At 57.5% G+C, this 56,995-nt stretch carries 51 protein-coding genes, 1 tRNA gene and 1 riboswitch (2 of these 53 running past the window's edge); of the genes, 20 read left to right on the forward strand and 32 right to left on the reverse strand.

The features are described from left to right. The 3 genes from H4317_RS09285 to H4317_RS09295 form a co-directional block, all read right to left on the reverse strand. Positions 1-1,057, reverse strand: partial view of a patatin-like phospholipase family protein gene (locus H4317_RS09285; protein WP_185889838.1) — the 5' portion only. It extends 707 nt beyond the left edge of the window; 1,057 of the gene's 1,764 nt are visible here — the first part of the coding sequence; its start codon is at positions 1,055-1,057; its stop codon lies beyond the left edge, outside the window. A gap of 261 nt (positions 1,058-1,318) precedes the next feature. Then, complete coding sequence (locus H4317_RS09290) at positions 1,319-1,597, reverse strand: hypothetical protein (protein ID WP_185889839.1); 279 nt, start codon at positions 1,595-1,597, stop codon at positions 1,319-1,321. 188 nt (positions 1,598-1,785) lie between these two features. Further along, positions 1,786-2,178: an acyl-CoA thioesterase gene (locus H4317_RS09295; protein ID WP_185889840.1), complete on the reverse strand. Its 393-nt coding sequence runs from the start codon at positions 2,176-2,178 to the stop codon at positions 1,786-1,788. Between the two features lie 170 nt (positions 2,179-2,348). After that, a riboswitch (cobalamin riboswitch) is annotated at positions 2,349-2,542 on the reverse strand. Between the two features lie 96 nt (positions 2,543-2,638). On the opposite strand from H4317_RS09295, the gene H4317_RS09300 reads away from it, so the two are divergent. Beyond that, positions 2,639-3,964, forward strand: a complete 1,326-nt coding sequence (locus tag H4317_RS09300; RefSeq protein ID WP_185889841.1) for an MFS transporter — start codon at positions 2,639-2,641, stop codon at positions 3,962-3,964. 217 nt (positions 3,965-4,181) lie between these two features. Beyond that, positions 4,182-4,751: a DUF2911 domain-containing protein gene (locus tag H4317_RS09305; protein WP_185889842.1), complete on the forward strand. Its 570-nt coding sequence runs from the start codon at positions 4,182-4,184 to the stop codon at positions 4,749-4,751. 131 nt (positions 4,752-4,882) lie between these two features. Here H4317_RS09305 and H4317_RS09310 read toward each other — a convergent pair whose 3' ends face one another. Together H4317_RS09310 and H4317_RS09315 are read right to left on the reverse strand one after the other, a co-directional pair. After that, positions 4,883-5,083, reverse strand: a complete 201-nt coding sequence (locus H4317_RS09310) for a hypothetical protein (RefSeq protein WP_185889843.1) — start codon at positions 5,081-5,083, stop codon at positions 4,883-4,885. Between the two features lie 42 nt (positions 5,084-5,125). Beyond that, positions 5,126-6,106: a tryptophan 2,3-dioxygenase family protein gene (locus H4317_RS09315; RefSeq protein ID WP_185889844.1), complete on the reverse strand. Its 981-nt coding sequence runs from the start codon at positions 6,104-6,106 to the stop codon at positions 5,126-5,128. Between the two features lie 438 nt (positions 6,107-6,544). On the opposite strand from H4317_RS09315, the gene H4317_RS09320 reads away from it, so the two are divergent. The 7 genes from H4317_RS09320 to H4317_RS09350 all read left to right on the forward strand — a co-directional run bounded on the left by H4317_RS09320 (position 6,545) and on the right by H4317_RS09350 (position 14,975). Next, positions 6,545-8,749: a sensor histidine kinase gene (locus H4317_RS09320; protein WP_260625873.1), complete on the forward strand. Its 2,205-nt coding sequence runs from the start codon at positions 6,545-6,547 to the stop codon at positions 8,747-8,749. A gap of 295 nt (positions 8,750-9,044) precedes the next feature. Next, on the forward strand, positions 9,045-9,725 hold the full coding sequence (gene sdaAB / locus H4317_RS09325; protein WP_185889845.1) for an L-serine ammonia-lyase, iron-sulfur-dependent subunit beta: 681 nt from the start codon (positions 9,045-9,047) through the stop codon (positions 9,723-9,725). 100 nt (positions 9,726-9,825) lie between these two features. Next, positions 9,826-11,367: a TolC family protein gene (locus H4317_RS09330; RefSeq protein WP_185889846.1), complete on the forward strand. Its 1,542-nt coding sequence runs from the start codon at positions 9,826-9,828 to the stop codon at positions 11,365-11,367. A gap of 90 nt (positions 11,368-11,457) precedes the next feature. Next, a complete protein-coding gene (locus tag H4317_RS09335) occupies positions 11,458-12,879 on the forward strand; it encodes an efflux RND transporter periplasmic adaptor subunit (protein WP_185889847.1) in 1,422 nt (473 codons plus the stop codon). Between the two features lie 205 nt (positions 12,880-13,084). Continuing rightward, entirely contained in the window at positions 13,085-14,074 is a 990-nt protein-coding gene (locus H4317_RS09340) for an NAD(P)H-dependent glycerol-3-phosphate dehydrogenase (protein WP_260625874.1), read from the forward strand. Positions 14,075-14,127: 53 nt separating this feature from the next. Next, a complete protein-coding gene (locus H4317_RS09345) occupies positions 14,128-14,535 on the forward strand; it encodes a DUF4259 domain-containing protein (protein ID WP_185889848.1) in 408 nt (135 codons plus the stop codon). Positions 14,536-14,579: 44 nt separating this feature from the next. Next, on the forward strand, positions 14,580-14,975 hold the full coding sequence (locus tag H4317_RS09350) for a triose-phosphate transporter family protein (RefSeq protein ID WP_260625875.1): 396 nt from the start codon (positions 14,580-14,582) through the stop codon (positions 14,973-14,975). Between the two features lie 15 nt (positions 14,976-14,990). On the opposite strand, the gene H4317_RS09355 is transcribed toward H4317_RS09350, so the two are convergent. The 4 genes from H4317_RS09355 to pdxH form a co-directional block, all read right to left on the reverse strand. Beyond that, positions 14,991-16,724, reverse strand: a complete 1,734-nt coding sequence (locus H4317_RS09355; protein WP_185889850.1) for a hypothetical protein — start codon at positions 16,722-16,724, stop codon at positions 14,991-14,993. 31 nt (positions 16,725-16,755) lie between these two features. Beyond that, on the reverse strand, positions 16,756-17,340 hold the full coding sequence (locus H4317_RS09360; protein WP_185889851.1) for a Maf family nucleotide pyrophosphatase: 585 nt from the start codon (positions 17,338-17,340) through the stop codon (positions 16,756-16,758). A 51-nt stretch (positions 17,341-17,391) separates the two neighbouring features. Next, complete coding sequence (locus H4317_RS09365; protein WP_185889852.1) at positions 17,392-18,711, reverse strand: DUF1015 domain-containing protein; 1,320 nt, start codon at positions 18,709-18,711, stop codon at positions 17,392-17,394. Between the two features lie 93 nt (positions 18,712-18,804). Beyond that, positions 18,805-19,455, reverse strand: a complete 651-nt coding sequence (pdxH, locus tag H4317_RS09370) for a pyridoxamine 5'-phosphate oxidase (protein WP_185889853.1) — start codon at positions 19,453-19,455, stop codon at positions 18,805-18,807. A 314-nt stretch (positions 19,456-19,769) separates the two neighbouring features. On the opposite strand from pdxH, the gene H4317_RS09375 reads away from it, so the two are divergent. From H4317_RS09375 to H4317_RS19540, 3 genes are all read left to right on the forward strand, one after another. After that, complete coding sequence (locus H4317_RS09375; RefSeq protein WP_185889854.1) at positions 19,770-20,336, forward strand: YqgE/AlgH family protein; 567 nt, start codon at positions 19,770-19,772, stop codon at positions 20,334-20,336. A gap of 69 nt (positions 20,337-20,405) precedes the next feature. Continuing rightward, the gene (locus tag H4317_RS09380; protein ID WP_185889855.1) at positions 20,406-22,826 is read left to right on the forward strand and encodes a DUF349 domain-containing protein; all 2,421 of its coding nucleotides are present in this window, start codon (positions 20,406-20,408) and stop codon (positions 22,824-22,826) included. Between the two features lie 126 nt (positions 22,827-22,952). Continuing rightward, on the forward strand, positions 22,953-23,180 hold the full coding sequence (locus H4317_RS19540) for a DUF551 domain-containing protein (protein ID WP_185889856.1): 228 nt from the start codon (positions 22,953-22,955) through the stop codon (positions 23,178-23,180). A gap of 68 nt (positions 23,181-23,248) precedes the next feature. Here H4317_RS19540 and H4317_RS09390 read toward each other — a convergent pair whose 3' ends face one another. Beyond that, entirely contained in the window at positions 23,249-23,503 is a 255-nt protein-coding gene (locus H4317_RS09390) for a hypothetical protein (protein WP_185889857.1), read from the reverse strand. Positions 23,504-23,821: 318 nt separating this feature from the next. Continuing rightward, a complete protein-coding gene (locus tag H4317_RS09395) occupies positions 23,822-24,292 on the reverse strand; it encodes a hypothetical protein (RefSeq protein WP_185889858.1) in 471 nt (156 codons plus the stop codon). 586 nt (positions 24,293-24,878) lie between these two features. Between H4317_RS09395 and H4317_RS09400 the strand changes: the two genes are divergently transcribed. Next, on the forward strand, positions 24,879-25,124 hold the full coding sequence (locus H4317_RS09400) for a hypothetical protein (protein WP_185889859.1): 246 nt from the start codon (positions 24,879-24,881) through the stop codon (positions 25,122-25,124). Between the two features lie 216 nt (positions 25,125-25,340). Here the strand turns inward: H4317_RS09400 and H4317_RS09405 are convergent. Beyond that, a tRNA-Thr gene (locus tag H4317_RS09405) sits at positions 25,341-25,413 on the reverse strand. An 87-nt stretch (positions 25,414-25,500) separates the two neighbouring features. Then, entirely contained in the window at positions 25,501-26,961 is a 1,461-nt protein-coding gene (locus H4317_RS09410; protein WP_185889860.1) for a L,D-transpeptidase scaffold domain-containing protein, read from the reverse strand. 225 nt (positions 26,962-27,186) lie between these two features. Here H4317_RS09410 and H4317_RS09415 point away from each other — a divergent pair, with 225 nt between their 5' ends. The 5 genes from H4317_RS09415 to H4317_RS09435 all read left to right on the forward strand — a co-directional run bounded on the left by H4317_RS09415 (position 27,187) and on the right by H4317_RS09435 (position 34,333). After that, complete coding sequence (locus tag H4317_RS09415) at positions 27,187-27,873, forward strand: HD domain-containing protein (protein ID WP_185889861.1); 687 nt, start codon at positions 27,187-27,189, stop codon at positions 27,871-27,873. Positions 27,874-27,934: 61 nt separating this feature from the next. After that, the gene (locus H4317_RS09420; protein WP_185889862.1) at positions 27,935-28,177 is read left to right on the forward strand and encodes a hypothetical protein; all 243 of its coding nucleotides are present in this window, start codon (positions 27,935-27,937) and stop codon (positions 28,175-28,177) included. A 126-nt stretch (positions 28,178-28,303) separates the two neighbouring features. Further along, positions 28,304-30,904 carry a DNA gyrase subunit A gene (gene gyrA / locus H4317_RS09425; RefSeq protein WP_185889863.1) on the forward strand — a complete coding sequence of 867 codons (2,601 nt, stop codon included), beginning with the start codon at positions 28,304-28,306 and terminating at the stop codon, positions 30,902-30,904. Positions 30,905-31,054: 150 nt separating this feature from the next. Continuing rightward, the gene (locus H4317_RS09430) at positions 31,055-32,197 is read left to right on the forward strand and encodes a tetratricopeptide repeat protein (protein ID WP_185889864.1); all 1,143 of its coding nucleotides are present in this window, start codon (positions 31,055-31,057) and stop codon (positions 32,195-32,197) included. Positions 32,198-33,298: 1,101 nt separating this feature from the next. Continuing rightward, complete coding sequence (locus H4317_RS09435) at positions 33,299-34,333, forward strand: hypothetical protein (protein WP_185889865.1); 1,035 nt, start codon at positions 33,299-33,301, stop codon at positions 34,331-34,333. 88 nt (positions 34,334-34,421) lie between these two features. Here H4317_RS09435 and hisIE read toward each other — a convergent pair whose 3' ends face one another. The 8 genes from hisIE to hisG form a co-directional block, all read right to left on the reverse strand. Then, a complete protein-coding gene (gene hisIE / locus H4317_RS09440) occupies positions 34,422-35,060 on the reverse strand; it encodes a bifunctional phosphoribosyl-AMP cyclohydrolase/phosphoribosyl-ATP diphosphatase HisIE (RefSeq protein ID WP_185889866.1) in 639 nt (212 codons plus the stop codon). A gap of 92 nt (positions 35,061-35,152) precedes the next feature. Then, the gene (gene hisF / locus H4317_RS09445) at positions 35,153-35,911 is read right to left on the reverse strand and encodes an imidazole glycerol phosphate synthase subunit HisF (protein ID WP_185889867.1); all 759 of its coding nucleotides are present in this window, start codon (positions 35,909-35,911) and stop codon (positions 35,153-35,155) included. 116 nt (positions 35,912-36,027) lie between these two features. Then, entirely contained in the window at positions 36,028-36,744 is a 717-nt protein-coding gene (gene hisA / locus H4317_RS09450) for a 1-(5-phosphoribosyl)-5-[(5-phosphoribosylamino)methylideneamino]imidazole-4-carboxamide isomerase (RefSeq protein ID WP_185889868.1), read from the reverse strand. Positions 36,745-36,935: 191 nt separating this feature from the next. Continuing rightward, positions 36,936-37,526, reverse strand: coding sequence for an imidazole glycerol phosphate synthase subunit HisH (gene hisH / locus H4317_RS09455; protein ID WP_185889869.1), 591 nt, complete (start codon positions 37,524-37,526; stop codon positions 36,936-36,938). Between the two features lie 124 nt (positions 37,527-37,650). Further along, positions 37,651-38,763, reverse strand: coding sequence for a bifunctional histidinol-phosphatase/imidazoleglycerol-phosphate dehydratase HisB (gene hisB / locus H4317_RS09460; protein ID WP_185889870.1), 1,113 nt, complete (start codon positions 38,761-38,763; stop codon positions 37,651-37,653). Between the two features lie 146 nt (positions 38,764-38,909). Continuing rightward, entirely contained in the window at positions 38,910-39,971 is a 1,062-nt protein-coding gene (gene hisC / locus H4317_RS09465) for a histidinol-phosphate transaminase (protein ID WP_185889871.1), read from the reverse strand. Positions 39,972-40,141: 170 nt separating this feature from the next. Continuing rightward, positions 40,142-41,443 (reverse strand): histidinol dehydrogenase, encoded by a 1,302-nt coding sequence (hisD, locus tag H4317_RS09470; RefSeq protein WP_185889872.1) that lies wholly within the window; start codon positions 41,441-41,443, stop codon positions 40,142-40,144. A gap of 119 nt (positions 41,444-41,562) precedes the next feature. After that, a complete protein-coding gene (gene hisG, locus H4317_RS09475; protein WP_185889873.1) occupies positions 41,563-42,414 on the reverse strand; it encodes an ATP phosphoribosyltransferase in 852 nt (283 codons plus the stop codon). 507 nt (positions 42,415-42,921) lie between these two features. Here hisG and H4317_RS09480 point away from each other — a divergent pair. Continuing rightward, positions 42,922-43,845 (forward strand): DUF2911 domain-containing protein, encoded by a 924-nt coding sequence (locus H4317_RS09480; RefSeq protein ID WP_185889874.1) that lies wholly within the window; start codon positions 42,922-42,924, stop codon positions 43,843-43,845. 80 nt (positions 43,846-43,925) lie between these two features. Here H4317_RS09480 and H4317_RS09485 read toward each other — a convergent pair whose 3' ends face one another. The 6 genes from H4317_RS09485 to mnmA all read right to left on the reverse strand — a co-directional run bounded on the left by H4317_RS09485 (position 43,926) and on the right by mnmA (position 51,700). Beyond that, on the reverse strand, positions 43,926-46,481 hold the full coding sequence (locus H4317_RS09485) for a TonB-dependent receptor (protein ID WP_185889875.1): 2,556 nt from the start codon (positions 46,479-46,481) through the stop codon (positions 43,926-43,928). A 1-nt stretch (position 46,482) separates the two neighbouring features. Continuing rightward, positions 46,483-47,190 carry a ribulose-phosphate 3-epimerase gene (gene rpe / locus H4317_RS09490; RefSeq protein ID WP_185889876.1) on the reverse strand — a complete coding sequence of 236 codons (708 nt, stop codon included), beginning with the start codon at positions 47,188-47,190 and terminating at the stop codon, positions 46,483-46,485. Between the two features lie 198 nt (positions 47,191-47,388). Further along, the gene (locus H4317_RS09495; RefSeq protein WP_185889877.1) at positions 47,389-47,712 is read right to left on the reverse strand and encodes a hypothetical protein; all 324 of its coding nucleotides are present in this window, start codon (positions 47,710-47,712) and stop codon (positions 47,389-47,391) included. Positions 47,713-47,864: 152 nt separating this feature from the next. After that, a complete protein-coding gene (locus tag H4317_RS09500; protein WP_185889878.1) occupies positions 47,865-49,562 on the reverse strand; it encodes a S8 family serine peptidase in 1,698 nt (565 codons plus the stop codon). A 166-nt stretch (positions 49,563-49,728) separates the two neighbouring features. Next, on the reverse strand, positions 49,729-50,508 hold the full coding sequence (locus H4317_RS09505; protein WP_185889879.1) for a hypothetical protein: 780 nt from the start codon (positions 50,506-50,508) through the stop codon (positions 49,729-49,731). Positions 50,509-50,527: 19 nt separating this feature from the next. Then, positions 50,528-51,700 carry a tRNA 2-thiouridine(34) synthase MnmA gene (mnmA, locus tag H4317_RS09510; RefSeq protein ID WP_185889880.1) on the reverse strand — a complete coding sequence of 391 codons (1,173 nt, stop codon included), beginning with the start codon at positions 51,698-51,700 and terminating at the stop codon, positions 50,528-50,530. Positions 51,701-51,895: 195 nt separating this feature from the next. Here mnmA and trpF point away from each other — a divergent pair, with 195 nt between their 5' ends. Further along, positions 51,896-52,525: a phosphoribosylanthranilate isomerase gene (trpF, locus tag H4317_RS09515; protein WP_185889881.1), complete on the forward strand. Its 630-nt coding sequence runs from the start codon at positions 51,896-51,898 to the stop codon at positions 52,523-52,525. A 9-nt stretch (positions 52,526-52,534) separates the two neighbouring features. Here the strand turns inward: trpF and H4317_RS09520 are convergent, their stop codons facing one another. The 5 genes from H4317_RS09520 to H4317_RS09540 form a co-directional block, all read right to left on the reverse strand. Beyond that, the gene (locus H4317_RS09520; RefSeq protein WP_185889882.1) at positions 52,535-53,374 is read right to left on the reverse strand and encodes a maleylpyruvate isomerase N-terminal domain-containing protein; all 840 of its coding nucleotides are present in this window, start codon (positions 53,372-53,374) and stop codon (positions 52,535-52,537) included. A gap of 82 nt (positions 53,375-53,456) precedes the next feature. Further along, positions 53,457-54,119, reverse strand: coding sequence for a tRNA (guanosine(46)-N7)-methyltransferase TrmB (gene trmB, locus H4317_RS09525; RefSeq protein ID WP_185889883.1), 663 nt, complete (start codon positions 54,117-54,119; stop codon positions 53,457-53,459). A gap of 151 nt (positions 54,120-54,270) precedes the next feature. Next, the gene (locus H4317_RS09530; RefSeq protein WP_185889884.1) at positions 54,271-55,572 is read right to left on the reverse strand and encodes a bifunctional folylpolyglutamate synthase/dihydrofolate synthase; all 1,302 of its coding nucleotides are present in this window, start codon (positions 55,570-55,572) and stop codon (positions 54,271-54,273) included. 179 nt (positions 55,573-55,751) lie between these two features. Continuing rightward, positions 55,752-56,639 carry a hypothetical protein gene (locus tag H4317_RS09535; protein ID WP_185889885.1) on the reverse strand — a complete coding sequence of 296 codons (888 nt, stop codon included), beginning with the start codon at positions 56,637-56,639 and terminating at the stop codon, positions 55,752-55,754. A 97-nt stretch (positions 56,640-56,736) separates the two neighbouring features. After that, positions 56,737-56,995, reverse strand: partial view of an ExbD/TolR family protein gene (locus H4317_RS09540; protein WP_185886258.1) — the 3' portion only. Its footprint extends 152 nt past the window's final position; the window shows 259 of its 411 coding nt (coding positions 153-411); the start codon falls outside the window, past its right edge; the stop codon is at positions 56,737-56,739.

Genomic DNA, 56,995 nt, shown 5'->3' on the forward strand with positions numbered 1-56,995 from the left:
CACTGAAAAACGGGGAAGTGCCAGCCTCATGTAGCTGCCAGGCACCTAGTCCCAACCCAGCCACCAGCACTACCAGCAGCAGCAGTATATGCCACAGCTTAGGGGCCCAGGCAGCGTGGGGTAGTGGCGGCGGTGGTTGGTAGATATTCTTATCAGCGCCCCCGACATCGGCCACCAGAAACAGCGTGGTTGGCTGCAGCAGTGCCGCCTGCCGGGCCGAGTGGCTGAGCTGCACCTGCTCTAAGTGGCGGCGGTTGCGCTCATTGGCTACCAGCAGGCTGTCGATTCCCTGGTTGTCATAAATTCCGCCATCAAGTAGCGCCACCCGGTCGGAAGTGCGCCGGCCGCCCTTGGTCAGCAGCTGAGCGGGTGGGTTGCCGGGAAAGAAGTCATCCGGCAGCACCAGCGGCTCAAACCCGCCGGGAAAACATGAGGAAGCAGCCACTACATCTCCGAGGCGCAGCTTGCGGGCGTGTTCGGCGGGAAGGCTCACGTTGCCGTTGTCGATGGCATAGGTTTCGCGGGTTTTGCCTTTAGGGGCTGGTAGATAGGCGCTATGCTGGAAGCGGAATGCCAGGCCCGAATACATTTCCGTGGCACCGAAGATGAGGCTTTGCAAATGGAAAGGAGCCTGCGCCGACGCGTCGGGCTCCCAGAACATGCCCAGTCGCGCTTCACCATATAGCTGCTGGCTGTAGGTCTCCGCAAAAGCCTGAATGAGCTTGTACTGGGGGCCACCAGCCCGCATGCCGGCTTCCCACCGGGCCAGTGCCTGAGGCAGTATAGCGTCCTGGTTCAGTATCTTGTAGAAGTCGTGGTAGATGTCGGGGAAGGTATGGCCGGACTTGCGGCGCATGGCATAATAGGCCCCTGTGATAGTGCCGCCGGAAGCGGTGGAGAGCATGTGCACCTGCTCCAGCAGCCCCAGCTGGTATAGGGCTTTCAGAGTGCCCAGGCTGTAGGCCGAAGCCCGAAAGCCGCCGCCGGACAGGCTCAGTGCAATACGGTCAAAAACAGAATCATTGGAACTGCCGGCCAGCGGCTGTGGCGAAATCATAGCGGGAGGTAAACAATAGCGGAACTGCCAAGCAATATTGGGGGAAGATATCTATTGTAAAAAAGTACGCCCCTTTCCTTACGGCTGAGCTTTGACGGGGCATAGTCGGCTTCTGGAGAACAGAAGTCGTGGTGCTGCCCTAGCATCAGCCTGCTACTGGTTCTACCTACGTATCCATTTCCCTCAAGTAGCCGACTACAAAAACAAGCCCGCTACAACCATTAGAGGCTGCAGCGGGCTTGTATAGGAGAACTAGGTTGGTTAATCCAAGGGGCGGGCCTGCCCGTCGTGGTTGGTCTTGCGGGGCCAGAACTTCTCCATCGACTGATTGAAGGAGGTAAGCACCTGGGCGCGTACTTCGCCAGAGCTGTGGCGCAGCAACTCGGCCAGCATGTGCCGGTACATTTCAGTGGTAGCCTCCAGTCCTTTGGCACTCACGAGGCCGTGGTGCAGCAGGTCGCAGTTTGCAGCAATGGAATTTGAGACTGACTCCGTCAGTTCTTCCCGGGCCTGGTCGGCCTCTTTAAATGATTGTTCCAAACGCGCGCTGATAAGGTTATTCTGCTGCTGATCCATATACTACAGAGAAGAAGACAGGTGACAGGTGGCCCCTGAACTGAAAACCAGTACTGTAAAGTTCAGCTCGGGTATACGAAAACCAGAGCGGAACGATACAGCCTGCCTAAACCACTGTTGTATTGGCTTTAGCCATTGAGGATGCCAAAAAATTATACAGGCATGATGCGCACGGGCCGTTTGTCTTGGTCGATGGCGACGAAGGTGAACAGGCCCGATACGGCTTTAATGCGCTCCTCGGAATACATCTGCTCCACAAACAGCTCCACGCGCACCTGCAGGCTGGTATTGCCCACGCGGACGACGTTGCCGATCAGCTCGACGAGCGTGCCGCCGGGAATGGGATGCGTGAAATCTACCTTGTCGGAGGACACCGTGACCATCTTGAGGCGGCTGAAGCGGGTAGCCGTGATGAAAGCCACCTCGTCCATCATGTGCAGGGTGGTGCCCCCGAACAGCGTGTCGTAGTGGTTGGTGGTATTGGGGAAAACGGCTTTGAAGATGCGCGTTTCGGCAGCGGCAATTTTGGCTTCGAGAGAAGGCATAGAATAGAGGGAAAAGAGGAAAAGAAACTCCCTTGCCCGAAATCCGGAACCTGCCTCCCCTGAAAAATGCCCACCGGCTACCGCACACGCGCCGGCCCCGACCTGCTCGTGCAAACCCGGCCCCAAGGGCGCGTCAGTACCCGACAAGACCCTTTTTCGCGAAGGCAGCCTCATCAATGCAGCGGAAAGCAGGTCTCCTGACTTGTCCCATTTTCACCGTCCTTCTCAGCGGGCTAGGGCCTGCCAATGGAATTGTATTTGGTGAAAACTGCGCGGGACTTACAGTAGCGCGTCTGTCCGGGATTCGCACCCGGTTCCCTTTTCATGCCGGTAGTACCCAGCAACCTTCCGCCGTCTGACTGGAAATCAAACAAAGAATACGGCCGCGAAGGTAACCCACTAAACCAAATGCGCCGGGCTCATGGCCGGTTCTGAAGCGGCCAGGTGTTACTTTGCCGCCATGCAGACGACTACTTCCGCGCCCGCCGGCCGCAGCATGGCATCCCGTATCCGTTCCATTTTCAGCGGCTCCGTCGGCAACCTGGTCGAGTGGTACGACTGGTACGTGTACTCGGCTTTCGCGCTGTATTTCGCGCCGTCGTTCTTTCCTGAAGGCAATCAGACCGCACAGTTGCTCAATTCGGCGGCCATTTTTGCGGTGGGGTTTCTGATGCGGCCGCTCGGTGGCTGGCTTATGGGCCTCTATGCCGACCGAGCCGGCCGTAAAGCAGCACTGCTGGCCTCGGTGCTGCTCATGTGCGGCGGCTCCCTGCTGATTGCCGTTACGCCCACCTACCGCCAGATTGGGGTGGCGGCGCCAGTGCTGCTGGTGCTGGCACGGCTGCTACAGGGCTTGAGCGTGGGCGGCGAATACGGCACCTCAGCCACCTACCTGAGCGAAATGGCCGACCAGCGCAACCGAGGCTTTTTCTCCAGCTTTCAGTACGTAACCCTGATTGCCGGTCAGCTGCTGGCGCTACTTGTGCAGATTGGGCTGCAGCAGCTCCTGACCCCAGCTGAATTGCAGGCGTGGGGCTGGCGCGTACCTTTCGCAATCGGGGCGGGCGCAGCCCTGGTGGCCCTGTACCTGCGCCGGACCATGGAAGAAACCGATGCCTTCACGCGCCAGACTGCTGCTGAAGCCACTATGCCGCAGTCGGCTCAGCCCAGCAAGCTCACCGTGCTGCTGCGCTACCCGCGGGAGGTACTCACGGTGGTAGGCCTCACGCTGGGCGGTACCGTGGTGTTCTACACCTTCACGACCTACACGCAGAAGTTTCTGGTGAACACTGCTGGCTTCAGCAAAGACCAGGCAACGCTCGTCTCGTTTGGGGCGTTGGGCGTGGCCATGCTGCTACAGCCGCTGCTGGGGGCACTGTCGGATAGGGTAGGGCGGCGGCCGGTGCTGCTGTTTTTCGGCATCGGGGCCACGATGGGCACCGTGCCCCTGATGACGTGGCTGGGGCAGGCCGGTAGCCCGGGCGTGGCATTTGGACTGCTGGTAGTAGCTCTGGTGATTGTGAGCGGATACACGTCCATCAATGCCGTGGTGAAAGCCGAGCTGTTTCCGACGGAAATACGAGCGTTAGGCGTAGGGTTGCCGTATGCGCTTACGGTAGCTATTTTCGGCGGCTCGGCCGAGTATGTGGCCCTGCTGGCCAAGAGCAAAGGCGTGGAAAGCTGGTTTTATTGGTACGTGACGGCCTGCGCGGCCATTTCGCTGGTAGTGTATCTGCGCATGGCCGACACGCGCGACACGTCCCGGATGAACAACGAGGAGCAGTAGGGTCAGCGCACAATAGCTGGAAGGGCGGTGTAGAGTTACTGTCCGGTTAGAGGTTGCGTATAAGGATCTGGCGCTAGTGTAGCGGAATCTGTATATTGGATGATTGCCAGATGGTTCTGCCGCGTGGCCGGGTGAGGTGGTAGAAAGCGGTGGAATGATTCCAGGCAGTCTGACTAGTGCGCGTACTCTTCTTTCTCCAACCTTTCTCTCCCCACTCATGAAAAAGCCCACGTATTACCGCCTGTTTTCTGCCTGTTGGCTGCTGATTCTGGTATTGCTGTCCGGCTCGGCTTTCGCCCAAGACCAGATGGCCGGCAAAAAGCCCGAGGATAAGTCGAAGCGGCCCAGCCCGCCGGCTACCGTATCGGCCACTATTAATGGCGTGCCCGTCACCATCGACTACAGCCGGCCGCATTCCAAGGGGCGGCAGGTATTCGGCAAGCTGGTGCCCTACAGTGAGGTGTGGCGTACGGGCGCCAATGAGGCTACCACGTTCAAAATAGAAAAAGCGGCCGTCATCAATGGCCAGACCCTGCCCGCTGGCATGTACTCTCTCTTCACCATTCCCGGCCCCGATGAGTGGACTGTCATCTTCAACCGGGAGTTCAAGCAGTGGGGCGCATACGAGTATAAATCAGGCGAAGACGCGCTGCGAATCAAAGTGAAGCCAACTAAGCTGGCACAGCCCGTGGAGCAGTTCACCATCACCGCCGATGCCAGCGGCCCGGTCCGGATGATGTGGGAAAATACGCAGGCGGAGTTTACGATCAGCGGGCCCGCCAAGTAGCGTTTGACTGTACTGAAAAGCAGACCGGCCGCCGTTCCTTGCCCAAAGAGGCAGGAGCGGCGGCCGGTTTTTTCTTGTCAGCACGAAGCTGTTGGAGCTGTACTACTAGTTGATTGCGGGTAAGCCAGATGCTAACCCGAGTTGGTAGTAGAACCTGGGTTGTTGGTCGGTGGCAGGCGATACACTGAAACCAGCAGCAACGTGGCAATGGGCCCGATGAAGAGAGGTATAACAAACCAGTTGACCCCGCTGCGCTGCTTACTCTGAGCAATAGCGGCGTTTATGAGTGCCAGACTGCCCCAGCCAACGCTGGTTTCTTTATCTGCGGCCATAGATGCTTCGCTCCAGAACAAAAAGATGAGGGGGGACGGGTACTACGCCCGCACGGCTTCTTCCAGGATGCTCTCTACCCAGCTTTTGCCCCAGTCTTCCAGTTCCTGCTCGGTCCAGATCTGGGGGTAGAAGATGCGACGCTGGAACTTGGGAGGCAGGTATTTCTTCCAGTTGGTGCCGCCGGTAGCGGCCAGTGAGGTGGGGTGCCGCTCCAAGTAGCGCACCGCCGACTTGAAGTGCATCAGCGGCCAGTTGACGTTCACGTTTACGTCCAGCTGCTTCATCTGGCGCAGCAGGCGCGGGTTTTCCCGCTCTTCTGCTGGCAGGCGCTGTATCACGCTCCACACGTTCCGCTCGTGGTATTCAGCAGCATGCGCGACTAGCTGCTGGGTATACTTTTCCTCGAACTGAACCAGGGTAAGCGCCTTTGCGCCAGTTTCTTCTACTGTGGCACCGGCCTTCCAATAGATGCAGCCCATTAGCTCGTCGTGGGCGGCGGCTTCGCCCAGTAGGCGGCGCTTTTCCTTGTCCAGCAGGTTGTCGATGTTGGTGCTGGCAATTTCAATCATGCGGTACTGCACGCTCTGAAAGCCGGAGGCCGGCATCAGGGACATGCGGAACTTCAGAAACTGCTGCTTGTCCATGCCATCTACCATCACATCGAACGAATCAATAAGATTCTCGAAGTAGCGGTTGATGCGGCCCAGGCGCAGTACCAGTTCCTGCACGGTAGGCTCCTGTATCTGCCCAATTTGCTCGTACTCGCAGAGGCAGAGCTTAAAGTACAGCTCCGTAATCTGGTGGTACATGATAAAGATTCGCTCGTCGGGAATCTTGGTGAGCGGGCGTTGCAGGCTTAGGAGGGTATCAAGGCCGATGTAGTCCCAATAGTTGACGTAATCAGCATAATAGAGGCCTTCAAGGTAAGCAGCCAAGTCCTGACTATCAGCGGAATACTTTTCCTGTAGTCGGCGGAGCTGCTCGAAGACGGCGGGCGAAAATTCGTCCTGTGGGGTGGGCATAAAGGGGTGGGGTGGGTGGAAAGGAGGGGTAATCCGGGTACAAGGAACGAAAAAGCGGCCGGAACTGCTAGCCGCAAACTACCCCATGGCAGGCCAGCCGCCACCAGGAATTGGCTGGGCACCAGGTATGCAGTTTCAAGCAGAAAAATTTCTGTTTGATAGGTACAATTTCGGACTAGCCACCAGCTCTCAGCCTGCCGGATAAGCGGCAGTTGCCAGCACACGGACTGCGCACACCCGCCACCTACAGGTAGACTTCAGTATGATGCTATTAATTAAATATATAGTTATAATTACGTGACTGTGGCAGAGGCCCTAACGTAGTGCTAGAACATACTCCTGTCTGGGGCTGGCGGCAGCAGAACACTGCTACAGCACTGTATGCCACGCTAGTTGCTTGCCTGCTCATGCCACCTGTTTTCCTGACAGGCCCTGCTGATGAAAGTTCTCGTTCTATTTCTATTGGTTTTTACAATTGAGGTAGCATCGGCCCAGATTCGTCCTGCAGCAGTTGCCAGCTTCCGGCAGATGCCTGCTGCCGGCATCGTACTCGACCAGGGCTGGCAGTTTCATGCAGGAGACAACCCGACCTGGGCTGAGGTAACTATCGATGAGCGGGGCTGGCAATCCATCAACCCGACCCTGAGTTTGCGCCACCTGCCCCAGATAGAGCAAGCCGGTACGGGCTGGCTCCGGCTGCGCTTCCGGCTGAGCCCGGAGCTGCGTCGGCAGGCACTACTGCTGCGCATATTCCAATACACTGCCTCGGAAATCTACTTCAACGGGCACCTGATCCGCCGCTACGGCACCCTAAGCCCTGATCCGCAGCAGGTGCATCCGTATTGGCCTGATGGGGAGCCAATTGAACTGCTGCTCCGCGACCAGGAGGAGCAGGTGCTGGCCGTGCGTTTTGCCCACTGGCCGCATTTTGCCCTGTTCAGCGACTTTTTTGTGCCCGGATTTTTGCAGGCTCGGCTAGAAGGAGTTGAGCAGGTGGTGAAAAGCAACCAGCAGGAATCTGTCTATAAAACGGCCGATATGCTGCTGATGGGTTCGTTTCTGCTGCTGAGCATGCTCCATTTGGGCTTCTATATATACAATTCGGCGCAACGGGCTAACTTTTTTTTTACGCTGTACACGCTGGCTGGTGCCATTAGCTTTTTCTGCACGGGTTTCCTCGACGAAATCCAGCGGCTTGAGCTACGCCTGGGAGTTGATATCCTCTCCTATATATGCCTCCAAACGGGCAGCGTGCTGGCTGTACGAGCCTTATACAGCCTATTTCGGGTGCGGTTGGGCTGGATTTACTGGAGTCTGTGGGCCGCCAACTTCCTGAGCCTGGTGCTGCTGATTTTTGGCAGCCAAGCCAGTTGGTATCCTACCGTAGGGTTTATGCTGCTGGTTACGGCCGAGCAGCTGCGCCTTACGCTTGGCGCGTTGCGCCAGACCCGGCAGGCCGCCGGCATAATTGCCGCCGGTTTTGCCATTTCCCTGGTACTGCTGCTGGTATTCGGGTTTATTGCCCGCTACTACGGGCCGCTGCTGATGGTGGAAGTGCTGTCCATTCCGCTGCACACGATTCTTACTTTTCCCGCTTTCTTGAGTCCGGTGCTGGCTATTTCGCTGTATCTGGCCCGGCAGTTTGCGTTGGCCAGCCGCCTGCTGGAAATAAAACTCAACCAGGTACGGATGCTTTCCCGGCAGATGCTGGCTCATCAACAGGAAAAACAGGTTATGCTGGCTCAGCAGAACGAAACGCTGGAGCGGCAGGTGCAACTGCGCACCGCCGCTTTGCAACGCACCCTGAACAACCTGCAGGCCACCCAGGATCAGCTAATTCAGAGCGAGAAAATGGCGAGCTTGGGTGAGCTGACGGCCGGCATTGCCCACGAAATTCAGAACCCGCTCAACTTCGTCAATAACTTCGCCGATGTAGCGGTTGAGCTGCTGGCCGAGTTGAACACCGAAACGCTGGCCGCGTTGCCTGAGCCGGCGCAGGAGCCCGCCCACGAACTGGTAAACGAGCTGACGCAGGTACTGCAGAAGATTCATCAGCACGGCGAGCGGGCCGACTCCATCGTGAAGGGCATGCTGGAACATTCGCGCCTGAGTTCCGGCGAGCGGCAGCCCACAGACCTGAACGCCCTAGCCGACGAGTTTTTGCGGCTGAGCTACCACGGTCTGCGCGCCAAATACAAAGATTTCAACGCCCAGCTCACTACGGATTTCGATACCAAGCTGGGGCTGGTTGAAGTAGCGCCGCAGGATATAGGGCGGGTGCTGCTAAACCTGTTCAACAACGCTTTTTATGCCATCCAGCAACGCCAAGCACAGGCCGGCGACAACTACAAGCCTGAAGTGACAGTGCGCACCAGAAGAAGCGCTGGCTTCGTTCAGATTACAGTACGGGATAATGGTACCGGAATTCCGGCCGCTATTCTGGACAAGATCTACCAGCCCTTCTTTACTACCAAGCCTACCGGTGAGGGCACCGGTCTGGGACTCTCACTTAGCTATGATATCGTCACGAAGCAGCACAAAGGCACGCTTACCGTCGAAACTAGGGAAGACCACTTTACCGCCTTTACCGTGAGCCTGCCGACGGGTGAGCCGGTTAACGGCCAGATGGCTTATCAGATATAAACACGTGGCTGCTGCCTGGCAATCGTGTCGGCGCGTGCAATGGCAGGACCTTCTATACGCAGGCACCAGACAAGTAAATTTCCTTTACTTTCGCCGCTACAGGCAACGCTGCCTGAACTATCAGTATCTCCCGGAGGGAGGCTTCTATTGCAAGCTCGTTAGTGCCTAGTCTGCGGTCAGCGTCGGGGTTCCCTGCGCTTTCTGTGGGGCACTGCTACCGGCTAGCAATTTGTAGAAGCTACCCACGCGGTTTGTTGGGTGATAGTCGTCGAATCCGATACCTTTACTGCCTCTTATGGCCGAGAAAAGCAGCATATTCGACATGATTGGGCCTGTGATGATTGGGCCTAGCTCGTCGCACACAGCCGGAGTGGTGCGTATTGCCCGGGCGGCCATTCGTATTCTGGGCAGCCTGCCCACGCATGCCACCGTCACGTTCTACAACTCCTTTGCCCGCACCTACGAAGGCCACGGCTCCGACCGCGCCATTGTGGCCGGGCTGCTGGGGATGAATACCGACGATGTGCGTATCCGGGAGGCTTTCGACCATGCGAAGGAAGCCGGGCTGCAGTATACGTTTCAGGGAGTTGGCAATGCCTCTACCATGCATCCGAACACCATTCGGGTGCAGCTGCGCGATGAGCGCACGGCCCATACAGTGGAAGTAGTAGGCCAGAGCCGGGGCGGCGGCGTTATCCGGATTGTCGAAGTCGACGGGTTTCCGTCCGACTTTTCGGGCAGCCTGCACACGCTCATTCTGGATGCGGATGATGCTAAAGGCTCCATTGCTTTTATTGCCTCAGTCATTGCGCACGACGACTGCAACATTGCCACTATGCTGGTTTCCAGAAAAGGAAAAAATGATGTGGCGCGGCAGTTCATCGAAATAGATTCCGGCATCAAGGATATTACCCTGGCCTACCTGCGCCAGCTAAGCTGGGTGCACCGTGTTACCTACATTCCGACCATTGATTAAAGGATTTGAGGCAATTATTCGCCATCCTGAATATATTTCCTGAAAAATCAGACGCTGCTGTCTGTCGTTCTGCTTCTGGCTTTGCCGCCTTACACTCTCTATGAAAGCAACCGCTACGCCACTGCCACGGACTCTGGCTCTGGCCGGAACTACCGCCTTGCTTCTGGCTATTGCTGGGCCTGCCCTGGCCCAGACCACGCCGCCCGCTCAGCCCCCGGCAGGCGCGTTGGCGCAGCCAGCAGCCACAGGGGCCTCTTTCACGCTACAATCCGCCGTGAACTATGCGCTGGAGCACAATCTGACTGTGCGCCAAAGCCAGCTGAATGCTGAGCTCAGCGACGTCACGCAGCGGGCGGGGCGGGGAGCCTTGCTGCCCACCGCCAACCTCAACGCCAGCCAGACCTGGAACTATGGTACTGGTCTGGACCCACTCACCAACGACTTCGTAAGCCAGACCATTCGCTCCAATAACTTCTCGGCCAGTACGCAGATTACCCTTTTTTCCGGGTTTCAGCTGCGCAATGCCGTCAAGCGTAATGCCCTCGATTATCAGGCGGCACTGGTGGATATTGAGCAGGCCCGCAACGACTTGTCGCTGAACGTGGCCTCGGTGTATCTGCAGCTGGTGCTGTCTGAGGAGCTGATTCGGGCCAACCAAACGCGCGTCAACAGCAGCCAGCAGCAGATTGACCGCACCCAGAAGTTGCTGAAAGCGGGTGCCGTGGCGGAGAGCAACCTGCTCGACAGCCGGGCCCAGCTGGCATCCGATGAGCTGAATGTGGTAACGGCGCAGAACCAGCGGGATATTGCGCGTTTGCAGCTTATTCAGCTACTCAACCTGGATGCCGCCGGTGCGGCTAATTTTCAGATTGAATTGCCGCAGCTGCCTGACCCGGACGACGAAGCTGCCTACAATGCCGAACCGTCCGCCATTTTCGAAACGGCGCAGGGCCTGATGCCGGAAATCAAGGCCGCCGACCTGCGCGTACGTTCTAGCCAGCTGGGTATTGATGTTGCGCGGGGAGCGTATCTGCCCCGCCTCACGTTTGGAGCCGGTGTGTTTACCGGTTTCTCGTCGTCGCGGCTGGCACGGGTCTTCAACGGCGACTCCACGGCCGTGGTGCCCATTCCGGTGGTGCAATACGTAGGCGGGCAGCCTATCCCCACCACGTTTGCCGTGCTGCAGCCCAAGCAGGCTATTCCGGAGCTGCTGCCCGCCAAATTCTCCGACCAGATTAAGGACAACCTGGGCCGGCAGCTGCAGTTCAACCTCAATATTCCTATTCTGAACGGTTTCCAGGCCCGCACCAATGTGCAGCGGGCCCAGGTGACGGCCCGGCAAGCCGAGCTGCGGGCCGAGCAGACCCGTCTCACGCTGCGCCAGAACATCCAGCAAGCTGCCGCCGATGCCTTGGCCGCGCAACGCCGGTTCACCTCGTCGAAGCGGCAGGTAGAAGCTCTGACCACGGCTTACCGCAACGCCGAAATCCGTTTTAACAACGGCCTGCTCAACGGTACGGAGTTCAACATTGCCAAAAACAACCTTGCCGCCGCCGAGTCTACCATGATTCAGGCCAAATACGAGTTCATCTTCCGCAGTAAAGTTCTCGACTTCTACCAGGGCCGTCCGCTGGCCCTGTAGCCTCATGAGTGAACAGGCAGCGGAGCAAACCGTCCGCTTCCGGCTGCCAGGTCCTCATCTACCCATCTACTCATTCACGAATCGGAATAAATGAAAAACAACCGCTTACTCTACATATTGCTGGCCGTCATTATCTTGCTGATAGGGGGCTACGTGGTGGGCAAGAAACAGGGGTGGTGGGGCAAGCCCACCGGCACAGAAGTAACGGCTGCCAAAGCCGCCACCGTCAACATCGTGGAGAAGGTGAGTGCCTCGGGCAAAGTGCAGCCCGAAACAGAGGTGAAAATTTCTCCCGACGTGTCGGGCGAGATTATTGAACTGTATGTGCAGGAAGGTGATTCGGTGAAGAAAGGACAGCTGCTGCTGCGTATCCGCCCCGACAACTACCAGGCCTTGGTTAACCAGCAGAGCGCTGTAGTGAATACCCAGCGCGCCAACGTAGGCCAGACCCAGGCGCGCCTGCAGCAGCTGGTTGCGAATGCCAAGCAAACAGAGCTGACCTATCGCCGCAATGCCTCGCTCTACAAGCAGAAGGTGATTTCGCAGGCCGACTTTGAAGCCGCAAAGGCTGCCTACGACGCCTCGCAAGAAGAGCTGAACAGCGCACGCGCCAGCATCCGGGCGGCGCAAAGCAACGTGGCCAGTGCGCAGGCTTCGCTGGAAGATGCTCGCAAAAACCTCAACAAAACCACTATTTACGCGCCCGTAAGCGGCACCGTAAGCAAGCTGAACGTGGAGAAAGGCGAGCGGGTGCTGGGTACTTCCCAGATGGCCGGCACCGAAATCATGCGGATTGCCAACCTCAATTCGATGGAGGTACGTGTGAACGTCAACGAAAACGACATCATCAATGTGCACCTCGGTGACTCGGTGGAGGTGGAAGTTGACTCGTATGCCAGCAAGGACGAGAAGTTCCGCGGCCTCGTGACCAGCATTGCCAACACGGCCAAGGATGCTCTTACGGCAGAAGCCGTAACCGAATTTGAAGTGCGTATCCGGCTGCTGCCCGACTCTTACCGCCACCTGTTGCGCACGGTAAGTGGCCGCACAGTGGTGCCTTTCCGGCCCGGCATGACGGCTTCCGTTGATATCATCACCGACCGTAAAACTGGTGTGCTGAGCGTGCCGCTTTCCGCCGTAACTACCCGCTCCGACAGCGCCATGGCCGCCAGCGGTGCTACTGCCAGCACCGGTCCCCGCGTGCGGGTGGGTGGAGTAGGCGGCAAAGGGCGAAGCGGCGCAGAAGCTGAAACGACTCCAAAAACCAGCGACGTACAGGAAGTAGTTTTTGTCATTCGCAATGGAAAGGCTGTTATTACGCCGGTTAAAACAGGCATCAGCGACTTTCAGAACATCGAAATCCTGAGTGGTCTGCAGGCCGGCGACCAGGTAGTAAGTGGCCCGTTCCGGGCTGTAGCCAAAACGCTGAAAGCGAATGAGGCAGTAGTAATAAAAGATGCCAAGAGCCTCAACAAGGAAGCGCTGAAAGAAGGGCCCGAGGAAAACAAGTAGGCTAGTCCAGACTTCGCAGAAAGCCAGCTAGGTGGTTTCTGCGCGGCTGACATACGAGAGGTGACCGTTGCGCTCCAACAGTCACCTCTCGTTTTTTTTAGCTAAACTGCCCGTTAAAGGCTGAAAATGCCGTTTCGGCGTGTGCTCTGCTGCCGGGTTTCCAGCGTTTTCGCTTCTTCCGCACCCTCATCTACTCATTCCCACCTTGGAAAAAATAGCTATGCTGGGCGGTGGCTCCTGGGCCACGGCACTCACCAAGATTCTATCCGAAAACGGCGCACGTGTTGGCTGGTGGCTGCGCTCTAAAGACGATGTGCAGCACCTGCGCACCACGCGCCACAATCCCCGGTACCTGTCGTCGGTGGCTCATGACCTGACCCGTGTGTTTCCTTCCACCGACCTGGAGGAAGTTGTAAAGGATGCCGACTGGCTGGTGCTGGGCGTGCCAGCGGCCTTCGTGCAGAGCGTGCTCGATAAGCTGGACCGGGATGCGCTGAAAAACAAACGGGTTATCTCGGCCATTAAAGGCATGATTCCGGGCAAAAACGTGCTGGTGACTGACTACGTAGCCGACCGGTTCCGGCTGCCACCTTCGCGGCTGGGCGTAGTAGCCGGGCCCTGCCACGCCGAGGAAGTGGCGCTGGAAAAACAGAGCTACCTCACCATCGGCTCGCCGGATCCTACGCTGGCCGAAGACTTCTGCCGACTGCTGCGCAACCGCTACGTGAAGGCTAACCCCGCCGCCGACCTCGACGGCATCGAGTATTTCGCCGTCATGAAGAACATTATTGCCCTGACCAGCGGCATTGCGCATGGCCTCGGCTACGGCGACAATTTTCAGGCGGTGCTGGTGAGCAATGCGGTGCAGGAAATGCGCCGTTTCGTGCATGCCCTCAACCCCCAGCCCCGCGACCTTTCGGGTTCCGCCTACCTCGGCGACCTACTCGTAACGGCGTATTCGCAGTTCTCGCGCAACCGCACCTTCGGCAGCATGGTAGGCCGCGGCTACAGCGTGAAGTCAGCGCAGCTGGAAATGAACATGATTGCCGAGGGCTACTACGCCGTCAAGAGCATCTACGAAATGAACAAGCGCCTGCAGGTGCCCATGCCGATTACGTCAGCAGCCTACCATATTTTGTATGAGAAGATTGCGCCGGCCGTGGAAATTGAGCTGCTGAAGGAGAAATTCAGATAGAAGCCTTTTACATTCAACCGCTTCGGGCGGACGCATTCCTGAAAACTGACACTATGGGCACCTGGGACTACTACAATTTCGACAACGACTCGGCCGCAGACTTCGCCGAGGAATTTCTGGAAAACCCCAATGAAGCCGTGCTCTACGAGGCGCTGGCCACGGCGGCAGAGGAAGAAGGCCATCTGGAAGCAGGTGCCGCCAGTGAGGCGCTGGCCGCGGCCGAAATTGTAGCGGCTATTCTGGGCCGGCCGGCATCGGATATTCCGCCGGGTCTGCTGCCCGCTGTGGCTCACCTCGACGCCGGTGACAGCGAAGATCTGCGCGAACTGGCCGAAGCCGCCGTGATGGTAGTGTTGGAAAAATCAGAATTGCAGGAGGAATGGGCCGGCCGCAGCGACTACGCCAACTGGCAGAGCCTGCAGCAGAACCTGCTGGCGCGCCTAAAAGAAGACGACGAATAGCGCCGATGAATTGGTTGGTATTGGCGGCCTGCGCCGCGCTTTGCATGGCGCTCTACAACCTGTTCATCAAGGCTGCGGCCGGGCATGTGCACGAAATGGTGGGCGCCGTTGTGCTGCAGGTGGTAGCGGCGTTGGTAGGAGCGGGGTTGTTGCTGCTGCTGTATCTGCGCGGCGCATTGCCGCCCGTGCTGGCCACCAGCAGAGGCATTTCGATGGCGGCCCTGGCGGGGCTGTTTATCGGGTTGGCCGAAATTCTGACGTTTGCCGTGTATGGGAAAGGGGCGCCGGCTTCCGTCGGAACTCCGCTTATTGTGGGCGGGTCGGTGCTGCTCACGGCCGTGCTGGGAATTCTGCTACTGCGTGAGGTGCTCAGTTGGCCGCAAGCCTTGGGTATGCTGCTGATTGTGGGCGGCATTGCACTGCTGGCCCGGAGCCATTGACTGCGGGTGACTTGGTTAGCGAACAGGCTGTGGTATGTTGGTACGGCCGTAAATTACTGTCAGAGCGTCTTCATAGACGGGAGAGTAAGCTGAGGCAGCCCACGGAGGCAGTGTAGCGCCGCGTTCCAGTACTACGAAGTCATACGTCACATCAGGATCTGCTGTGGTTTGGAGCAGGATATTCCGGTTTTCCAGCAGGGCGTAATGATGCATGAACAACTCGTGCCAGGGAGACGCCAGAAACACCCGCTGGGCTCCCCAACCCGTAAGCCATTCATATGAAGACTCGATTTGCTGCTGGCGCTGCTGCTCTGCCCGCAAGGAAGGTAGCTGGCGCCACTGGATGTAGCCCGCATAGCCCCCGATAATGAGCAGCATAACGGCTAACTGCGCGCTGGTCGGCACTCGGCCTAACTGTAGCGCCTTGGTACCCGCCAGCCCCAATAAAATACTGCTGAAGCATGCCGCAAACAGCAGTACCCGCTCCGGTACCAACACCTGCTGTAATGCCATCAACACAACCGGTACAAGTAATAGCAACGCTGTAAGGGCTACGATGGGCCGCAGGAGCGGCTGCCGCCACCACAGCAGAGGTACTGCTACGCCTATAGTACCTACGGCCGCCAATCCAAGGTTTTCGCCTCCAGCCAGGGTATCGGCTAGTACGTGCAGGTAGCCGGTGTAGTGTGGCCAGAAGATGGCCGCTGACAAGCGCGCCACATAATGGTTGCCGAGCAGCTGCGGAAGCCCCGAAACCACGATGATAGGCGAGTACAGCAGTACTGCGGTGGTGCCAATAGCAGCGGTGGCGAATGCCAGCCGGCCGACATCCAGCCAGCGCCGTTGGTTGATGAAGCCTAGTAAGAGCCCCGCGCCCAGCGCCACCAGCGGATACACGAACGTGGGAATGGTATACAGCCCCAGAATGCCAGTTCCGATAAAAACGACCCACGCAAGCCGACGGCCGGCCGGTTGCCGCCACAGTGCTAACGCTGCGAAAAACGCGGCCAGCAAGAGAGCCAACTGCAGAAAATAGCCGCGGCCTGCCACCGCATAGTACAGGCCCAATGGAGAAAAGCCAAACAAGCCAATCCCTAGCGTGGCGCCCCTGAAACCGATAGAACGCGTGAGAAGCAGGTACGCAACACCAGTGCTTGCGGTAGCTGCCAGTAGCGTTGGCAGCCGCATCACGAGGTGTAAGTTGGTGCTGAGCAAGCTAAAGGGCCAGCAGAGGAAATTGAATAGCAGGTGGTTGTTGGGAATCGGATAGAAGCTACTGATTGCAACCGGACCTTCGTGAATAAAATAGTCGAAGGACGCTGCCTCGTCGGTGCTGATGGGATATACCACCAGATACCAGAGGCGCAGTAGTGTCAGGACAAGTAATAAGAAGCTTCCTGCCAGCGTGTCCGTGCGACTAAGCGCCTGCAGCTGGAGGCGTAAGCCGGTTCCTGTCTGCCTGATTTCTAATAGAAGTTTCTGCCATTCCTGCCGCAGTAGCCCGTTTCGCCGAAGAACCAGTAGCAGGCCGCCGCTCACCAATGCCACGCCTGTTAGTGCCGCCCGCAGTGCCATGTAGCGCGCCGGAGTAAGAGCCAGTCGCAGATGATGGTAGCTGCCTTCATGGTAGGTGATGCTGCCCAGGGCCTGCACTTGTTGATAGGGAGTCAGCCCGAAAATTAGCAGTAGAAACAGACTGCTCAGGAGCAGGCAAAGTAGACTCACTGCCAGCAGTGCTCGGAAAGGCATAAAGGCGGATGTGTAATGCGGAAACGGTAGACTACTGTGGCAGTAGGTGCTGGCCGGTCAGCAGGCCCAGCTCTTCCCACACGCGGTGTACTGGCAGGCCCATAACGTTGAAATAAGAGCCTTCCAGCCGGGTTACCGCGACCATGCCAATCCAGTCTTGCGCGCCATAGGCACCTGCCTTATCCAGTGGTTTATACTGCTGAACGTAGAATCTTATTTCTGAGTCAGATAAACTGCGAAAATGTACCCGTGTCTGCTCTGAAAAAATGACCTGCCGACCGTCGCCGGCCAGCAGGCACACCCCGGTAAACACGTCGTGGGCTTGCCCCTGCAGGTTGCTCAGCATCCGAATAGCTTCGGCCTCGTCGGCAGGCTTGTTAAGCACTTCCTCTCCTAGGCAGACAATGGTATCGGCCGTCAATAGCACCTCATCGGGGGCCAGGGTTGTTCGGTAAGCGGCGGCTTTGTGCGCCGCCAGATATTCGGCTACTTCCGCCCGGCGCAGATGCTCCGGATACGATTCATCCACTTCCTGCAGCCGCACAGTGTACTGCAGCCCTAGGTCGGAGAGTAGCTGCCGGCGGCGCGGTGAGTTGGAGGCCAGCACGAGTTTCATCTTGTCAGGCAATAGGGTGGTTGATAGTAAAGGAGAGGCTGTCTGCTTGGTTTAGCGCACAAACTCTTTCAGAAACGGGTGAGCGGTTTCCTCCGCCCGAACGCTGCTGAAAAGGAAGCCTCCAATGGTTTTGGGGTAGAAGAACGTGGATTTGGGTGGCATCACGGCTCCGGAATGGCATACCCGCTCCACCTCGTCCATGGTCACTTCATTGGTAATGAAAGCGGCATGGGCTTCGCCGTGGTCGACGCGCTGCAGGCACTCGGAGAAGTTGCGCACGTAGGCTACCCCCGGCCATTGGCGTTGCGCATCGGGCCCGGCAATGCCCAGCACCTTTTCCAGCACGAAAAAGTGTAGCACGGTCAGATCCAAGGCCTTTACTTCGGGGGTCGTGTGCCAGCTCAGCTGCTCGTGCACTTCGGGGCGCAGACGGATTTTATAGGCCTGTCCATCCTGCAAGTACAGCCCAAATGCCCATTGCTTGCCTGCTATCAACTCGGGGAGGTCGTAGGGGTCTTCCTTGGGCAGCACTGTAAAATACGGTTCCAGCCGGGCCAGGAATTCGGCATCGGTCAGGTCCTGAGGCAGTTCCAGCAGCAGACGGTGCGTGGGAAGAATGCGCAGGTCGTCAGCGGCCGCATTGGTCAGGTACATGAGGTGGAAATTCCAGCCTTCGTGGCCGGTAGCTTCTGGCTCAGCCGCCAAGCGGGCCTGCCGGTACGCTAAAGACCCTTCGTAGCGGTGGTGTCCATCGGCCAGAATTACCTGCCGCGAATCCAGCACCTGCTGAAACCGCCGGATAACGGCCGCGTCCTGAATCACGGCCAGTACGTCGCGGGCTCCCTGGTAATCTTCCTCTGTCTGGTAGAGCGGGGTTCGGATGGCTTCATCGAGGTAGTGCTCCAGTTCAAAATCGTCGTCGCGGTAGAGGCCATGCGTTGCACTGGTCTGGAATTCGGTGCGGGCCAGCAACTCGGCCCGGTCGTTAACGGCGGCGGGCAACGTGTTTTCGTGGCGCAGCACTACCTCCTCGGCCCAGTCGTAGGCCCGGATATGGCACATAAAGCCTTTGCGGCAATACTCACGGGTACTGCCTGACAGCCGGAAATACTGGTAATAGGCGTAGATGCCTGGTAGTTCATCTTGGCGTAGTACGCCGCTTTCCTGCCATTCCTTCAGCCGGTGCAGTGCTTCACCCGCCGGGTCGTCGCCGCGGGGCACCGAAAGATGAATGCTATTGAGCGGGTTGCGGTAGAGTGCTTCCCGCTGCCGCGCCGATACCACATCAAACAGGGGAGATACGTACTCGTCTATGTGCTGGCCCAGTGTTGGGTTGTAGCGCCAGCCGCGTAAGGGTTGAATTTCAGCCAAATCTTTTCTCAGATGAGATAATGAAGGGATACAGAAGCAAGCAGGAGAGTAACAACGATAGGAAACGCTTCGGTCTCCAGTTACTTTCTCTCCTTAGGGGGCCAGCCGGCTCAGGCGCCACGTTTCGCCTTCCAGCTCATACACTATTCGGTCGTGGAGGCGGCTGGGGCGGCCCTGCCAGAACTCCACACGGTGCGGCCGCAGAATGTAGCCGCCCCAATGTTCCGGCCGAGGCAATGGGTCCTGGTCGCCAAACCGGTCGAGCATGGCTGTTTCCTGCTGCTCCAGCTCGTGGCGGCTTGCTATCTTCTGGCTCTGCGGCGAAGCCCAGGCCCCAATCTGGCTGGCCCGGGGACGGCTCTGGAAGTACTCATCAGACAGAGCGGCCGGGGCTTTTTCCACGCGGCCTTCTACCCGTACCTGGCGCTCAAGGCCCGGCCAGAAGAAAGTGAGAGCAGCCAGCGGCCGGGCGGCTAGTTCGTGGCCCTTGCGCGACTCGTAGTTGGTGTAGAACAGGAAGCCGGCCTCATCGGGTAGGCCTTTCAGCAGTACCACGCGGGCTGAGGGCTGGCCCGTTTCACTGGTAGTGGCCAGGGTCATGGCCGTTGGCTCCTCCAATTGGGCCTGCAGTGCCTCATCAAGCCAGAGCCGGAACTGTGGTACCGCTGCCGGCAGCACGTCGGTTTCGGAAAGAGTGCGTTGTGCGTAGGTCTTGCGCAGGTCAGCTAGATGCGGGTCTATCATCGGAGGCTACTAGTTAGAATTCAACGCAGTTGCCGCTTTGTACCGGGAGTAGTTGCCAGAACGGCTCGGGGCGGACATTTTTCTGCGACTGTTGATGGTGGTGAATAGCGCTGCAAGGTAGCATAATGCCGGCATGCGGGAACCTGGGCTACCTGCTCTGACGTAAACCAACCGGGTGCCTGCCGGTTCGCTACTAGCTGCGCTGGTTGCGTGGTGTGTGGGGCCCATTGGCGTATGCCTGCCACCTGTGCGGCACTCCCGGTGTCTCTTTAATAGTGCCGGCTTTTCTCCTTCACTGCAACTGCTCTATTGCCATGCCCCAGCTTCGCTCCAGCAGCCTCCTGATTTCTCAGCCTTTTCTTGGCGACCCTAATTTTGAACGGACCGTAGTCCTGGTCTGCCGCCACGATGATGAAGACGGTACGTTTGGGCTGGTTCTGAACCGGGCTTCCAGCCTGCGCCTGGGCGACGTGCTACAGCTGCCGGGTGGTGACGACACAAGCCTGGCCCAACAGCCGCTGTTGTTAGGCGGCCCCGTACAGCCCGATACGCTGCATTACCTGCACCAGCGGCCCGATATTCCTGAGGCCATTGCGCTGGGCCAAGACGTGTACTGGGGCGGCGACTTTCAGGTGCTGCTGGGGCTGCTGCTCAGCGGCGAGCTGGCACCCGAAGCGGTACGCTTTTATGCGGGTTATTCGGGCTGGACTGCCGGTCAGCTGGCCACTGAAGTAGGGGAAAATGTTTGGATTGTGCATCCGAATGCTGCCGGGAAAGTCTTTACTTTGGACAATGATGCCTTCTGGCAGGCTATTCTGCGCGAGAAGGGCGGCCGGTACCGTGCCCTGTCCAATTACCCGCTGGACCCGCGTCTGAACTAACCTGTTTTCTTCCTCCGTCGCCTGTTGCCGCGCTACTCGGGCACCGGCCAGGCCATACCATCTGAACTTATGCTACCTGAAAACGATAATCCCGCCCCCGCAAACTCCGATGCCAATCAGGAGTCGCCGATGAGCATTCTGGAGCGCCGGCTGGCCGAAATCCGGTCGAAGCAAGGAGAGGAACCCGCTCAACCTGAGCCTGCCTCTGCTCCGGCAGCGCAGCCCGCGGCCGATATTCTAGAGCGCCCGGCCACGGAGTCACATCCACAGCCTGGCCAGCCTGCTGATGCTGGTACGGCCGAAACCCCGGCACTTCAGCCGGCTGCTGATTCTGCACCAGTAGCGCAGGAGGTTGCTCCTCCCAGCCATGATCCGAGCGTGTCCGACTCGCAGGCCCGCGCCGAAGCTCATTATGGCACTGAGAATCCAGGCGTCGTCAGTGCGCAGGCCCAAGAGACGCTGGATGCATCAGCAACTACAGTAGCCTCAGTGACTCCCGAGCCAGAAGCGCTGGGTGGTGAGGCAGCTGCACAGCAAGAAAGCGCTGCTGTTATTGCTCCCGAGCCAGAAGCCCTTACCGGAACCAGCCAGCCGGAGCCAGTTGCTACTCCCGACGCCGACCTGCCAGTTGCCGACATTCATGCGGCGGCTGAAATTGAAGCCGCCCCCGAGGAAGTAGCTACGCTGCCGACGTCTTCTGAAACCCCGGCCACACCCGACAACATGCCTGCGGATGCCCAGCATCACGCGTTAGAGGACGAAGAAGAATTCGTGCCTGAAACGGCTGCTCCGGATTTTTCTTCGCTGGATCTGGCAGCACAAAGCACATATCTGCTCACCTTACTACGCCGCCCCGACGCGCGCCAGAACCGCAAGCAGATTACGGATCTGTACCGGCAATACGACACGGCGGTGCAAGCCGACCGCACTGCCGCCCGCCAGCGCTTCACGGAAGCCGGTAACGAAGGAGACGACTTTAGCTATACGGGTCCGGAAAGCCATCAGGAGCTCAGCAAAGCCATGCAGGAGTTTCGCGAAACCCGTGCGCGCGACGCCAAAGCTGAAGATGAGCAGCGTGCCCGCAACCTGGTACACAAGGAGCATCTGTTGTCGCAGCTGCGGCTGCTGGTAGAGTCGGCTGAAACCAAGGATAGCTCGGCCCGCATCAAAGCATTGCAGAACGACTGGAAAGCCACTGGACCTGTTCCGCAGAAGGACGCCCAGGAACTCTGGAACTCCTACCATGCGCTGCTCGATATTTTCTACAACAACCGTGGCCTGTTCTTCGAGATGAAGGAACTGGACCGCCGCCGGAATCTGGAGGCGAAGGAAGCTCTTATTGTGCGGGCCGAAGCGTTGGCCGGTCAGTCGAGCATCAACAAAGCCCTGACAGATTTGCGGCAGCTGCATGAAGAGTGGAAACACATCGGGCCGGTGCCAAATGAGCAGCGCGAGCCCCTGTGGCAGCGTTTCTTGCAGGCATCGGAGCAGGTGCACAACCGTAAAAAAGAATTCCTCGACTCTCGTTCGGCACAGGAAAACGCCAATCTGACTCGAAAAGCCGCGCTTCTGGAGCAGCTGAAGCCGTTTGGCGACTTCCAGACGGAACGTGTGAACGAGTGGCGGGCCAAAACCGATGAGCTACAGAAGCTCAAGGAAGAATGGGATGCTGCCGGCCTTGTTCCTCGCGACAAGGCAGAAGCCATGAACAAGCAGTTCTGGGGCGCATACAAGGGGTTCTTCCAGCGCAAAAACCAGTTTTTCAAGGCACTCGATGAAGAAAAGAATGCTAACCTGAAGCGCAAGCTGGATCTGATAGAGCAGGCGGAGGCCGCGCTGGTCAATCCCGACTGGGAGCAGGGGCGTGAGGTAGTTATCCGGCTTCAGAAAGACTGGAAGACTATTGGCCGCGTGCCGGAAAAGCAGTCTGACAAAGTATGGAACCGCTTCCGTACGGCGTGTGACTCGTTCTTTGACCGTAAAAACCAGGAGCACAAACAGCGTCAGGAGAAAGCTCAGCAACTCAGTCAGGAGCAAACCACTTTCCTTGATGAGTTGGCAGGTAGCATTGCCAGCCTTTCCGCTGATGCGCCCGGAACAGTAGATGGATTCCGGGAGCATGTACAGGCTTGGCAGGCATTTGGCGCCACTGAGCGTGCCGATGAGCGGTTCCAGACCCTGATGGGTAAATATCTTGATATGGTACCCGGCTTGGCGTATGATGAGCGGTCTGACTTGCTCTTCAATCTGCAGGTGGAACGACTCAAGTCAAGCCCGGATTCGCAACAGCAGCTTTACAAAAAGGAGCAGGCGCTACGCCGCGAAATCAATGAGTTGGAAAATGATATTTCAACGCTGAAGACCAACCTCGAATTCTTCGCGCGGTCTAAAAACGCGGCGCAGCTCCGTGAGGAGTATCAGGGCCGTATCGATGAAGCACAAACCCGTATTGAAGGGTTAAAAAAACAGCTCCGTATAATTCGGAGTTGACGTGTTGGCTACCCTTAGCGTAGGTAGCGTGTAAGTGGGCAGCCGGCAATTTGCGGGCTGCCCACTTTTTTTGGTAATTACACCTGCTACTCAAAGCAAAAGTTAAATTGCCACACCTTCAACTACATGGCTACCGATTCTCCTACATGGATTTTGCGGACTGAACGACTGCCAGAGGCTAACCAGCGAGTGTTGGTGTATGCTCCTTTTTCCTGGCAGGATATTACCGTCGCGACTTATAAGCCAGATAATGCAGGGGCCAAGCACATGTTTGTTAAGCCGGATCATCAGGGCGTTGACCGATATATCAAGGGCGTAACCCATTGGATGGCCCTACCGGAAGCACCGGTTTAACCACAAAAAGGACGCCCGGCCATTTACTAAATGGTCGGGCGTCCTTTTTGTGGTTTGCTGGTTTAAAGCTATGCGGCAGGCGTAGCGTTTTTAGGCTTGCGGCCACGCTTAGCGCCTCCCGGTGTTACTGTACGGGGCTTACGTTCTTTTACGGCTGGCTGGTAGTCGTCAGCAAGAATAGTATCCATTTCCTCAACGGCCTGGTTAAGGTTGCGAATAGCAGTAGAAACAGTACGCAATGCTTTGCGCAATTCTTTCTTTACTATGTCGCTGTTCTTGGCGCTTTTAAGCACTTCTTCGAGTTGGCTGATGTCAAGGGCCATGTTATCGGGAATTGTAACGGGTGAAAAATGTCAGCAGGCGTAATTGCAAGTGGCGCAAACCTACCAAATATTTTTTTAGTACGCTGACAGCCTTTAATTGTTGTTGTCTTGCGAGGACGCGGATTCCATAATTAATTGCAGTACTACTATTCAAAATATCTGCATAGAGTAACACTCCATGGTACCCTAATTATTTATCTGGCATTAGCCTAGGATTGCTTACTAATTTAGTCGCAAGCATTTTCTTGAGGTGATGTATAAAAAAAGTCTCCCCACAACGGAGAGACTTGCTTTCGTGATTTATGCATCCTACAGCACTTACCAGTTGCCAGGTTTAATGGTAGCCTTGGCTGTGACAAAGGTTGTTCCCGGGGAAGTGGCGTGGTCAATTCGGATGGAACGCTTTACAGCACCATCTACCAGAATATCTGCTTCTAAGTAACTATTTACCGGGGCCCGCGAGGTGCGCAGATTTTCGAAACTAATGGTGGTGCTAAACTCATATGCGGTCAGAACCTGGCCTATACTGAGGACATCTGAGACGTTTGCTTCTGGAAGCAATGTGTCGAAGTTGTTCAATATTGTTTGTCCATCAGCACTAACTGCCGCTCCCGAGATACGTGCCCCAAGGCCCTCAATATTTGCGCCGCTGTAGCGCACCTGCACGGTATGCTGAGTGGCCGCGGGTTTCGGATCATCTTGCTTCTTCGCGTCAGTTTCACTGCAAGCTACCGTAGTGCCACAAAGCAGCATCACAGCTATATAATTGAAAATAGGTAGTCGTTTCATATTCTAAAGATACGTAGGCTCTCACAATAGTGTCATGGCAGGTCGCAACTATGCTTTGTACCCTGAGTAGTATCTTTTCAGCCATAGCAGGGAATTGAGCGCGCAGGTGCGGCGTCTAAATCCGAAAGCGCACCCGTGTTCGGCGGCTAGTCTATGTTCGGCCTTAGTCATCTTGGGGTTGTTCCGCCTGCTGGCGCTTATGCTCAGCGTAACCTGCAGGCCATAATTCTTTGGGAAGCTCTTCCCAGTCGAGCAGGGGATGGGGCGGAGAAGGGAAGGACTGGGCAGGAGCTTTAAACAAGCCAAACCAGGCCCAGACTCGAAGAAGGATACTCAATTAGACTGACAACTAATACTTCACTACAGATAGCAGCTAGCAAGATACACCCAGTAACGTCAGGGTCCTATCAAATCCTAAAACAGTACCGATTTTCTGATAATCATCGGTGCTAGCCTTATATGAGTGCTATGCGTTAAGCGAGTTAAGCCTGAAAGGGCTAAGCCTTAATGAAGGCATGTATTCTAGTTCTAGATATGAAAAGCCCTGAGCTATAGCAGGTCGAGGGTTTTTTGTTTATTCGCGAATATGAAACACATATGCATCTTCCTGCTCGCACTGGCTTTGGCTGGCTGCACTGACGCCTCGCAAGCCCGCCTCGACAGCTACGGCAGCACCTTCAAAGTAGAAGTAGTATCCGGCGGACAAATCATTCGCACTTACACTAGTACCGGCAAGGTGGGCAACTCGCGCAACGCCTATTACTTCAATGACGCAGCTACCGGTAAATTCACGGAGGTAAGCGGGAGCGTAATTATTACACAGATTGACTAGCAGTTCACAGCCGACTGAATGGTACTGTCAGAGGATGTCTAGTATGCGCGAACAGCGGGAAAGAGGCTTGTGCCTAAGGTAAAGCAAGTGTAGAGATGCCCTGTTAAAGCCTCAGAACCGCTCTTGAACTTGAATAAGCAGCAAGGACCTCCAACGGGCATAACAAGAAAAACCCCTTGTAAATCAGTTGATTTACAAGGGGTTTTTCTTGTTATGAGCCTCCTGTCGGGATCGAACCAACGACCTACTGATTACAAGTCAGTTGCTCTACCAGCTGAGCTAAGGAGGCGAATTGTGCTGCAAAACTACAGGCTGCCGCCATTATTTCAAGCCGAATCCGAAAAAAAAGCACAACTTTTATTTAACCCATTGGGCTTCACGGTACTAATAATGCTGCTGCTAGCAGTTCGTCTTCGCAGTATACATCCGGATGGAAATACAGGCGGCCGTTGCGGGCTTCACAGGTATAGTACCGGATACGGATTGGCAGCCCTTTTGCCAAGTCATAGCGGCATTTTTCGTGGGTAGCGATACTTCGGCGCATATCATGCAGGGCTGCTTGTTGGCCTTCTCGCTTAAGCAGATAGGCGGCTAGTTCCAGCGGCTTTTCCAGACGAATACAGCCGTGGCTGCGCGCCCGGCGAGGTTCCCGGAATAGAGACTTGGCTGGCGTATCGTGTACATAGATGGCATGGTCGTTGGCGAAATAGAACACGATATTGCCCAACGCATTGTGGCGGCCTGGTGTCTGGCGAATCGTGTAAGGAAATGTTTGAGGAGTGATTCTATCCCACCGAACCCGCCATGGATTGACGGGCCGGTTCCGATAGTCAAACAAACGGTAATGGTTATCAGCTAGGAAACTGGGGTCGTCCTGCAACTCTGGAAGTATTTCGTTTGCGGCAATACTATACGGCACGCGCCAGTCAGGCGCCGTGATAAATACATTAATGTGGCTTTCTAACTGCGGCGTAGGGGTCTGGGGTTTTCCTACTACTACACGGTGCGTCTGTACTACCTGGCCGTTTTTGATAATTTGAAGTTGATAAGCTGGGATGTTGACCAGTGCGTACTCGGTAGTGTCGTTTCGGGCTTCATCCCAGCGCAGGCGCTCTAGATTAAGTGCTACCCGCCGAAAGTCGGCTTCATTGCCTCGGGAGGGCTGCGTAGAGTCCGAAAGAAGCTGCCTGCTCCAGGTCTGCTGGATTTGGTGATAGGCCCGGCTGCTGGGCTGGCAGCGAAGGAATGCTGGAGCCAACGCTGGTGCTTGCAGGGCCTGCTGAAGGAGTAAGGCTGCCTGCTGTGCCGAGGTGTTGCTGAGTGCAGTAGGAGTGAGGGTCGCGGGTTGCAGGCGCCCGTAGCGGAGATGAGTGGCAAACCGTAGTAAGGCGTCGGTGAGGCGAAGTTCATACCCCGTGATATTACTGGCCGCGGTAGTTGAGCTGGTAAGCGAGTCAGGCAGGGCCATTAGTTCCGCCCACGTGTAGGTTGCAGGGTCCAGACCAAATTCCGGCGCACGGCGCAGTAGTGCCAGGGCCTGCTCTGCTGAGTGATTCCAGCCGGAATCGGGATGAGTCCAGGCCGCCGTAAAATTGCGCAGGCTGTAAAACTGCTGGACGGCGGCTCCGGCCTGCAGGCCCAGCTGAGCATAAGTAGCTGTCGGCCCCAGCGCTACCGTGTCCAGCAGGGAGCGAAGTGTAAGCGCGGCCGGCTGAGTAGCCGGCACCGATAGGAAGCAGTTGGCCTCTTTCGCCGATGACTGCACCCGAGCAAGCGCGCTACCGGCCAGAACCATCCAGAAAATAGCAGCGCGTGCGCTACTTCTTAACCAAGCCATGGGAGTAGGGGCAAGAAGCGCCGTAAAGAGCTGAGCGAGTAGATTTACTTCATGTAGCCGTTGGCAGAAAGCAAAATTTTCGTCTTGATAGCGACGTAGACCACTTGGGATAAGTTAAGTATTTTCTATGTCGAAAGCAAGAACAGTGGATACATGTCCGCGACGCAGCGGAGGGGGAATCAATATTCTGCGAAAGGAGTCGTTGCTTTGCGACCAGAACCCATTATGCTACATCCTTTGAATACTGACCTGATTGCACGCACCGCTGACTTTGTTCGCGAGAAATTTTTGCACGAAGGCTCCGGCCACGACTGGGAACATATTCGCCGGGTGTGGCAGGTAGCCCGTGCCCTTGCCGAAGAAACCCCGGAGGCCAATCCACTCATCACTGAGCTGGGGGCTTTGCTGCACGACGTTGCCGACTGGAAGTTTCATGATGGCGACGAGGAGGCAGGCCCCCGGGCCGCGCGGGCTTGGCTAGAAGGCCTGCAGGCGGACGAACACGTTATCAGGGCTGTCGAAACCATCATCCGGGAGGTAAGCTTCAAGGGAGTAGGCGTACCCACGCCCATGAGTACCGTGGAAGGAGCTTTGGTGCAAGATGCCGACCGGCTCGATGCCATTGGGGCCATCGGAGTGGCGCGTGCCTTTGCTTACGGTGGCCACAAAGGGCGCCCGCTGCACGACCCAGATATTCCGCCGGTGCAGCACGAGTCTTTTGCCAGCTACAAGCAAAACGTGGCGCCTACTATCAACCACTTCTATGAAAAGTTGCTGCACCTACAGGAGCGGCTACATACGCCGGCGGCCCAACGCGTTGCTGCGCAGCGGCACGCATTTATGGAAACCTTCCTCACGCAGTTTCTTCGGGAATGGGAAGGCCAGGACCTGCATCCTGCCAGCGGCGGCTAAAACTTAGGAGTCCACAGCTTTCGATTCGCTACTGCTGCTAAGAAACTCTCATCTTTGCTTCATGACATTTCGAGTACTCGTTTTCCGGTTCCTGCTGCCGCTTGTTGTTCTGCTTACGGTAGCCTCCTGCCGCAATTGCCCCATCATGTCCTGCCACACCCGCAAGATTCATTTCCACGACGGAGTGAAGTATCGGGGGCAGCCGCTGTTCAAGAAGCAGAACCCGGCAATCGGCGAAAAAATCAAGACCTATAACCCTAAATCGGGTAAGCATAAGGCCGATAAGAGCAAGTCGCTGAAGTAGGTCGAAAGGGCCACCGGTCGTAGGAAAAACGGCCTTTTTTGCCTATCTTGCAGGCTTAACGCAACCTTCATTCACGGCGCCGGAACTGCCCTTTTTGGCAGCGGCCGGCCTCCTCAAGTTCTCCCTATGGCGGAAGGCGAAAAAATCATTCCGATTAACATCGAAGACGAGATGCGTGGCGCCTACATCGACTACTCGATGTCGGTTATCATCTCCCGGGCGCTGCCCGATGTGCGCGACGGCCTTAAGCCCGTGCACCGGCGCGTGCTGTACGGCATGAGCGAGCTGGGCGTTTCCTACAACAAATCCTATAAAAAATCAGCCCGTATTGTGGGCGAGGTGCTGGGTAAGTACCATCCGCACGGCGACTCCTCGGTATATGATACCATGGTACGCATGGCCCAGGACTGGAGCCTGCGCTACCCGCTCGTAGATGGACAGGGTAACTTCGGTAGCATCGACGGCGACTCGCCGGCCGCCATGCGTTATACCGAAGCCCGCCTCAAGCGCTTGGCCGACGAAATGCTCGGCGACCTGGATAAAGAGACGGTCGACTTTCAGCCTAACTTCGACGACTCGCTGGAAGAGCCGAGCGTGATGCCGGCCAAGTTTCCGAACCTGCTGGTGAACGGAACGACCGGTATTGCCGTGGGTATGGCTACCAACATGGCGCCCCACAACCTGACGGAAGTGGTCAGCGGCATTATTGCCTACCTCGACAACCCGGAGATTACCATTGCCGAGTTGATGGAGCACGTTACCGCGCCGGACTTTCCGACGGGTGGCACTATCTACGGCTATGAGGGTGTAAAGCAGGCCTTCGAAACCGGCCGGGGCCGAGTAGTAGTGCGGGCTAAAGCCCACTACGAAACCTTGCCCAGCGGCAAGGAGCAGATCATCATCACCGAAATTCCCTATATGGTGAATAAGGCGGCGATGATTGAGAAAACTGCTGCCCTGATCAACGACAAGAAGATTGAAGGCATTGCCGACCTGCGGGACGAGTCGGACCGCGACGGTATGCGCATCGTGTATGACCTGAAGCGCGACGCCATGCCCAACGTGGTGCTCAACCAGCTCTACCGCTACACGCAATTGCAGTCTTCGTTCGGTGTCAACAACGTGTGCCTGGTAAAAGGCCGCCCAATGACGCTCAACCTCAAGGAGCTGATTCACTACTTCGTGGAGCACCGTGCCGACGTGGTAGTGCGTCGCACCCGCTACGAGCTGGCCGAGGCCCAGAAGCGCGCCCACATCTTGGAAGGCTTGCTCATTGCGCTGGACCACCTCGACGAAGTTATTGCCCTGATCCGCGGCTCGCGCGACGGCGAAGTGGCCCGTGCCCAACTCATCGAGCGTTTCTCGCTGAGTGAAGTGCAGGCCCGCGCCATCTTGGATATGCGTCTGCAGCGCCTCACCGGCCTGGAGCGCGATAAAATAGTGGCTGAATACGACGAGCTGATGAAGCTCGTGGACTACCTGAAGTCGGTACTCGCCTCGGATGAGCTGCAGCGCCAGATCATCAAGGACGAGCTGACCGAAATCCGGGAGCGGTACGGCGACGCCCGCCGCACGGCTATCGAGTACGCCGGCGGCGACTTCTCCATGGAGGATATGATTGCCGACGAGAGCATGGTCATCACCATCTCCAACGATGGCTACATCAAGCGCACGGCCCTCAATGAGTACCGTTCGCAGGGCCGTGGCGGCGTAGGGGCCCGTGGCGCCGCTTCCAAGCAGGATGACTTCACGGAACATCTGTTTGTGGCCACCACGCACGAATACCTGCTGTTCTTCACGGAACTGGGCCGTGTATTCTGGCTGAAAGTGTACGAAGTTCCGGAAGGAGGGAAGGCTGCCAAAGGCCGGCCTATCCAAAACCTGATTGAAATTCCGCGCGAAGATGCGGTGCGCTCTGTGCTCAACGTGCGTGGCCTCCGCGACCCAGACTATCTGGAAAATACTTACCTGATGTTCTGCACCGAGCAGGGTACAGTAAAGAAAACGCCGCTGGAGGCTTACTCGCGGCCGCGTGCAGCCGGTATCAACGCCATTACTATCAACGAAGGCGACCGTCTGCTCGATGTACGCTTGACGAACGGCAATTCCGAAGTAGTAGTGGCGCTGCGTTCCGGCCGGGCCGTACGTTTCCCGGAAGGCAAAGTACGCTCCATGGGCCGTACCGCCGCCGGGGTGCGCGGCATTACGCTGGCCGATGAATCGGACCGGGTAGTTGGTATGGTGTGTGTGTCGGATCCGAGTCAGGAACTGCTGGTGGTATCGGAAAATGGCTACGGCAAACGCTCCGAACTAGACGAATACCGTATCACCAATCGTGGTGGTAAGGGTGTCCGGGCCATGAAAATTACCGAGAAAACCGGGGCGCTGGTAGCCATCAAGGATGTGAATGATACCGATGATTTGATGATCATCAACAAATCAGGTATTACGATTCGTCTGCGAGTAGCTGATCTGCGCATCATTGGCCGGGCTACACAAGGTGTGCGGCTACTGAAAATCAATGAAGGCGACGAAATTTCTTCGGTAGCTAAAGTAGCTGCTGAAGAAGATAAGGACCTAGAATCTGATGCTGTTCTCGACGGCGTTCCTGTGGCGGCTGTTGATGCAGAGCTGCTGGATGCCGAGCCCGATGGAATCGACTCTGATGAGGATGAGGATGAGGACGTTGAGGACACTGATGAGGACGCAACTGACGACGAACTGTAAGAAATTTTAGAAGGCCAGAGGCTGGGCGTTTCAAAGCGTCCAGCTTCTTTCTTTCAGCCGGGGCAGTAGCAGCGCTGAACTTCGCACCGTATTTCCCCGTTTCCTGTGCAATTCCTTTCTTTCACCTGAACATTCTTCAGAAAACTCCCTATGAAGAAGCTACTTCTGACGCTTGTCGCTGCGGCGGCGCTGACCTCCGCTTCGGCCCAAAATTCGGCCGTAACGAATGCCATCCTGAACCAACGCCAAGGCCTGCTCGATAAAGCACGTACTGATATTGACAAGGCAATTGTCAATGAGAAAACGCAGGGCAAAGCCAAAACCTGGTTTACCCGTGGTGAAATCTACGAGGGGATGGCCGCCAGCCCAATCTATAGCAAAAACCTGAGTGCCGGTGAAGGCACACGCGTCGCGTTCGAGTCTTACCAGAAAGCTATTCAGCTTGATGGCAAAGACGGAGAATTTGGCAAACAGGCGGTTGCTAAACTTGACAACCTGTATGGCGCGGCTCTGAACGCCGGCGTAGAAAGCTACAACGGCAAGAACTACGATGAGGCCATTAAGTCGTATAAAATGGCTCAGCAGATCCGTCCACAAGACACGACGGCATATCTGTATGCGGCGTATGCTGCGGAAGCTAAGCAGGATTTTACCTCCGCTAGATCCACGTATGATCAGTTGGTGGCGATGAATTATAAGTCGCCCCAGATGTATGGTCGCATGCTGCAGATTGCTCGCCAGGAAAAGAACGACCAGGAGGCTATGAAAGTAGTGGAGCAAGCGCTGAAAGCGTATCCTAACAACAAGGGCTTCATGCTAGAGGAACTCAATATGTATTTGAGTGCTGGCCGTGGCAAAGAAGCGCTTGGCAAAATCGAGCGTGCTATTCAGGCAGACCCTACTAACTCTAATCTGTATGCCGTAAAAGGTTCGATTTTGGATCAGGACAAACAGCCTGAGGAAGCGTTGAAAGCGTACCGCAAAGCTGTTGAAATTGATCCGAGCAATTTTGATGCGAACTTCAACTTAGGGGTATATAGCTTCAACCGAGGCGCTGATATTTTTAAGCGTACCAACAAGATGGACTTGGCGACATACCAGAAGACAGGTAAGCGCTTGGAAGCGGAAGGCAAGAAGTATATCTCGGATGCCGTTCCTTACTTCGAAAAAGCAATGGCAATTCAGCCAGAGGATCGTGCTACCATTTCCTCACTGCAGAAAGCCTATCAGACTCTAGGACGCACTGCGGATTCGGAGCGTATGATGACCAAGCTGGATGCGCTAAAAAAATAACCTTCAGTTGGTTAACAATGAAAGTGGAGGAGGCACGGATAACTACCGGGCCCCTTTTACTAATCAACACTTAACATAATATAAATTATAAGACAAAACGATATTTATCAATATGCGGTGTTTAAGTCTCAGTGTTATGCAGTTGGCCACAATTCATACCTCACTGTCACTTACAGCGTCAAGGACACGTGGCTGGGCCACACCCATCACGACTAACGCAAACAGCGAAGACTGAAAAGTACAGCAATACACTGAAACGGAACTCGCCGATTTCAAGCGTTGACGGACGCAATTACGCAGCCTATGTCCAGGCGAATACGTGACCAGGTAGAAACTTCGGGCTGGAATAAGCGTCTCGCCAACGCGAACAGCATCACAATGCTCGAAACAAACTGAGTCCGAACAATCACCTAAAGGAATACCAGAATCGTGCGGTTCAGGATCTTTGCGCACTCTGGCGTAGCAAGAAGCAATGCAGAGTACAACCTGTTTACTTGTTGTAAATAGTGTTTTGGCTGGCGTGACTTGAAGCTTAAAAGTTGCATGTCGCCGTAGTATATCAGCAGCTGTAGTGCGAGGTATACAACCAGAAACCGAACGAGGAACTCACGGGATGGCTTGGTCACGGCTCCTGCTATAAATATCAAGAGGGTCTGTTAATTCTCTTTGCTCCACTCCTATTCTAATCTACGCTTCAAGTTTTGGTGCAAAGGCTGGCTGGATGTAGCTGGATTTACTTTAAAACAGGTAGTCATTTAAAGCCTCAGTAATATGCTAGTGCGAAGGACACTTGAGTTGAGTCTAGATGGGTCTAGCGAGTTACCAGACGCGTAATGGGAAGATTTGACGCCCTCAGATACCTGAACGGTCTCTCCTGCCCGCCCGCTGGCCTTGGAATTAGTGTAGTATATATTTTTGTTGCGATGCTGATTGTGCTTAAACATATATATGAGCGTTGCTAAGCTCTAAATAGTAAAAAAAAGCATAAAAAGTACAAATAAGTATTACTTTTATTGACTGTTTTGTGCTTTATGCTGCTTGTATATACCATTACTCTTTTTATATTTACTTCCTGTCATTTGTACCTTCCTTCCATATTTTATGCCCAAGACAATTGATTACCCACGAACCTCTTATGCAGGGGCTTGGGAAGTAGCTGAAGTGGTTGATGACACTGGCGGTAAATGCTCTATTGAGGCATGCGCCAGAAAGCTAAACCGTAAAGTCAGCGGTTCCTTCAAAGCTATTCTTGGCTCCGCTGTAAAGTTCGGTTTGCTCACCAGTAAGAGAGAGCTACTTACTACAACCAATCTGTTTCGTAGAATCAAACACGCCTATGATAAGCAGGAAGAACTGCTTTACCACAGGGAGGCCTTTCTACACCCACCGCTGTTTTCACAAATAAGCCGCAAGTTTCGGAACAAGGAATTACCTGTCCAGATGTTTGACATCATGCTGATTCGTGAATTCGGAGTAGAAGAAATCAATGCCCAAAACGTAGCCAAAGCATTTGTTGATGGTGCACGGATGGCAGGCATTCTGGATGAGCGCAATATTATTGCCGACATTGACCACCTAGCCGCCCAGCAAGGCCCACGACGTGAGCTTGCCAGTGGCGAAATGCCCCTCAACCTGTTTAAGACTACGAATAGTCCTGCAGCAACATCTTCTGCCTCCTCTATTCCTGCTGCAGCATATCCTGAAGCAAGCCCTTTAGACTCCCAGGAACACGCCCCTATTGATAGCATATCGGAAAAACAGGGCTTTGTACCGGAACCCTCTTCTAAACCGAGTACTGAAGCTCTACGGGATACAGATCCTGTGTCTGCCTTATTTGGGTTAAATCGCTCGTCTACCGCTTCCGCTTCACAGTCTATTTCTACAGCACCTCTTGTACCATCAGCTACAGCAGTATCAGCTAACTCCAACATTCCAGCTAATGAGCCTTCCCGTTCCATGCCTGCTACCACCGCGCCAGGTCGAACCCCTGAATTGGAAGCACCAGTGGCCGGAGGCTATATTATTCGTATTGCCGGTCCTGGTCTGGACACTCAATTAGATATTCAGGATGTAGATGACCTCGAAATCGTCAGGATTTTACTTGAAAAAATTAGAAAAAACCTGACGATTAAATAATTACATCTAATCGTAACATCAGTCATAAAAAAACCGCCCGCTCCTGACTGCTTACACTAGCTAAGAGCGGGCGGTTTTATCTTCCCGGCTACTCCCGACGCACGCCGCCGGAAATGATTGTATGGCGCTGCTTAAGCACTTCCACCACGTCTTCCAGCGAGAGGCCTGAGGCCGTTAGCAGTACCAACAAATGGTAAAGCAAGTCGGCAACCTCACCTTTAAGCCCTTCCACGTTGCCACCCACGGCGTCAATGACGGTTTCCACGGCCTCCTCTCCCACTTTCTGGGCGATTTTGGGCATACCCTTGCGGAACAGGGAGGCGGTGTATGACTTGGGGTCTTCATCGGGGTGCTGGTGGCGACGCTGCACCAGGCGCTCCAGCTCCGCCACAAAGCTCACGGCCGGAGCCGGATAGTGCGTCTGCTGGGGCTGTTCGAAGCAGCTGGTGTTACCCCGGTGGCAGGTGGGACCGTCGGGGCGGGCCAGGATAAGCAGGGCGTCCTGGTCGCAGTCCTCGTGCTCACTGACTACGGTGAGGTAGTTGCCGGACGTTTCGCCCTTGGTCCAAAGGCGTTGCTTGGAGCGAGAAAAGAACGTCACGCGGCCCGTCTGGCGGGTGACACGCTGCGCTTCCTCGTTCTGGTAGCCTAGCATCAGCACCTGCCCCGTGTGGGCATCCTGCACAATGACGGGAATCAGCCCATCGGGCATTTTGGCAAAATCCATTAGCTTAGTTGTCAGTTATTGGTTATTGGTTGTCAGTACCGGCGCAAGCGTCACATTCTCTGACAACTGACAACCAATAACTGACAACTCATTTACAGCCGCACGGCAATGCCGTCGTGGCGCAGGTGTTCTTTTAGCTCGCGGATGCCGATTTCGCCGAAGTGGAAGATGCTGGCGGCGAGGCCAGCATCGGCGTGGGCCTGCTGGAACACGTTGGTAAAATCCTGCTTGGAGCCCGCGCCGCCGCTGGCAATGACCGGGATGGTCACGGCCCGGCTCACGGCCCCGGTGATATCCAGCGCGAAGCCGTCCTTGGTGCCGTCATTGCTCATGGAGGTCAGCAGGATTTCGCCCGCGCCCCGCTCAGCGGCTTCCCGACACCACTGCACCGCGTCGCGGCTGGTGTTGTGGGTGCCGGCCCGGGTGTAGATCTGCCAGCCGTCGGCGTCGTTGTAGCGAGCATCGGCGGCCACCACAATGCACTGGGAGCCGAAGCGGGCGGCCAACTCATCAATCAGCTCGGGACGCGCCAAAGCGGCCGAGTTGATGCTCACTTTATCGGCCCCGTTCATGAGCAGGGCCTCCACATCGGACACAGTGCCGATGCCACCGCCCACGGTAAACGGAATGTCCAGCTCCCGGGCCACGTCACGCACCAGGGCCACGAGCGTGGTACGCTTCTGGTTGGTGGCGGTGATATCGAGGAACACCAGCTCATCGGCCCCCTCGAGGGCGTAGCGGGCAGCCAGGGCCACCGGGTCGCCGGCGTCGCGCAGGCCCTCAAAGCGCACCCCTTTCACGGTGCGCCCGTCCTTCACGTCGAGGCAGGGTATGATTCGTTTGGTTAGCATGCTTGTTTTTTAGTTGTCAGTGGTTCGTTATCAGTTGTCAGTGATTGTATGGTTTATTGCCGGCTGACTACATCGAGAGTGGACAAGCAACGAACAACTGATAACTAAAAACGAAATCATAGCCAGGGCTGCAGCTGCTCCAGCGTGATGGTGCCTTCGTAGATGGCTTTGCCGATGATGGCCCCGTGCATGCCCACGGCGGCCAGGGCCTCTACGTCGGCAATGGTGGTTACGCCGCCGCTGGCAATGAGGCGGGCGGCGGGCAGCTGCTCGCGCAGCTCGGTGTAGGTGGCCAGCGACGGGCCCTGGAGCTTGCCGTCCTTGCTCACATCGGTACAGATGAAGGTGGTGGCCCCGCTGGCCAGGTAGCCTTCCACAAACTCGCGCAGGGTCCGCTCGCTCTGCTCGGCCCAGGCGTTAATGGAAATGTGGTTGTCGCGGTAGTCGGCCCCGATGATGATACGGTCGGCCCCGAAGGTGCGGAGCCAGCCATGCACGATTTCCGGCTCGCGCACGGCAATGCTGCCGGCGGTAATCTGCCGGGACCCGGCGTCGAAGGCCTGGCGCACGGCTTCCTCACACTGCAGCCCGCCCCCAAAGTCGATGTGCAGGCTGGTGTGGCGGGCAATGCGCTCCAGCACGGGCAGGTTCACGGGGCGCTTGGCTCGGGCACCATCGAGGTCCACCAGATGCAGGCGCTTCACGCCGGCGGCCTCGAAGCGTTGGGCCACGGCCAGCGGGTCGGCGTCGTAAGTGGTCTGCTGGGCAAAGTCGCCCTCCGTCAGGCGCACGCACTGGCCGTTGATGAGGTCAATAGCGGGAATGATTTCCATTGTATTGTTTGTACTTGGTTGCTGGAAGCGGATCATAAGAACGGTCATGCTGAGTGAAGCCGGAGGCGCAATCGAATCTCTAGCTGACTAATCAATTAGCCTTGCAACGAAGCGGTAGAGATGCTTCGACTGCGGCTGCGCACCTGGCTCAATCCGCCACATGCTCAGCATGACGCTCGTTTATCACCAGCTTACAGCTTGAGAAAGTTTTCCAGGATGCGGGTGCCGACGGGGCCGCTCTTTTCGGTGTGGAACTGCACGGCGTAGAAGTTCTCGTGCTGCACGGCGGCGCTGAACGGCGCGGGATACGCGGCCTCGGCAATAGTATACCCGCCCACGGGAGCGTAGTAGCTGTGCACAAAGTACACGTAGTCCTCGGCGCTGAGGCCCTCAAACAGCGGACCGCGCAACGTCTGCAGATTGTTCCAGCCCATGTGCGGCACTTTGTGCTCCGGCGTGGCCGGAAAGTGCACCACATCAAAGGGTAGAATATTGAGCAGCTCGGTACCCCCGCCCTCCTGGGTATGGCGGCCCAGCAGCTGCATGCCCAGGCAGATGCCCAGGAACGGTTGAGTAAGCGTGGGCAGCAGCTCGTGCAGACCCTGGGCCCGCAGCTCCCGCATAGCCGAAGCCGCCTCGCCTTCTCCCGGGAACAGCACCTTATCGGCGCGGCGAATCACGTCGTGGTCGGCCGTGAGCGTGGCCTGCACGCCCAGTCGTTCCAGCGCAAATAACACCGACTGCACATTGCCGCCTTTGTAATCAATGATAGCTATTTTCATTTGAGAATATCAAAAATCAGCAGATGCTTATTCTTATGTTTAAAAGAAGTGTAAAGCCGGACAGTTATGCATGCAAATCCCGCGCAACCAGCTCTTTATCCATTTGTTTATACAAATGAATAAACTACAGAATGCCTTTGGTGCTGGGGATTTCCATGCGGCCGGCGTCGCGCACCAGGGCTATTTTGATGGACTTGGCTACGGCCTTGAAAATGGCTTCGATCTTGTGGTGCTCGTTCTGGCCCTCGGCTTTGATGTTGAGGTTGCAGCGGGCGGCATCGGAGAAGCTCTTGAAGAAATGGTAAAACATTTCGCAGGGCATATCCCCTACTTTCTCACGCTTAAACTCGGCGTCCCACACAATCCAGGGGCGGCCCGAGAAGTCGATGGCGGCCTGGGCCAGCACGTCGTCCATGGGCAGCAGGAAACCGTAGCGGGCCAGGCCGCGCTTGTCGCCGAGGGCCTGGGTGAAGGCTTCGCCAAGGGCAATGGCCGTGTCCTCGATGGTGTGATGCTCGTCGATGTGCAGATCACCTTGTACCGTGATGCGCATATCCACGCCCGAGTGCTTGCTGAGCTGGTCGAGCATGTGGTCGAAGAAGCCCAGGCCGGTGTGCATCTCGGGGCGGCCGTTGCCGTCGAGGTTCAGCTCGATGCTGATTTTGGTTTCATTCGTGTCGCGTTGTACCACGGCGGTGCGGGCGGGCAGCCGCAGAAACTGGTATATTTTTTCCCAGCTTATGGTGGTCAGCGCGGCGCGCTCGTCGCCCTCCCCTTCCGGCTTCAGCAGGATAGACAGGCAGCCCAGGTTCTGGGCCAGCTCCACGTCGGTCAGCCGGTCGCCGATGACGAAGGAGTTTTTGAGGTCGTAACCGCTGCCTTCGCCTAGGTACTGGGTGAGCATGCCGGTGCCGGGCTTACGGGTGGGTAGGTTCTCTTGGGGGAAGCTCCGGTCGATGTGCTCGCGCACGAACTCCACTCCTTCCGAACGCAGCACGTCGAGCATCATATTGTGCGCCGGCCAGAAGGTATCCTCCGGGAAGCTGGCGGTGCCGAGGCCGTCCTGGTTGCTCACCAGCACCAGCTCGTAATCCAGCTCGCGGGCAATGCGGGCCAAGCCGGTGATGGCACCGGGCACAAACTGAAATTTTTCCCGCGTCAGCGCGTCCACCTGAAAATCCGTCGGCGGCTCGATGAGGATAGTGCCGTCGCGGTCAATGAAGAGTACTTTTTTCATATTTGATTTAAGAAGTCATTGTCAGCCTGAGCCTCATCAAAGCATCCCTGCCTCTGACTACTCAATCTATTGCAACGAATCGGTAAAGATGCTTCGGCAAGCTCAGCATGACGGTCTTTATTCATTACTCCACTCCACTCCTTTCCTTATATATACTGTCCCTGAAACTCCCGCAGGGCCTGGAGCAGTTGCTCATTCTCGGCGGGCTTGCCCACGGTGAGGCGGAGCGTGCCGGCGCAGCCGGGCTGGGTGGTGCGGTTACGCACGATGATGCCCCGGGCGACCAGGAAATCGTACACGGCCGTGGCGTCGGGGTGGAAGCGCACCAGCAGGAAGTTGGCATCTGAAGGGAACACCTCCGCCACGATAGGCAGCGCAGGCAGACGCTCGGCCAGCCAGTCGCGGCCCACCAGCAGCAGCTGGCGTAGCGCCTCAAACCGGTCGGCGTCGCGCAGGGCCTGCAGGGCGAAGCGCTGCGTAGCTTCCGATACGTTGTAGGGCGGCTTGATTTTGTTGAGGTAGCCGATGATTTCCGGCGAGGCGAAGGCCATACCCAGACGCAGACCAGCCAGGCCCCAGGCTTTGGAGAAGGTTTGCAGCACCACCAGGTTGGGAAACTCAGCCAGACGGGTGGTCCAGCTGGGAGCAGCGGCGAAATCGGCGTAGGCCTCATCTACCACCACCAGCCCGCGGAAACCGCGCAGAACTTCCTCCATGTACCCGGCGTGGAGCAGGTTGCCGGTAGGGTTGTTGGGCGAGCAGAGCCACACCAGTTTCGCATCCGAAACCAGTACACCAGCCACGATTTCGGGCGAAAGCTGGAAATCGTGCGTCAGCTGCAGGCGCTCTACACGCACATCATTCAGGTTGGCGGCCACCTCGTACATGCCGTAGGTGGGCGGCAGGATCAGCAGGCTGTCCTGCCCGGGCACGCAGGTGAGGCGCACCAGCAGATCGATGGCCTCATCGGAGCCGTTGCCGAGGAAAATCTGGGCTGACTCCACGCCTTTGAGCTGGGCCAGCTCGGCCTTTACGGCGCGCTGCTGTGGGTCGGGGTAGCGGTTGAACTGATCGGGACCGGCGCTGCCGAGGCTGTTCTCGTTGGCATCGAGCATCACCTGGGCCTCGCCCTGAAATTCGTCGCGGGCCGATGAGTAGGGCTTCATATCCCGCAGATTAGGGCGTACGAGGCTATCAAGATTGAACATGAATCACGGATTTAAACGGATTATTCGGATTTCACGGATTTTGTAGAGCGTCAGGCGACGATTCAGTAGCCCAGGGTTTACACCCTGGACTATGGAGCGGTTTTCGTTTCGGCGTCGGCAAGCGAGATGCTTCGACAAGCTCAGCATGACGTTCTACTGTTATCCTATACTTATTCCTCCCCGCCGGCCAGGACTTCCAGGCGGAGGGTGACGGCGCGGGCGTGGGCGCGGAGTCCTTCGGCTTCGGCCATAGTTTCTACCACGGGGCCCACGTTCAGCAGGCCTTCGGGGGTGAGGCGCTGGAAGGTGATTTTCTTCAGGAACGAATCCAGCGACACGCCGCTGTAGTTGCGGGCGTAGCCGTTGGTGGGCAGCGTGTGGTTGGTACCCGAGGCGTAGTCGCCCACAGCTTCCGGGGTGAGGTGGCCCAGGAACACGGAGCCGGCGTTGGTGACGCCTTCTGCCAGCTGCTCGGGGTTGCGCACGGCCAGAATCAGGTGCTCGGGCGCATACTGGTTCGAGAAGTAGAGCATTTCCTCGGGCGTGCGCAGCAGAATGGCGCGGCTTTCGGTAAGAGCCTGGGCCGCTACTTCCGCCCGGGGCAGCTCCCGCAGCTGGCGCTCCACCTCGGCTTTGGTTTGCTCCAGCATCGACAGCGAGTCCGACAGTAGAATCACCTGCGAGTCGGGGCCGTGCTCGGCCTGGCTGAGCAGGTCGGCAGCCACGAAGGCCGGCGTGGCCGATTCGTCGGCGATAACCAATACCTCCGAGGGGCCGGCCGGCATGTCGATAGCCACGCCGTAGCGGGTGGCCAACTGCTTGGCGGCCGTCACGTAGCGGTTGCCGGGACCGAAAATCTTGTCCACGGCCGGCACCGAATCGGTACCACCGCTCAAGGCGGCCACGGCCTGGGCCCCGCCGGCTTTTACAATGGTGGTGATGCCCAGCAACTGGGCCGTGAACAGGATAATGGGGTTCACCGACCCGTCCTTCTGGGGCGGAGTGCAGAGCACGATTTCGGGGCAACCAGCCAGGCGGGCTGGTACGCCCAGCATCAGCAGGGTGCTGAACAGCGGCGCCGTGCCGCCCGGAATGTAGAGGCCAACGCGCTGTACGGGCACCGCCCGCCGCCAGCACGTGACGCCCGGCATGGTTTCCACACGTTCCTCTTGCGGTATTTGCGCCTTATGGAAGCGCAGAATATTAGCGTGCGCCTGCCGGATGGCCGTTTGCAGCTCGGCCGGCACCTGGGCCGCGGCGGCGGCCAGTTCCTCGGGCCCCACGCGCAGGCCGGCCGAGAGGTCGGCCCCATCGAACTGGCGGGCGTAGTCGAGCAGGGCCGCGTCGCCACGTTGGCGCACATCCTCAAAAATCTGCTGCACACGCTGCTCCACGTCCTGGATTTGCTGCTGGGCCGCCCGCTGCTGCAGCACCGCCCACTCGGCTTGTACGGGATATTGGAAGATGTTCATCTGGTAGAAATGAGATGTTAGAGGTCACAAGTGAGACTTCGTTCGTTTGACACCAAGCAAGGCATAAGTAATGACCTATTAGAACAACGTCTCACCTCTCATGCCTTGCCTCTCACCTATCAACTAATCATTTTCTCAATCGGCAATACCAGAATGCCTTCAGCGCCCACGGCTTTAAGCTGGCTGGTGATGTGCCAGAAGTCGTCCTCGTTCACCACTGACTGCACCGAGACCCAGCCTTCCTCGGCTAAGGGTGTCACCGTGGGAGATTTAATACCGGGCAGCAGTGCCTTCACCGCATCGAGCGAGGCCACAGGGGCGTTTAGCAGGATGTACTTGTTGCGGCGGGCGCGTCGTACGGCCTGCATCCGGAACTGCAGCTGCTCCAGTAGCTCCCGCTTCTCGGCGCTTAGATTCTGGTTGGCAATGAGCACGGCTTCTGAGCGGAACACGGTTTCAACCTCCCGCAGGCCATTGCCTAGCAGTGTGGAGCCGCTGCTCACGATGTCGCAGATGGCCTCGGCCAGCCCGATGCTGGGGGCAATTTCCACCGAGCCGCTGATGGTGTGCAGGTTGGCTTTCACGCCGCGCTCCGTGAGGTAGGCCCCCAGAATCTGCGGATACGAAGTGGCAATGTTCACGCCCTGCAAATCCTCGGTAGAGTTGTAGGCGGCAGCGCGGGGCACGGCCAGACTCAGGCGGCACTTGCTGAAACCTAGGCCCTCTACTTGCAATTGGGGAAAACCAGCTTCTACCAGCACGTTCTGGCCCACAATGCCCAGATCGGCAACGCCGTCCTGCACATAGCCGGGAATATCGTCGTCGCGCAAATAGAGGATTTCGAGAGGAAAGTTGGTGGCTTCGGTTTTGAGCTTATAGGAAGCCGAGAGGAAGCTGATGCCGCATTCCCGAATCAAGTTCAGGGAATCTTCGCTTAAGCGGCCCGATTTCTGGATGGCCAGACGGAGCATATTGTGTGCAATTAATTAGAAAGAATTAGTAGTCAATTATTGGCCAGTGTGACCAAAGATTAACTGTAATTCAAGAAGAAATCTGGGAGAAGGGGCTGAAACGCTGGCAAACGGCAATAAGCTGCCGGGGCCACCACTTTCGGGGGCCGGGGAACCTGGTGCGGTTCGCCCAACGGGACAATATGCGTGTGTTATTCCTCTAAAAAGAGGAATGGTGCCCGTGCAGATGATGATGCGCCGCGCGCAGCCCAACCGTAGCTCCGCCAGTAGCGAAAGCAGCCACGGGGCTGTTGGTGCAGAAAAAAAGCGCGGCCGATGCAGGCATAGAAGCAGAGTTGCGGGGCAAAAGTACACGGCTAGCGTCCGAAATGAAATTTTATCCGGAAAAATTCTCCGGAACCCGGACCTTTGCCCTCCCGTTGTGTTCCCAACCAGCGTTTGGCATAATTGTTTCATGCTGCTTCGCTGGCTGTTGCCCGTCCTGCGTTCTACTCCTATTGCGTTGCTATGCGTTTGTTTGTTCGTCCGCTTACCATTGCCTTGGCATCCGGTGTATTGTTGAGCCTGTTGTCAGGCCCGGCTGCTTATGCCCAAACGTCCAGTTCTCCTATGCCCGCAACGGCTGCCGCGTCGCTGTTGCCACTGCCACAGGCCAGCCCCCACGTTGTGCTCAACCACACCATCGGGCTGTCGGAAGTGACAGTTGACTACCACGCCCCGAGCGTGCGCAACCGGGCTATCTGGGAAGGCCTAGTACCCTACAACCAGATATGGCGGGCTGGTGCAAACGAAAACACGGTTATCACGTTTGCGGACACGGTGCGCGTCAATGGCAAAACGCTGCCCGCAGGCCAGTACTCCTTTTATGTTTTCCCGCGCTCCGACCAGGACTGGGACATGGTCTTTAACCGGGTAACGACGCACTGGGGGACAGAGAAGTACGACGAGAAGGACGACGTACTGCGCGTTCCGGTAGTGCCGGAAGCCACGGAATTTCACGAAACATTGCTGTACTGGTTTTCGGATGTAAAGCCAGGCAGCGCCCATCTAAACCTGAGCTGGGAAAAGAAAACCGTTAGTCTCTTTATCGACACTAATGTACAGGCGCGCGTAGTGGCAGGTATTGAGAAAGCCGTGGCTCAGCGCCCCGGCGACTGGCAGCTTCTGGCACAGGCCGCCGACTACCTGGTGCAGAACAACCTCAATGCTGAGCGGGCCTTGTACTTCATCAACGAATCCATCCGCCTGCGCGACGTGTATACCAACAATTGGATAAAGGCTCGCCTGCTGGCTTCTAAGCTCGATTATGACACAGCCATCGTCTATGGGCGCAAAGCCATTAAGCTCGGCGACAAGGACGATGAAGCCTTCCGGGCGCAGTTGCCTTCCATGCGGGTTTCGCTTATAGAATGGCAGGGAAAAGCATATTGAGCAGTTTTGCTCGCTCATACAGGCAAAACGCCCGCTCCGATGTGCATCGGAGCGGGCGTTTTGCCTGTATGGTAGATGCTCTAAAACCGCGCAATAACCCGTAGATTCACCAGACGCTGGGACAGGTAGTTGGGCACAGCATAGGTGCGGCCGTTCAGGTCCTGGATGTAGCTGTAGCCGGCCACGTTGTTGCGGCCCAGCACGTTCAACACTTCCAGGCCCAGCCACAGGCTTTCCAGTTTTCCCACGCGGCGGTTAGGTTCTGTATTCAAAGCCAGCACCTTGGAAAAGCCCAGATCAACGCGCCAGTAGGCTCGGGTGAGTTCGGTGGTGCCCCGCTCCTGCTCATTGTTCGGCGGACTAAACGGCAGCCCGGTTCCGAATACCGAGTTTACATACCCGCGCACCGATGGGTTGTTGGGTAGATGATCCTGAAAGAAGATACTCAGGTTTACGCGCTGATCTTGCGGACGGCGGATGTAGCCCTTGGCTTGCCGCCCAATGGTGTCGCCGGTAGCATTATAGAGGTTGAGCGAATCGCCCTGCAGGTTTTCGCGCGTCGTCAGTACGCCCAGCGTAAACCACGACTCAGCCCCGTTTACGAACTCGCCCCCCACCCGCGCATCTACGCCGGCAGAGTAGGCCGTGGCTAGGTTCTTGGCAAAATACCGCAGCCGCACGTTGTCGATATCATAAGGAACGACATCAGTGAGATACTTAAAGTAGGCTTCGCCGGTAAAGCGGAACGGCCGGCCGTACTTCTCAAACCGAATTTCGTTGCCGGCAATAAAGTGCAGGGAGCGTTGGGCCCGCAGTTCCGGATTCAGGCTGGCTTCCACGAGTAGCGGACTGCCCGGCGTAGCGCGGCTGCCTTGCTGGTCGCGCAGTTCACGGTAAAACGGCGGCTGGTAATACATGCCAGCCGCTACCTTATAGGAGTGATTGGTGTGGCGGCGCGGAATAAAGGAGTATTGCAGCCGCGGGCTCACCACCAGCTGCTTGTTCACGGACCAATAGTGGGCCCGCACCCCATACGTGAAGGTGCGCATCGAATCCAACTCCACGGTGTGCTGCGCGTAACCCTGGGTGCGGGTGCTCTGCAAGTCGAGGTCTGACGTGAGGCGACTCCGCCGGGCATCGGGCACGTAGTCGGCCGAGTCGGCGAAACTGTACTCGTTGAGCACGTCCTCAATCCGCTCACGTCCTGTTTTTACGCCAAAACGGACGGTATGGCGGTTGCCCGGTGTCCAACGGGCGCGGGCCTCAGCCGTAGCAATGCGGGCCTCCAGGTTGTTGCGCGAGTGGTCGAAGCGCGAACCGACGCTGCGCTGGCGCACAGCCTGGTTGAAATCCTTCGAGCTTGGGTCGCGGTTGATATCGGCCAGGCTGTACTTGGCTTCCACGTCACGGTATTCCAGCTCGCGCGAGTACACCAGCCCCCCCAGCAGCTCGGTCTGAAACCGCGACGAAAAGTTGTGCTTCAGATTCAGGCCTCCCTGGGCCATATCGTACTGCATTCGCTCCCGGCCCTCATACACGATAAACAGGCGCGTCACCTGGTTAGTAGCCGTGCTGAAAGTGCTCTGGCCAGTTTCGGGCGTAAAGCGGTAGTCGTTGTGCGCGAAGGTGGTCAGCAACCCCAGCGAGGTGCGGTCCTCGTTGCCTTTCGGACCAAGGTTGGCATTGATGTACGCCTGCCCGTCGTAGAACGTGGGGTTGTAGCCGCCCTGCTGCTGGCGCAACGAGCTCAGTACGTAGGTGGCATTCTTATAGCGGATACCAGCCAGGTAGCTCAGCCGCTTGTTGGGCGAAGCCGCCTCCACGTGCACGGCCCCGCCTACCAGGCTCCCCGTAGCGGATGCCGCGAATTTCGTCGGCTGCTTGTACTCAATGCTTAGCACCGACGACAGCTTGTCGCCGTACTTGGGCTGCCAGCCGCCAGTCGAAAACTCCACCTTATTTACCAGGTCTGGGTTCACGAAGCTCAGGCCTTCCTGCTGGGCCGCCGATATCAGAAACGGCCGGTAGATTTCGATACCGTTGACGTAGACCAGATTTTCGTCGTAGTTGCCGCCGCGCACCGAATAAGTACTCGTCAGTTCATTCGTCGACTGCACGCCGGGCAGCGTTTTCAGAATAGCGTTGAAGTCGCCGAATGGCGAAGGCAGCACCTTGGCCGTGCGCGGGTCCAGCTTGATCATGCTCACCTGTTCGCGGGTATCAGCCTCGTCGGAACGGCCCCGCACGGTTACATTGCCCAGCGTGCGGGAGTCTGCCTGTAGCGCCAGTGTTAAGTCGCGGCGGTCTTCGGTTAGGCTGACGGGTACGCGCAACGGCCGGTAGCGCAGGCTGCGCACCACCAGCACCGCCTGCTGGCCGGTGCGCGCTACCTGCAGCGAAAAGCGACCTTTAGCATCCGTGACGGTGCCGCCTGTCTGGCCTTCCACGCCCACGCCCACTTGTTCCAGCGGCTGGCCCGCCGCATCGCGCACGGTCCCGCTGATGGTTATCCGGTCGGTTTGCTGGGCGGCGGCCAGCAACGGCGCCAGCGTCAGGGCAGCAGTCGGCAACAGACTAAGCACTGCCAGGCGCACGACCAGCGGCAAATGGCTGGCCTGGGAGGAAAGGTGCGGCATGCTAGCGTTCCTCCTCTTCTGCGGCCCCTACGGTAGCCATGAGTTGGGCCCGCAGTTCAGCCAGCGTCGCCACAGGGTCAGGGGAGTTGAACACGAATGAGCCGGCTACCAGCACATCGGCACCCGCTTCCACCAGCGCCGACGCATTGTCGCGGGTGACGCCGCCATCAATTTCTATCAGCGCATCGGAGCCGCTATCAACCAGCAGTTCCTTGAGGGCCGTCACTTTGCGCAGGGTGTTCGGAATAAAGGCCTGCCCTCCGAAACCCGGGTTTACCGACATGATACACACTAAGTCGAGGTCAGCGGCCACGTCTTCCAACACCCACACCGGCGTGTGCGGGTTCAGCGCTACCCCGGCATTGCAGCCCAGGGCCTTAATTTGCTGAATGACGCGGTGCAGGTGGGTGCAGGCCTCATAGTGCACCGTAATATTTTGGGCGCCGGCGTCGCGGAAGGCGCTCAGGTAATGCTGGGGCTCCTCAATCATGAGGTGTACATCCAGCGGCTGCTTGGCATGCCGGTGAATAGCCTGCAACACCGGAATACCGAAGGAGATATTGGGCACGAAACGGCCGTCCATCACGTCGCAGTGCAGCCAGTCGGCAGCGCTGCCCGCGAGACGTTCGGTTTCAGCCTGGAGATTGCCGAAATCGGCAGCGAGCAAAGAAGGAGCCAGCAACGGCGCCCGGCGGCGGTTCAGAGTCATACCGCGAAGGTAAGCAGGATTAGGCGACAGATAGGCGGAAAAGGCCGATTATGCAACTGCGCCGCAACCACAAAAAAAGAACCTTCTGCCAGCTTAACGACTCCGGCCCGAACATTTATTGTTCAGCCCAGTGTGCTTGCTCGCAAAAGGTTCTTCGTATGGTATCCCGAGTGCTGTATTCTCTACCCGGTTACCTGCTTATTTCGTTGCTGAATCGTTTTTCTCATACGCACGCCAGTCGAGCTTACCGTCCTCTGTTTTACGCAGGAAATAGGTCTGGTCGTCTTCCTGCCGCTTGCCGAATGTCACATCGGCACGGCAGTCGAGGCACCGCAGCGAAGTATACTTGAACTTGTCCTGCGCCACACGGGCCGTCAGGTCGAGGTTATCGGAGCCACAGATCCCGCACTTGGCTACATCCGGAAAGCTCAGCCGCTCATATTCACTCACCACTTCGTGGAGGTTGTTACCCGACACAGTGAAGTGGAACTGGCGACGCCCCAGACGCTTCGAAATCATCATTTGCAACATGGTATTGCGGATTGTGGGAAGTATATCCCTTGAAAAAAGAAAGGAACCCGGCTCGTCCGAATTCCTTTCCAAGGTACTAATAATATTTGCTTTTTCGTGCTAACTCAATTGGGTTTCCCTGTAAAAAACAGGCCACGCACCACTTACAGCTTCACGAACCGCACCGTACGGCGCACTTTCTCCCCTGCCGATACGTCGCAGGTATACACTCCTTTCGCCAGCGGACCGGGCGTAAGCCGCACTTCATTGGTGCCAGTTGCAGCTAGCGTCTGTTCTGCTACCAGCGCGCCACGGGCATCGTAAAACCGGAAGCGCAACGGCTTGCCATGGAAAGCTTCCGTCAACTGCAGATATAGCTCGTTGTTCCTGACCGGATTGGGATAAATAAACAGCTGGCCAGCCGCCACCTTGGGGTCGGCAGCCGAGAGCGGGGCGTTTGGGTTAGCCAGATTGTAGGCCGTCACGAAATTGGGAATTCCGTAGCCGAGCAGGTTATCGGGTGAGGCAAACTGCGAGCCAGAGCGCTGCAGAAAGCTGATGACCTGCTGCGCGGTGAGCGTGGGGTTAGCCTGCCAGAAACAAGCCACCATACCGGCCAGCACCGGGCAAGCGTACGACGTGCCGCTGCCGCGAGTAGGCACGCCGGCCACATTCACGATGGCTGTCTGGTGGCCCTGGCTGGCCAGGTTGGGCTTAATGCGGCCGTCGGCGCTGGGGCCAATGGAGCTAAAGCCAACCCGGGTGCGGAACGAGTCTACAGCCGCTACAGCCAGAATAGAATCCGCATCGGCGGGCGCCAGAATGTGCTGCCAGGAATTATTGCCCTCGTTGCCGGCCGAGTTGACAACCACCATGCCTACTCGCGCGGCAATGCTGGCCGCTCGCGTCGAAATAGCCGTGCGGCCGTTCAGGTCGGAGTACGCGTAGTTGCCGTAAGGCGTATCGAAGCTACTGTAGCCCAGCGAGGAACTGATGACGTCCACCCCGGCGGAATCGGCCCGTTCGGCGGCCAGCAGCCAGTTTACCTCTTCTATTGGATTTTCGCCGATGATATTTTCGGTGAGATAGAGCCGGTACGTGGCTTTAGGAGCCGTGCCGATGAACTTGCCCGTTTCGTTGGCGGCCATCGTGGACAAGCAATGCGTGCCGTGGCTGTCGCGGCCATATACAGCCGTGTTCCGCTCCACAAAATTATAGACGTCGGCCAAGCGGTTCTCATTCCGCATGGAAGCAAACGGCGAGGTCTGATCGACGCCGGGAAATCCATCGTCGAATACGGCAATGTTCATGCCTTCGCCCCGGAAGCCGGCATTGTGCATGTCCACGGCACCCAGCATCAAGGCCTGGTTGTAGGCAATGCCATAGACCGGGTTGGCTTGGGTGCGCTGCAGTTGCGGTTCCTCAGCATCTTCCGAACTGCGGGGCCGAGGCGTAGACGGCGTTACGTTGGCCGTACGGTTCAGCGTAGTGGCGCTGCGCACAAACGGCAGAGCCTGCAGGTTGCGCAGCGTGGCCGAGTCGCAGGACACCACGGCGGCATTAAACCAGCGCGACGTGTACCAGACGGTAGCGCCCGGCACGGCCCGCAGCTGCGACACGTAGGCGGGCGTTACGGGCAGGTCGCGGGGCTGCACGGCAATGCTTTGGCGGGTGCGACGCTGCACGGCCCGCGCCGACAGGAAAGCCTGCGGCTGGCCAACGGTGAACGGCGTACCGGCTTTGTCGCGGAAATACACCAGATGCTTGCGCACGGAGTTGGTCTGGGCCTGCGCGGCAACCGGCGAAGCCAGCGCGGCAGCTACTGCCAGAACACCCAGCAACGCGGAGTAAGAAAGACGCATGGAAAGTAGAGCTAAATGACGTGCCGGAAGATACGAATTTGGCCCCATACTCCGGTTTGCGCGGCTGATAGGTAGATTTCGGCTTTAGCAGCCGGGGCAACATAAAAAGCCGTTCCGCACCAAGTGCAGAACGGCTTTTAAAAGGCTTCAGGCTACTAACTCCCGGCTATCTGCCGGATTGGAGCAGTATCTCCGTGCGGGCCGAGCCGCTATGGATATAATCTGGAGAAGGAAGACGACCACCACAGGAGCCATCCTCACAGTAGATGAAGCGGCGGCGGCTACGGTACACTGGCCCTACGCCCGGCGCATATACCTGCCGGTTGCGGTAGTAGTAATACAGATTGATGTACTCGCCGCCTTCTTCCGCATCGGTTTCGCGCAGCGCCGTTGTCACCGTTTTCGGATACGTTACGGATTGGCCGGCCGCATTGGTCGTCGTGAATGGCTCCCCTACCTGCTTAAAATGAATGTCGCTCTTTTCAATAGGATTCAGCTCATTGAAAGCATTCAGGTTCCAGAAGTAGCCCGTGCGGACCGGATATACCAGCTCCACGGTGCGGCGGTTGTTGCGCGTCACCAGCACGTTGGTAGCCGAGGGGCTTACAGCCAGTACGCTGTCGGAAAGCCAGGCGTCGGCGGGCGTACTGCGTTTAGAGCGCACCACCCGAAAAGCCGTGCGGCCAGCCGCATCAGTATACTGCTCCGTCACCTGCTCCCGGAACTGATAGCGGGCTATGGTTTTGACGTTGCGCAGCCAGGTGGTATCTGTCACCTCATAGATGCGGAAGTCGCCAACCTGCACCGGATAGTAGCTGGTATCAATCGGCTCTACCTTCTCCACCTCATTTTTGCAGCTGGCCAGCCCCACGGCCAGCAGCGCCGGAACAAGCCAGCGGCGAACAGTGAGAGTAGCCGTAGGAACAGGAGTTAATATCGAAGCCATAGCGCGGAAAGGTTGCGGCTTATAACGCAGCCGCAGCTGCCGAAGATACGGGAGTTTCGCCGATGGTATGCCGCTCAATCCAGCCGCCCCCAATGACGTCCTGCCCGTCGTAGAACACGGCGGCCTGGCCGGGCGTCACGGCGTGCACGGGCTCCTCGAAGTAGATATTGATTTTGTCGCCGACCTGCTCCAAAAATGCGGCTGCGCCGCCGTTGTGGTTGTAGCGCACTTTCGTGCGGCTCGGCACCAGCCCCATGCCTTCCAACGAGGCGTATTTGCCCATATTGAGTTTACTCACGGTGGTGCGCGTGCTGGCCAACTCCTCAAAATTACCTAGCACCACTTCGTTGGTATCGGGCCGGATTTCCGTTACGTAGGCCGGAAAGCCCAGCGCCACGCCCAGCCCTTTGCGCTGCCCGATGGTGTAGAACGGGTAGCCCTCGTGAGTGCCCAGCACGGTACCATCGCGCGTCACAAACTTGCCGCCCGCTACCCGCTCCTCCAGGCCCGGCACCCGGCGCCGCAGGAACCCGCGGTAGTCGTTGTCGGGAATAAAGCAGATTTCGTAGCTCTCGGGCTTGTTTACTAGCTCCGTAAAGCCCCGGCGGCGGGCTTCGTCATAGATTTCGGTTTTGCGCATCTGGCCCAGCGGAAACAGCGTGCGGCTTAGGCTCTCCTGGCTCACGCCCCACAGCGCATAGCTCTGATCTTTGTTTTCGTCAAGGCCTTTGCTGACCACGTAGCGGCCGTTTTCGTGGCGTACCTGGGCGTAGTGGCCGGTGGCAATGAACTCGCAGCCGAGCTGGTCGGCGCGGCGCAGCAGCGCGTCCCATTTGATATGGGTGTTGCAGAGCACGCACGGATTGGGCGTGCGGCCGGCCAGGTATTCTTCCGTGAAATTGGAGATGACAAAGTCGCCGAACTCGTCGCGGATATCAATGATATAGTGCGGAAAACCCAGCTCTACCGCAATCTGGCGGGCATCGTTGATGCTGTCGAGCGAGCAGCAGCCCGTTTCTTTTTTGGAGCCACCGGCCGAGGCGTAGTCCCAGGTTTTCATGGTCATCCCGACCACTTCGTAGCCCTGTTCGTGCAGGAGTACCGCCGCTACAGATGAATCGATGCCGCCGCTCATAGCGACGAGGACGCGCCCACGGGCGGGCGTCGTCGGGGAAGGTGCAGATTGCGTCATAGAAGTAAGCGCCCGTGGAGTCAAGGTCCGCGGCCGCGTGGCAAAGATAACACAGCCGCGCCAGTCGGAGTTTCTTTCTACTGAAAGCCCGCCAATGGCAACTACGAGCGGGCCGGATTCCGTACTTTCGGGTTCAGCTTGCTCCTGCCTGCGCTTTCCGGTGCACAGCAGGACGGGCTCCAACCTTTGTTTGCCATGGCTTTGCTTACCTCCGTGCTGGTGCGCGGCATTAATAATCTATCCGATGCTCGCTACTGCGCCGGCATGGGAGCCGACCGTCTCACCTTCCGCCTCGACCCCGCCCTGCCGGGGCACTTGACGCCGGAAGCCGTGCAGGAAATAAGCAGCTGGGTGTCCGGCGTAGAGTTGGTCGGCGAGTTTGATACACTGCCCGCTGCAGCCATCAACGACATTGTGCAGCGCTGCGGCCTGCACGGCATCCTGCTGCACCGCCGCCGCACCCCCGAGGAGGTGGCCCTGCTCAGCCGGCCGGCCCTCAAGCTGATTCAGTGGATTGCGGATATGCTCCCCGAAGACGTTGACAGCCGCTTCCGCGCCCAAAAAGACGACGTGGCTGGTTTCGTGCTGGCCCACCCTCCAACGGAAACCCTCTCGACCACGCAGGTTACACATCTTATCCAGCAGGCCCGCATGTTTTCGCTGTGGCTCGGAACCGGCTTTGCGGCCAGCACTGGCGGCTCTGTCCGGAACCTGATTGAAACGGTCCGGCCGACGGGCATCGTGCTGGAAGGTGGCGACGAAATCAAGCCTGGCTTGCGGGACTTCTCCGAAATGGAAGCGGTATTTGAGGAATTAGAAGCTTAACCTGTTGAGTTAGGCCATTACCGTTACCAGGCTGTAGAGCGGTTCGGCTAGTTCGGTTTGGCCGGTAGTCTGAAGGTAGCCGGCCGCCAATTGGCGTGGCAGACTTTTCGTGAACAGCCGCCAGGCTCCCTCGCCGGCCAGCGTGATGCTCGTGGCAACCAGGCCAGTGTAGTCGGTGCCTAGCTCCCAGCCCGCTACAGTTCGCTGCAAATACCAGGTCCCGCCGCCTGCTCCGCTGATAGTGAGCTGGATTACTGTGCCAGCTGCGGCTTCTACGCCGCGGTAATGATGCGGCAGTGCCCGCAGGCAGGTAGCCAGAAAAGGCTGATACAACTCCGGAGTCAGTAATGGTGCTTCCTGCCCTACTGCCTGCCGAATCTGCTGCTGATGGTGCCACTTCTCGGTGTATTCGCGGGCCACATGAAACCAGTTGAGCGACGTTTGCTCGCCGGCCCAGGCTACCGGAAACACGGCCGGCTCGTGTGGCGGCAACGAACTGATGTACGCGTTATAAGCGGGCCCGCTCAGTTCCAGGAGCCACGTAATAATGGCCGGACTGAGGCGCTGCCCGGCCACTACCCACTCCTGGTTCATTTGGTTCAAGTAGCTGACTACATCAGCATAAGCCGAACTAGCCGGGCTGCCGGCCCCAAAATGCCCGTCGCGCAGCATCGACAACGTGCGCAGGCTACCATCAAGTAGATGCAAAGCCACGTCGCGCACGCACCACTGCGAGGCCAGCGTGGGACGCTCCCAGTCGGCCGGCGTCAGTGACCGAAGCAGACTCAGCAGGTGCGCATCCAGAACCGGAAACAGTGGCGCGGTAGACAGGACCGGAAGTGGCTGCATAGGAGGCAAACAGAAAGAAGCCGGAAGCAATGCGAAAATATACGCACTGGCTTCCGGCTTCTTTCTGGTCTGGGCCTTTCGGCTAACTCAGCCGAAACTGCACGTATTTGATGGGTACACCCTGCGCGCGGTACTTGCTTTCGAAGTTGGTTTCAATGTCTTCGGCGTGCGGCAGCAGCTCTGGAGTGGCATAGAGGTCCTTGGTTTGCGCCAGAATCGTGGTGCCGGGCCGCTCGGCCAGCACTTCCAGCGTATAATCAAATAGGCCTTCGTTGTCGGTTTTGAGGTGTACCAGCCCGCCGGGCCGCAGCAGCTGCCGGTACAGCTCCAGGAAACGCGGCGAAGTCAGGCGGCGCTTGATGTCCCGGTCGCGGGGCCGCGGATCAGGAAACGTAATCCAGATTTCGTCTAGCTCGTGCGGCGCGAAATGCTGAAGCAGGTCGTGGGCGCGCATCCGCACAAAGCCCACGTTGGTCAGGCCCAGCGCCTCAGCGCGCTTGCTACCGCGCCAGATTCTTTCGCCCTTGATGTCGAGGCCCAGATAATTGCGCTCCGGATAGCGGGCGGCCAGCCCGACGGTGTACTCACCTTTGCCGCAGCCTACCTCCAGCGTTAGGGGGTGGTGGTTGTGAAAGAATTCCTGGTGCCAGCGGCCGCTAAGCTGCTCATAGGTGGCTTTACCGGGTTCTACAATATCGTTTCGTTCGGCATTCTCGGCAAAACGCTGGAGTTTGATGCGGGGCACTGGAAAAGAATTACGAGGTGATGCTGTTGATTTTTACTGACTGTCAACGGCTGAAGGCTGCCCAGGAAGCCCGGCGTCCTGAGTAGTAACCAGAGTTGGTAAGACACGCTGTGTACCAGCTTGCTGCTCCTGCCACAAACTGCCCTGGTTTCTACAGCTCCTCTAGATCCGCTACCACAAAGGTACTACCCCCGATGAACACCACATCATCGGGGTCAGCAGCAGCGCGGGCAGCGGCCACGGCCACCGGAACCGGGCCATATACCTGGCCCCGCAAACCTACTTCGGCAGCCCGCTCCGCCAGCTCCGTGGCGGGCAGCGCCCTCGGAATAGACGCCTGGCAGAAATAGTACGTGGCCGATTTGGGCAGCAGCGCCAGCATCTTCGTTACGTCCTTGTCGTTGACGACGCCAAGCACAAAGTGCAGATGCCGTTGCGACAGGCGGGCCAACTGCTGCACTATAAACCGGATACCCGCCTCGTTGTGGCCCGTGTCGCAGACGACCAGCGGGCGGTGGCCCAGAATAGTCCAGCGCCCCCGAAAGCCCGTGAGGCGGCGGATGTCGCGTAGCCCTTCGCGCACAGCCTCTTCCGGAATCACGAAGCCCTGTTGCCGCAGCTCGTCCAGGGTGGCCAGCACACCCGGCAAATTCAGGCGCTGGTAGTCGCCTACCAGGCCTAGCGTCACGTCATCCAGCAAGGGGTGGCCATCGACGGTAAACAGGAGTTGCTGAGAGTCTTCATCCGGGGCAGGCACCCTGACCAGCTCCGTGCGGTAGTGCTGATCAGCAAACAACAGGCGAGCCCCTTCCGCGGCAGCTTTCTGCTCAAACATCGCCTGTACTTCGGGCTGCGTCTGGCTGATGACGACCGGCACACCGGACTTGATAATACCGGCTTTTTCGGCCGCAATCTGCGGCAGAGTATCGCCGAGCAGATTCTGGTGGTCGTAGCTGATGTTGGTGATGAGCGACACCAGCGGCCGGATGATGTTGGTCGAATCGAGTCGGCCACCCAACCCAACTTCTATAATGGCAACATCTACTTTTTCTTCGGCGAAATACGAAAATGCCAGCGCTACGCACATTTCGAAGAACGAGGGCTGCAGTTCGGCGAACAGCGGCTGCCAGCGGGCTACCCATTGTACCAAGTAATCCGGTGTCAGGTCCTGCCCGTTCACCTTAATGCGTTCCGTAAATTCCTTCAGGTGTGGTGAAGTGTAGAGGCCCGTTTTGTAGCCGGCAGCCTGCAGCACGGCGGCCAACAAATTGGAACTACTGCCCTTGCCATTGGTGCCCGCCACATGCACGCAGCGCAGCCGCCGCTCCGGATTGCCCATAGCGGCGGCCAGTTTCTCCGTGGTTTGCAGCCCCGGTTTGTAGCCAGTTGCTCCTATCCGCTGAAACATGGGCAGCTGGCTGTATAGATACTCGAGGGTTTCGGCGTAAGTCATGAGCCAGGCGACGCAAAATGGGTGGTTCGTTCTCGTGCAGGCGTGTCTATTCCTACCAAGGTGCTGCATAATAGCCAAAGGTAGCGGCGCTGGCCGGCGATTCGCAAAGCAGCGGCAAAACAAAGCCGCCAGCCGGATTGCTCCGACCGGCGGCCCGGTAACTAAAGTACTGGCGCGGTTTAGCGCACCGTGAATTTGAATGTATAGAAGCCCGTAGCCCCACCATTGGCCGAGTTGGTGCGGCGGAACTCGGCATTTTCCAGGGCGTCGCGGCAGGCCTTTTCCTGCGCCGCCGACACGTTGCCGGAAACCTTCGTGACGGCCTCCACTTCGCCGTCGGCATTCACTTTGATTTTGAAGCGGACGAAGCCCGACGTGTTATCGATAGCCGGGGCACTGGGCCGGTTCACAAAGGCCCAGCCGCTCATTCCCTCCAGGCCACCCGAACCGGGGCTGCTGCCGCTACCGCCACTACCGGGCTGGCCATAGAGGGCCTTCGCATCAAGCGAGCCATTCGGGTCGCCCTGGTCGCCCACGGAGCCAGGACGGTCGCCGTTGTTGTTGCCGGTAGCCGCGTTACTGGTGCCGTTTACACCGTTGCCACCACCGCTGGCGCTGCCCTTCGGCGTGTAAAGGGTGCGGGGGCGCTCCACGGGTCTGGGCGCTTCTTTTACCTCCTCCTTCGGAGCCGGGGAAGGCTTCTCCACGGGCGGAGCCGTTACCGGGCTTTCTTCGGCCTCACTCGTGACGGTTCGGGCCTCGGCGGCCTGCTGCGGCACGGGCGGAGTTGCCTGGGGCTGAGGGGGCGTTGGTTGTGGGGTAGGATTGGAAGCCGGTGGGCGGCTGTCCTCGCGGTTTTTGGAGTCGTTGGCGGTGGCTAAGCTCTGCACGTCGCCGGAGCCAGCCTCATCAATACCGTAGTTCAGTTCTACTCCGTCGCCGCCCAGCGTGTCCAATGGTGGGTCGGGGCCTTTGAAGACGGTAAAAAAGAACACCGCCGCCAAGGCCGCGTGCAGCAGCACGGTGCCCAGCAAGGCTTCTTTCCGGTGTTCTTCGCGGTACTCCATACCTGGTTAGTTGCTAGTTGTTGGTTACGTGGTGCCAGTTGCTGGGTTGAGGCTGCCAGTAACCAACAACTAGCCATCAACAATTATTAGCCCAAAACTATTTCCCGGCGGCCTGTTGCGCCTGCGTGGCCATCACCATCTTAATCTTGAGGCGGTTACCGATTTCCAGAATATCCACCAGCTTCTGCACATTCAAAGAGGCGTCTACGCGCAGCACGGCCGTAGGGCTTTCGGCCCCTTGTACGCGCCGTTGCAGTTCGCCTTCCAGCTGCTGCGCCGTCGTCGGTTGCCGGTCGATGAAATACTGGCCAGCCCCATCGACGGATATCGTAATGGGCTGCTTCATCATCTGCTTG

It is taken from the genome of Hymenobacter sediminicola (assembly GCF_014250515.1).
GTDB classification, from domain to species: domain Bacteria; phylum Bacteroidota; class Bacteroidia; order Cytophagales; family Hymenobacteraceae; genus Hymenobacter; species Hymenobacter sediminicola.

Coding starts and splice junctions, on each gene's coding strand:
- H4317_RS19540 (WP_185889856.1), top strand. CDS start 22,953: ATGGCTACCGATTCTCCTACATGGATTTTGCGGACTGAACGACTGCCA.
- sdaAB (WP_185889845.1), top strand. CDS start 9,045: ATGGCCGAGAAAAGCAGCATATTCGACATGATTGGGCCTGTGATGATT.
- H4317_RS09375 (WP_185889854.1), top strand. CDS start 19,770: ATGCCCCAGCTTCGCTCCAGCAGCCTCCTGATTTCTCAGCCTTTTCTT.
- H4317_RS09480 (WP_185889874.1), top strand. CDS start 42,922: ATGCGTTTGTTTGTTCGTCCGCTTACCATTGCCTTGGCATCCGGTGTA.
- H4317_RS09350 (WP_260625875.1), top strand. CDS start 14,580: ATGGCGCTCTACAACCTGTTCATCAAGGCTGCGGCCGGGCATGTGCAC.
- H4317_RS09495 (WP_185889877.1), bottom strand. CDS start 47,712: ATGATGATTTCGAAGCGTCTGGGGCGTCGCCAGTTCCACTTCACTGTG.
- H4317_RS09305 (WP_185889842.1), top strand. CDS start 4,182: ATGAAAAAGCCCACGTATTACCGCCTGTTTTCTGCCTGTTGGCTGCTG.
- hisA (WP_185889868.1), bottom strand. CDS start 36,744: ATGGAAATCATTCCCGCTATTGACCTCATCAACGGCCAGTGCGTGCGC.
- H4317_RS09330 (WP_185889846.1), top strand. CDS start 9,826: ATGAAAGCAACCGCTACGCCACTGCCACGGACTCTGGCTCTGGCCGGA.
- H4317_RS09410 (WP_185889860.1), bottom strand. CDS start 26,961: ATGGCTTGGTTAAGAAGTAGCGCACGCGCTGCTATTTTCTGGATGGTT.
- gyrA (WP_185889863.1), top strand. CDS start 28,304: ATGGCGGAAGGCGAAAAAATCATTCCGATTAACATCGAAGACGAGATG.
- H4317_RS09310 (WP_185889843.1), bottom strand. CDS start 5,083: ATGGCCGCAGATAAAGAAACCAGCGTTGGCTGGGGCAGTCTGGCACTC.
- H4317_RS09535 (WP_185889885.1), bottom strand. CDS start 56,639: ATGGAGTACCGCGAAGAACACCGGAAAGAAGCCTTGCTGGGCACCGTG.
- H4317_RS09320 (WP_260625873.1), top strand. CDS start 6,545: ATGAAAGTTCTCGTTCTATTTCTATTGGTTTTTACAATTGAGGTAGCA.
- H4317_RS09315 (WP_185889844.1), bottom strand. CDS start 6,106: ATGCCCACCCCACAGGACGAATTTTCGCCCGCCGTCTTCGAGCAGCTC.
- H4317_RS09435 (WP_185889865.1), top strand. CDS start 33,299: ATGCCCAAGACAATTGATTACCCACGAACCTCTTATGCAGGGGCTTGG.
- hisH (WP_185889869.1), bottom strand. CDS start 37,526: ATGAAAATAGCTATCATTGATTACAAAGGCGGCAATGTGCAGTCGGTG.
- hisF (WP_185889867.1), bottom strand. CDS start 35,911: ATGCTAACCAAACGAATCATACCCTGCCTCGACGTGAAGGACGGGCGC.
- H4317_RS09390 (WP_185889857.1), bottom strand. CDS start 23,503: ATGGCCCTTGACATCAGCCAACTCGAAGAAGTGCTTAAAAGCGCCAAG.
- H4317_RS09430 (WP_185889864.1), top strand. CDS start 31,055: ATGAAGAAGCTACTTCTGACGCTTGTCGCTGCGGCGGCGCTGACCTCC.
- H4317_RS09300 (WP_185889841.1), top strand. CDS start 2,639: ATGCAGACGACTACTTCCGCGCCCGCCGGCCGCAGCATGGCATCCCGT.
- H4317_RS09500 (WP_185889878.1), bottom strand. CDS start 49,562: ATGCGTCTTTCTTACTCCGCGTTGCTGGGTGTTCTGGCAGTAGCTGCC.
- H4317_RS09530 (WP_185889884.1), bottom strand. CDS start 55,572: ATGACTTACGCCGAAACCCTCGAGTATCTATACAGCCAGCTGCCCATG.
- H4317_RS09355 (WP_185889850.1), bottom strand. CDS start 16,724: ATGCCTTTCCGAGCACTGCTGGCAGTGAGTCTACTTTGCCTGCTCCTG.
- H4317_RS09345 (WP_185889848.1), top strand. CDS start 14,128: ATGGGCACCTGGGACTACTACAATTTCGACAACGACTCGGCCGCAGAC.
- H4317_RS09395 (WP_185889858.1), bottom strand. CDS start 24,292: ATGAAACGACTACCTATTTTCAATTATATAGCTGTGATGCTGCTTTGT.
- H4317_RS09520 (WP_185889882.1), bottom strand. CDS start 53,374: ATGCAGCCACTTCCGGTCCTGTCTACCGCGCCACTGTTTCCGGTTCTG.
- hisD (WP_185889872.1), bottom strand. CDS start 41,443: ATGAACATCTTCCAATATCCCGTACAAGCCGAGTGGGCGGTGCTGCAG.
- H4317_RS09415 (WP_185889861.1), top strand. CDS start 27,187: ATGCTACATCCTTTGAATACTGACCTGATTGCACGCACCGCTGACTTT.
- H4317_RS09295 (WP_185889840.1), bottom strand. CDS start 2,178: ATGCCTTCTCTCGAAGCCAAAATTGCCGCTGCCGAAACGCGCATCTTC.
- pdxH (WP_185889853.1), bottom strand. CDS start 19,455: ATGATAGACCCGCATCTAGCTGACCTGCGCAAGACCTACGCACAACGC.
- rpe (WP_185889876.1), bottom strand. CDS start 47,190: ATGACTCTGAACCGCCGCCGGGCGCCGTTGCTGGCTCCTTCTTTGCTC.
- H4317_RS09485 (WP_185889875.1), bottom strand. CDS start 46,481: ATGCCGCACCTTTCCTCCCAGGCCAGCCATTTGCCGCTGGTCGTGCGC.
- H4317_RS09335 (WP_185889847.1), top strand. CDS start 11,458: ATGAAAAACAACCGCTTACTCTACATATTGCTGGCCGTCATTATCTTG.
- H4317_RS09420 (WP_185889862.1), top strand. CDS start 27,935: ATGACATTTCGAGTACTCGTTTTCCGGTTCCTGCTGCCGCTTGTTGTT.
- hisB (WP_185889870.1), bottom strand. CDS start 38,763: ATGAAAAAAGTACTCTTCATTGACCGCGACGGCACTATCCTCATCGAG.
- mnmA (WP_185889880.1), bottom strand. CDS start 51,700: ATGACGCAATCTGCACCTTCCCCGACGACGCCCGCCCGTGGGCGCGTC.
- H4317_RS09360 (WP_185889851.1), bottom strand. CDS start 17,340: ATGAAACTCGTGCTGGCCTCCAACTCACCGCGCCGCCGGCAGCTACTC.
- hisC (WP_185889871.1), bottom strand. CDS start 39,971: ATGTTCAATCTTGATAGCCTCGTACGCCCTAATCTGCGGGATATGAAG.
- hisG (WP_185889873.1), bottom strand. CDS start 42,414: ATGCTCCGTCTGGCCATCCAGAAATCGGGCCGCTTAAGCGAAGATTCC.
- H4317_RS09505 (WP_185889879.1), bottom strand. CDS start 50,508: ATGGCTTCGATATTAACTCCTGTTCCTACGGCTACTCTCACTGTTCGC.
- H4317_RS09380 (WP_185889855.1), top strand. CDS start 20,406: ATGCTACCTGAAAACGATAATCCCGCCCCCGCAAACTCCGATGCCAAT.
- trpF (WP_185889881.1), top strand. CDS start 51,896: ATGGCTTTGCTTACCTCCGTGCTGGTGCGCGGCATTAATAATCTATCC.
- hisIE (WP_185889866.1), bottom strand. CDS start 35,060: ATGGATTTTGCCAAAATGCCCGATGGGCTGATTCCCGTCATTGTGCAG.
- H4317_RS09400 (WP_185889859.1), top strand. CDS start 24,879: ATGAAACACATATGCATCTTCCTGCTCGCACTGGCTTTGGCTGGCTGC.